Source organism: Mycobacterium sp. NGS34 (assembly GCF_059812845.1).
The window spans coordinates 55786-111509 of the sequence record NZ_JCALDM010000007.1 but is presented as its reverse complement, the minus strand read 5'-3'; the positions used below and the strand labels follow the sequence as shown (position 1 = coordinate 111509).

Annotated in this window: 56 protein-coding genes, 1 tRNA gene and 2 pseudogenes (2 of these 59 only partly in view); 26 read left to right on the top strand and 33 right to left on the bottom strand. The window is 68.0% G+C overall.

Annotation, left to right across the window (positions count from 1 at the left end; all coding sequences use genetic code 11):
• Together ppgS and AC5Y7V_RS18680 are read left to right on the top strand one after the other, a co-directional pair.
• Positions 1–428, top strand: the 3' portion of a protein-coding gene (gene ppgS, locus AC5Y7V_RS18685; RefSeq protein WP_499881522.1) for a polyprenyl-phospho-N-acetylgalactosaminyl synthase PpgS. It extends 274 nt beyond the left edge of the window; the window shows 428 of its 702 coding nt (coding positions 275–702); its start codon lies off the left edge, out of view; its stop codon occupies positions 426–428.
• Positions 425–766 (top strand): DUF2304 domain-containing protein, encoded by a 342-nt coding sequence (locus AC5Y7V_RS18680; RefSeq protein ID WP_499881521.1) that lies wholly within the window; start codon positions 425–427, stop codon positions 764–766. Before ppgS ends, AC5Y7V_RS18680 begins: the two co-directional genes overlap by 4 nt.
• Here AC5Y7V_RS18680 and AC5Y7V_RS18675 read toward each other — a convergent pair.
• A complete protein-coding gene (locus tag AC5Y7V_RS18675) occupies positions 763–1707 on the bottom strand; it encodes an NAD-dependent epimerase/dehydratase family protein (protein WP_499881520.1) in 945 nt (314 codons plus the stop codon). The two genes, AC5Y7V_RS18680 and AC5Y7V_RS18675, sit on opposite strands and share 4 nt — an antisense overlap.
• Here AC5Y7V_RS18675 and AC5Y7V_RS18670 point away from each other — a divergent pair.
• The gene (locus AC5Y7V_RS18670) at positions 1673–3490 is read left to right on the top strand and encodes a hypothetical protein (protein WP_499881519.1); all 1818 of its coding nucleotides are present in this window, start codon (positions 1673–1675) and stop codon (positions 3488–3490) included. The genes AC5Y7V_RS18675 and AC5Y7V_RS18670 overlap by 35 nt on opposite strands.
• 75 nt (positions 3491–3565) lie before the next feature.
• On the opposite strand, the gene AC5Y7V_RS18665 is transcribed toward AC5Y7V_RS18670, so the two are convergent.
• Together AC5Y7V_RS18665 and AC5Y7V_RS18660 are read right to left on the bottom strand one after the other, a co-directional pair.
• Positions 3566–3641: transfer RNA gene (locus AC5Y7V_RS18665), tRNA-Thr, on the bottom strand.
• A gap of 61 nt (positions 3642–3702) precedes the next feature.
• A complete protein-coding gene (locus AC5Y7V_RS18660; protein ID WP_499881518.1) occupies positions 3703–4911 on the bottom strand; it encodes a DNA polymerase III subunit delta' in 1209 nt (402 codons plus the stop codon).
• Between the two features lie 107 nt (positions 4912–5018).
• Here AC5Y7V_RS18660 and AC5Y7V_RS18655 point away from each other — a divergent pair, with 107 nt between their 5' ends.
• Entirely contained in the window at positions 5019–6671 is a 1653-nt protein-coding gene (locus AC5Y7V_RS18655; RefSeq protein ID WP_499881517.1) for an adenylate/guanylate cyclase domain-containing protein, read from the top strand.
• Here the strand turns inward: AC5Y7V_RS18655 and topA are convergent.
• The 3 genes from topA to cspA form a co-directional block, all read right to left on the bottom strand.
• Positions 6668–9469: a type I DNA topoisomerase gene (gene topA, locus AC5Y7V_RS18650; protein ID WP_499881516.1), complete on the bottom strand. Its 2802-nt coding sequence runs from the start codon at positions 9467–9469 to the stop codon at positions 6668–6670. The two genes, AC5Y7V_RS18655 and topA, sit on opposite strands and share 4 nt — an antisense overlap.
• A gap of 193 nt (positions 9470–9662) precedes the next feature.
• Positions 9663–10256: a hypothetical protein gene (locus AC5Y7V_RS18645; RefSeq protein WP_499881515.1), complete on the bottom strand. Its 594-nt coding sequence runs from the start codon at positions 10254–10256 to the stop codon at positions 9663–9665.
• Positions 10257–10380: 124 nt separating this feature from the next.
• Entirely contained in the window at positions 10381–10584 is a 204-nt protein-coding gene (cspA, locus tag AC5Y7V_RS18640) for a cold shock protein CspA (protein WP_007166602.1), read from the bottom strand.
• A gap of 258 nt (positions 10585–10842) precedes the next feature.
• Here cspA and AC5Y7V_RS18635 point away from each other — a divergent pair, with 258 nt between their 5' ends.
• A complete protein-coding gene (locus AC5Y7V_RS18635; protein ID WP_499881514.1) occupies positions 10843–13158 on the top strand; it encodes a DEAD/DEAH box helicase in 2316 nt (771 codons plus the stop codon).
• 226 nt (positions 13159–13384) lie between these two features.
• Entirely contained in the window at positions 13385–14407 is a 1023-nt protein-coding gene (locus AC5Y7V_RS18630; RefSeq protein ID WP_499881513.1) for a PAS domain-containing protein, read from the top strand.
• Here the strand turns inward: AC5Y7V_RS18630 and AC5Y7V_RS18625 are convergent.
• From AC5Y7V_RS18625 to AC5Y7V_RS18600, 6 genes and pseudogenes are all read right to left on the bottom strand, one after another.
• The gene (locus tag AC5Y7V_RS18625) at positions 14404–14691 is read right to left on the bottom strand and encodes an Rv3654c family TadE-like protein (protein WP_499881512.1); all 288 of its coding nucleotides are present in this window, start codon (positions 14689–14691) and stop codon (positions 14404–14406) included. The two genes, AC5Y7V_RS18630 and AC5Y7V_RS18625, sit on opposite strands and share 4 nt — an antisense overlap.
• A gap of 31 nt (positions 14692–14722) precedes the next feature.
• On the bottom strand, positions 14723–15013 hold the full coding sequence (locus tag AC5Y7V_RS18620; RefSeq protein ID WP_499881782.1) for a TadE family type IV pilus minor pilin: 291 nt from the start codon (positions 15011–15013) through the stop codon (positions 14723–14725).
• 35 nt (positions 15014–15048) lie between these two features.
• Positions 15049–15249: a DUF4244 domain-containing protein gene (locus AC5Y7V_RS18615; protein WP_499881511.1), complete on the bottom strand. Its 201-nt coding sequence runs from the start codon at positions 15247–15249 to the stop codon at positions 15049–15051.
• A gap of 18 nt (positions 15250–15267) precedes the next feature.
• On the bottom strand, positions 15268–15858 hold the full coding sequence (locus AC5Y7V_RS18610; RefSeq protein ID WP_499881510.1) for a type II secretion system F family protein: 591 nt from the start codon (positions 15856–15858) through the stop codon (positions 15268–15270).
• A complete protein-coding gene (locus AC5Y7V_RS18605) occupies positions 15855–16649 on the bottom strand; it encodes a type II secretion system F family protein (protein ID WP_499881509.1) in 795 nt (264 codons plus the stop codon). Before AC5Y7V_RS18605 ends, AC5Y7V_RS18610 begins: the two co-directional genes overlap by 4 nt.
• Positions 16646–17209 (bottom strand): annotated as a pseudogene (locus AC5Y7V_RS18600) (ATPase, T2SS/T4P/T4SS family); the annotation flags it as partial. The pseudogene AC5Y7V_RS18600 and the gene AC5Y7V_RS18605, both read right to left, overlap by 4 nt.
• 211 nt (positions 17210–17420) lie before the next feature.
• On the opposite strand from AC5Y7V_RS18600, the gene AC5Y7V_RS18595 reads away from it, so the two are divergent.
• The 7 genes from AC5Y7V_RS18595 to AC5Y7V_RS18565 all read left to right on the top strand — a co-directional run bounded on the left by AC5Y7V_RS18595 (position 17421) and on the right by AC5Y7V_RS18565 (position 22695).
• Positions 17421–17708, top strand: a complete 288-nt coding sequence (locus AC5Y7V_RS18595; RefSeq protein WP_499881508.1) for a helix-turn-helix domain-containing protein — start codon at positions 17421–17423, stop codon at positions 17706–17708.
• 949 nt (positions 17709–18657) lie between these two features.
• The gene (locus tag AC5Y7V_RS18590; RefSeq protein ID WP_499881507.1) at positions 18658–19008 is read left to right on the top strand and encodes a hypothetical protein; all 351 of its coding nucleotides are present in this window, start codon (positions 18658–18660) and stop codon (positions 19006–19008) included.
• Between the two features lie 131 nt (positions 19009–19139).
• Entirely contained in the window at positions 19140–19826 is a 687-nt protein-coding gene (locus AC5Y7V_RS18585) for a type IV toxin-antitoxin system AbiEi family antitoxin domain-containing protein (protein WP_499881506.1), read from the top strand.
• Between the two features lie 6 nt (positions 19827–19832).
• Positions 19833–20018, top strand: a complete 186-nt coding sequence (locus AC5Y7V_RS18580; RefSeq protein WP_499881505.1) for a hypothetical protein — start codon at positions 19833–19835, stop codon at positions 20016–20018.
• Positions 20005–20223, top strand: a complete 219-nt coding sequence (locus tag AC5Y7V_RS18575; protein WP_499881504.1) for a hypothetical protein — start codon at positions 20005–20007, stop codon at positions 20221–20223. The genes AC5Y7V_RS18580 and AC5Y7V_RS18575 overlap by 14 nt, the downstream gene beginning before the upstream one ends.
• A gap of 209 nt (positions 20224–20432) precedes the next feature.
• On the top strand, positions 20433–21773 hold the full coding sequence (locus tag AC5Y7V_RS18570; RefSeq protein WP_499881503.1) for a phage major capsid protein: 1341 nt from the start codon (positions 20433–20435) through the stop codon (positions 21771–21773).
• A 361-nt stretch (positions 21774–22134) separates the two neighbouring features.
• Complete coding sequence (locus tag AC5Y7V_RS18565) at positions 22135–22695, top strand: hypothetical protein (RefSeq protein ID WP_499881502.1); 561 nt, start codon at positions 22135–22137, stop codon at positions 22693–22695.
• Positions 22696–22772: 77 nt separating this feature from the next.
• Here the strand turns inward: AC5Y7V_RS18565 and AC5Y7V_RS18560 are convergent, their stop codons facing one another.
• The 3 genes from AC5Y7V_RS18560 to AC5Y7V_RS18550 form a co-directional block, all read right to left on the bottom strand.
• On the bottom strand, positions 22773–22946 hold the full coding sequence (locus AC5Y7V_RS18560; protein WP_499881501.1) for a hypothetical protein: 174 nt from the start codon (positions 22944–22946) through the stop codon (positions 22773–22775).
• The gene (locus AC5Y7V_RS18555) at positions 22943–23227 is read right to left on the bottom strand and encodes a hypothetical protein (RefSeq protein ID WP_499881500.1); all 285 of its coding nucleotides are present in this window, start codon (positions 23225–23227) and stop codon (positions 22943–22945) included. The genes AC5Y7V_RS18560 and AC5Y7V_RS18555 overlap by 4 nt, the downstream gene beginning before the upstream one ends.
• Before the next feature lie 94 nt (positions 23228–23321).
• Entirely contained in the window at positions 23322–23753 is a 432-nt protein-coding gene (locus AC5Y7V_RS18550) for a hypothetical protein (RefSeq protein ID WP_499881499.1), read from the bottom strand.
• 392 nt (positions 23754–24145) lie between these two features.
• Between AC5Y7V_RS18550 and AC5Y7V_RS18545 the strand changes: the two genes are divergently transcribed.
• Positions 24146–25561: a deaminase gene (locus tag AC5Y7V_RS18545; protein WP_499881498.1), complete on the top strand. Its 1416-nt coding sequence runs from the start codon at positions 24146–24148 to the stop codon at positions 25559–25561.
• 175 nt (positions 25562–25736) lie between these two features.
• On the opposite strand, the gene AC5Y7V_RS18540 is transcribed toward AC5Y7V_RS18545, so the two are convergent.
• The 3 genes and pseudogenes from AC5Y7V_RS18540 to ssd form a co-directional block, all read right to left on the bottom strand.
• Positions 25737–27224 carry a recombinase family protein gene (locus tag AC5Y7V_RS18540; protein ID WP_499881497.1) on the bottom strand — a complete coding sequence of 496 codons (1488 nt, stop codon included), beginning with the start codon at positions 27222–27224 and terminating at the stop codon, positions 25737–25739.
• Positions 27225–27245: 21 nt separating this feature from the next.
• Positions 27246–27854, bottom strand: a pseudogene (locus tag AC5Y7V_RS18535) (ATPase, T2SS/T4P/T4SS family); the annotation flags it as partial.
• The gene (gene ssd, locus AC5Y7V_RS18530) at positions 27851–28900 is read right to left on the bottom strand and encodes a septum site-determining protein Ssd (protein WP_499881781.1); all 1050 of its coding nucleotides are present in this window, start codon (positions 28898–28900) and stop codon (positions 27851–27853) included. The pseudogene AC5Y7V_RS18535 and the gene ssd, both read right to left, overlap by 4 nt.
• 483 nt (positions 28901–29383) lie before the next feature.
• Between ssd and AC5Y7V_RS18525 the strand changes: the two genes are divergently transcribed.
• Positions 29384–30241: an HAD-IB family hydrolase gene (locus AC5Y7V_RS18525; RefSeq protein WP_499881496.1), complete on the top strand. Its 858-nt coding sequence runs from the start codon at positions 29384–29386 to the stop codon at positions 30239–30241.
• 431 nt (positions 30242–30672) lie between these two features.
• On the opposite strand, the gene AC5Y7V_RS18520 is transcribed toward AC5Y7V_RS18525, so the two are convergent.
• From AC5Y7V_RS18520 to AC5Y7V_RS18500, 5 genes are read right to left on the bottom strand one after another with little or no spacing between them, the layout of a single operon-like run.
• Complete coding sequence (locus AC5Y7V_RS18520) at positions 30673–31431, bottom strand: oxidoreductase (protein ID WP_499881495.1); 759 nt, start codon at positions 31429–31431, stop codon at positions 30673–30675.
• An 11-nt stretch (positions 31432–31442) separates the two neighbouring features.
• The gene (locus tag AC5Y7V_RS18515; protein WP_499881494.1) at positions 31443–33068 is read right to left on the bottom strand and encodes a dipeptide ABC transporter ATP-binding protein; all 1626 of its coding nucleotides are present in this window, start codon (positions 33066–33068) and stop codon (positions 31443–31445) included.
• On the bottom strand, positions 33065–33928 hold the full coding sequence (locus AC5Y7V_RS18510) for an ABC transporter permease (protein WP_499881493.1): 864 nt from the start codon (positions 33926–33928) through the stop codon (positions 33065–33067). The genes AC5Y7V_RS18515 and AC5Y7V_RS18510 overlap by 4 nt, the downstream gene beginning before the upstream one ends.
• The gene (locus AC5Y7V_RS18505) at positions 33921–34847 is read right to left on the bottom strand and encodes an ABC transporter permease (protein ID WP_499881492.1); all 927 of its coding nucleotides are present in this window, start codon (positions 34845–34847) and stop codon (positions 33921–33923) included. Before AC5Y7V_RS18505 ends, AC5Y7V_RS18510 begins: the two co-directional genes overlap by 8 nt.
• Before the next feature lies 1 nt (position 34848).
• The gene (locus tag AC5Y7V_RS18500) at positions 34849–36465 is read right to left on the bottom strand and encodes a peptide ABC transporter substrate-binding protein (protein WP_499881491.1); all 1617 of its coding nucleotides are present in this window, start codon (positions 36463–36465) and stop codon (positions 34849–34851) included.
• A 67-nt stretch (positions 36466–36532) separates the two neighbouring features.
• Here AC5Y7V_RS18500 and AC5Y7V_RS18495 point away from each other — a divergent pair, with 67 nt between their 5' ends.
• On the top strand, positions 36533–37222 hold the full coding sequence (locus AC5Y7V_RS18495) for an LppU/SCO3897 family protein (RefSeq protein WP_499881490.1): 690 nt from the start codon (positions 36533–36535) through the stop codon (positions 37220–37222).
• A gap of 6 nt (positions 37223–37228) precedes the next feature.
• On the opposite strand, the gene AC5Y7V_RS18490 is transcribed toward AC5Y7V_RS18495, so the two are convergent.
• The gene (locus AC5Y7V_RS18490; protein ID WP_499881780.1) at positions 37229–37693 is read right to left on the bottom strand and encodes a DUF4232 domain-containing protein; all 465 of its coding nucleotides are present in this window, start codon (positions 37691–37693) and stop codon (positions 37229–37231) included.
• A gap of 186 nt (positions 37694–37879) precedes the next feature.
• Between AC5Y7V_RS18490 and acs the strand changes: the two genes are divergently transcribed.
• The gene (acs, locus tag AC5Y7V_RS18485; RefSeq protein WP_499881489.1) at positions 37880–39829 is read left to right on the top strand and encodes an acetate--CoA ligase; all 1950 of its coding nucleotides are present in this window, start codon (positions 37880–37882) and stop codon (positions 39827–39829) included.
• Between the two features lie 10 nt (positions 39830–39839).
• On the opposite strand, the gene AC5Y7V_RS18480 is transcribed toward acs, so the two are convergent.
• The gene (locus tag AC5Y7V_RS18480) at positions 39840–40535 is read right to left on the bottom strand and encodes a S1 family peptidase (RefSeq protein WP_499881488.1); all 696 of its coding nucleotides are present in this window, start codon (positions 40533–40535) and stop codon (positions 39840–39842) included.
• 269 nt (positions 40536–40804) lie between these two features.
• On the opposite strand from AC5Y7V_RS18480, the gene AC5Y7V_RS18475 reads away from it, so the two are divergent.
• Both AC5Y7V_RS18475 and AC5Y7V_RS18470 read left to right on the top strand, forming a co-directional pair.
• Positions 40805–41338 carry a phage holin family protein gene (locus AC5Y7V_RS18475; RefSeq protein ID WP_499881487.1) on the top strand — a complete coding sequence of 178 codons (534 nt, stop codon included), beginning with the start codon at positions 40805–40807 and terminating at the stop codon, positions 41336–41338.
• Positions 41339–42316 carry an alpha/beta fold hydrolase gene (locus AC5Y7V_RS18470; protein ID WP_499881486.1) on the top strand — a complete coding sequence of 326 codons (978 nt, stop codon included), beginning with the start codon at positions 41339–41341 and terminating at the stop codon, positions 42314–42316.
• Here AC5Y7V_RS18470 and marP read toward each other — a convergent pair.
• The 4 genes from marP to nth all read right to left on the bottom strand — a co-directional run bounded on the left by marP (position 42309) and on the right by nth (position 45677).
• On the bottom strand, positions 42309–43502 hold the full coding sequence (marP, locus tag AC5Y7V_RS18465; RefSeq protein WP_499881485.1) for an acid resistance serine protease MarP: 1194 nt from the start codon (positions 43500–43502) through the stop codon (positions 42309–42311). The two genes, AC5Y7V_RS18470 and marP, sit on opposite strands and share 8 nt — an antisense overlap.
• Before the next feature lie 11 nt (positions 43503–43513).
• Complete coding sequence (locus AC5Y7V_RS18460; protein ID WP_499881484.1) at positions 43514–44266, bottom strand: NUDIX hydrolase; 753 nt, start codon at positions 44264–44266, stop codon at positions 43514–43516.
• Positions 44267–44340: 74 nt separating this feature from the next.
• Positions 44341–44979, bottom strand: a complete 639-nt coding sequence (locus AC5Y7V_RS18455) for a TlpA family protein disulfide reductase (RefSeq protein WP_499881483.1) — start codon at positions 44977–44979, stop codon at positions 44341–44343.
• Positions 44980–44996: 17 nt separating this feature from the next.
• On the bottom strand, positions 44997–45677 hold the full coding sequence (nth, locus tag AC5Y7V_RS18450) for an endonuclease III (RefSeq protein ID WP_499881482.1): 681 nt from the start codon (positions 45675–45677) through the stop codon (positions 44997–44999).
• 161 nt (positions 45678–45838) lie between these two features.
• Here nth and AC5Y7V_RS18445 point away from each other — a divergent pair, with 161 nt between their 5' ends.
• Positions 45839–46234 (top strand): hypothetical protein, encoded by a 396-nt coding sequence (locus AC5Y7V_RS18445; RefSeq protein WP_499881481.1) that lies wholly within the window; start codon positions 45839–45841, stop codon positions 46232–46234.
• 96 nt (positions 46235–46330) lie between these two features.
• The gene (crp, locus tag AC5Y7V_RS18440; RefSeq protein ID WP_036465140.1) at positions 46331–47005 is read left to right on the top strand and encodes a cAMP-activated global transcriptional regulator CRP; all 675 of its coding nucleotides are present in this window, start codon (positions 46331–46333) and stop codon (positions 47003–47005) included.
• A 21-nt stretch (positions 47006–47026) separates the two neighbouring features.
• On the opposite strand, the gene AC5Y7V_RS18435 is transcribed toward crp, so the two are convergent.
• From AC5Y7V_RS18435 to sp36, 3 genes are read right to left on the bottom strand one after another with little or no spacing between them, the layout of a single operon-like run.
• Positions 47027–47821, bottom strand: coding sequence for an MBL fold metallo-hydrolase (locus AC5Y7V_RS18435; RefSeq protein ID WP_499881480.1), 795 nt, complete (start codon positions 47819–47821; stop codon positions 47027–47029).
• A 5-nt stretch (positions 47822–47826) separates the two neighbouring features.
• The gene (locus AC5Y7V_RS18430; protein WP_499881479.1) at positions 47827–48282 is read right to left on the bottom strand and encodes a RidA family protein; all 456 of its coding nucleotides are present in this window, start codon (positions 48280–48282) and stop codon (positions 47827–47829) included.
• 2 nt (positions 48283–48284) lie between these two features.
• A complete protein-coding gene (gene sp36 / locus AC5Y7V_RS18425) occupies positions 48285–48446 on the bottom strand; it encodes a Sp36 family protein (protein ID WP_007166633.1) in 162 nt (53 codons plus the stop codon).
• Between the two features lie 77 nt (positions 48447–48523).
• Here sp36 and bagA point away from each other — a divergent pair, with 77 nt between their 5' ends.
• Both bagA and bagB read left to right on the top strand, forming a co-directional pair.
• On the top strand, positions 48524–49546 hold the full coding sequence (gene bagA / locus AC5Y7V_RS18420) for an ATPase BagA (protein ID WP_499881478.1): 1023 nt from the start codon (positions 48524–48526) through the stop codon (positions 49544–49546).
• Positions 49543–50697, top strand: a complete 1155-nt coding sequence (gene bagB, locus AC5Y7V_RS18415; RefSeq protein WP_499881477.1) for an ATPase BagB — start codon at positions 49543–49545, stop codon at positions 50695–50697. The genes bagA and bagB overlap by 4 nt, the downstream gene beginning before the upstream one ends.
• Before the next feature lie 357 nt (positions 50698–51054).
• Here the strand turns inward: bagB and AC5Y7V_RS18410 are convergent, their stop codons facing one another.
• A complete protein-coding gene (locus AC5Y7V_RS18410) occupies positions 51055–51405 on the bottom strand; it encodes a WhiB family transcriptional regulator (protein ID WP_499881476.1) in 351 nt (116 codons plus the stop codon).
• Positions 51406–51766: 361 nt separating this feature from the next.
• Between AC5Y7V_RS18410 and ponA2 the strand changes: the two genes are divergently transcribed.
• From ponA2 to cds1, 3 genes are all read left to right on the top strand, one after another.
• Positions 51767–54193 (top strand): transglycosylase/D,D-transpeptidase PonA2, encoded by a 2427-nt coding sequence (gene ponA2 / locus AC5Y7V_RS18405; protein WP_499881475.1) that lies wholly within the window; start codon positions 51767–51769, stop codon positions 54191–54193.
• Positions 54194–54262: 69 nt separating this feature from the next.
• Positions 54263–55222: a metallophosphoesterase gene (locus AC5Y7V_RS18400; RefSeq protein ID WP_499881474.1), complete on the top strand. Its 960-nt coding sequence runs from the start codon at positions 54263–54265 to the stop codon at positions 55220–55222.
• Positions 55219–55724, top strand: partial view of an L-cysteine desulfhydrase Cds1 gene (gene cds1 / locus AC5Y7V_RS18395; RefSeq protein WP_499881473.1) — the 5' end (the start) only. Its footprint extends 607 nt past the window's final position; only the first 506 of its 1113 coding nucleotides appear in the window; it begins with the start codon at positions 55219–55221; its stop codon lies off the right edge, out of view. The genes AC5Y7V_RS18400 and cds1 overlap by 4 nt, the downstream gene beginning before the upstream one ends.

Below are 55724 nucleotides of genomic sequence, written 5' to 3'. Positions count from 1 at the left end.
ACGCCGACGGCCAGCACCGCGTCAAAGACGTGACCGCGATGATCGACCGGCTGGCGGTGGGCGACGTCGACGTCGTCATCGGGACCCGGTTCGGCTCGCACGAGGGCAGCCGGCCACCGCTTTTCAAGCGGATCGTGCTGCAGACCGCCGCGCGGCTGAGCCGGCGCGGTCGCCGACTTGGCTTGACCGACACCAACAATGGGCTGCGGGTGTTCAACAAGAACGTCGCCGACGGGCTGGACATCACCATGAGCGGCATGAGCCACGCCAACGAGTTCGTCATGCTGATCGCCGAAAACCATTGGCGCGTGGCCGAACAACCGGTCGAGGTGCTCTACACCGAATACTCGAAGTCGAAGGGGCAGCCCCTGCTCAACGGCGTCAACATCATCTTCGACGGGTTTCTGCGAGGGAGGATTCCGCGATGAACTGGATCCAGGTGCTTTTGATCGGGGCGATCGTCGCGCTGCTGGTGTACCTGTTGCGGTCCCGCAGGAGCTCGCGGTCCAAGGCGTGGGTCAAGGTCGGCTACGTGCTGTTCGTGTTCGGCGGCATCTACGCCGTGCTGCGGCCCGACGACACGACGGTGGTCGCGCACTGGTTCGGCGTGCGCCGCGGCACCGACCTGATGCTCTACGCGCTGATCATCGCGTTCAGCTTCACCACCCTGAGCACCTACATGCGGTTCAAGGACTTGGAGTTGCGCTACGCGCGGCTGGCCCGGGCGGTGGCGTTGGAGGGCGCGCAGGCGCCCGAACCGCGCTAGCCCTCGTGCGGCTTGCGGAAGTACTCGACCGTGCGGCGCACGCCCTCCTCGAGCTGAACCTTCGGGCGCCAGCCCAAAACCCGTTCGGCTAAACCGATGTCGAGGCACGAGCGCTTCAGGTCGCCCAGGCGGTCGGGGTGGAACTCCGGGTCGTCGGGCCCGCCGACGGCTGCGGCCACCGCCGAATGCAGTTGACGGTCCGAGGTTTCGATCCCGGTGCCGACGTTGAACCGCTGCCCGCCGCCCGCGTCCCCGGCGGCCTTCACGAACGCGTCGACCACGTCGTCGACGTAGACGTAGTCGCGGGTCTTGCTCCCGTCCCCGAAGACCTTGGTGGGCTTGCCCGCCAGCAACGCCTGGGCGAAGATCGCCACCACGCCCGCCTCGCCGTGCGGGTCCTGGCGGGGGCCGTACACGTTGGCGGGCGCGATGTGCGAGCAATCCAGGCCGTACAGGTTGCGGAAGGTGTTCAGGTAGATTTCGCCGGCCACCTTTCCGGCGGCATATGGCGACGATGGGTCGGTGGGCACCGTCTCGGGAGTCGGGTACACCGGCGGGGTCCCATAGATGGATCCGCCCGACGAGGTGTGCACGACCTTGCGCACGCCGGTCTGGCGCGCCGCCTCGGCCAGGCGGATGGTGCCGATGACGTTGACCGACGCGTCGAACTGGGGGTTGGCCACCGAGTGCCGCACGTCGATCTGTGCGGCCAGGTGAAAGACCACCTCCGGGCGGTGCTCGTCGAGGATCGCGTGCAGGTCGGCGGTCACGATGTCCGCCTCGACGAAGACGTGCGCCGGGTTGTCGACCAGGTGCTCGACGTTGGTCGCGCGCCCGGTGGCGAAATTGTCCAGGCCCACCACCGTGTGACCGTCGGCCAGTAGACGGTCGACTAGCGTCGACCCGATGAATCCGGCTCCCCCGGTGACCAGTGCGCGCACCGGCCCACCATACAAGCGGGGGGTCATGGCGGTGGCCGCCGCACTCGTCGTCGCGCAGCTGGCGGTCCGCGCGGTGCTGGCCTTCGGGGGCTACTTCTACTGGGACGACCTGATCCTCGTCGGCAAGGCCGGCACCCAGGGCCTGCTGTCGCCGTCCTACCTGTTCGACGACCACGACGGGCACCTGATGCCGGCCGCGTTCCTGCTCGCCGGCGCGATCACCCGGCTGGCGCCGCTGGACTGGACCGGCCCGGCGATCAGCCTCGTGGTGCTGCAGCTGCTGGCGTCGCTGGCGCTGTTGCGGGCGCTGTACGTCATCCTCGGCTGGCGGTGGGTGCTGCTGTTGCCGTTGACGTTCGCGCTGTTCACGCCGCTGGCCGTGCCGGGGTTCGCCTGGTGGGCGGCGGCGCTGAACTCGCTGCCGATGCTGGCGGCGCTGGCCTGGGTGTGCGCCGACGCGATCCTGCTGGTCCGCACCGGCAGCCAGCGCTACGCGCTGACCGGCGTGCTGGTCTACCTCGGCGGGCTGCTGTTCTTCGAGAAGGCCGCCGTGATTCCGTTCGTCGCCTTCGCGGTGGCCGCGCTGCTACGGCACGTGCGGGGCGACGGGTCCGCGCTGCGGACGGTGTGGCGGGCCGGGCTGCGGCTGTGGGTCGCGGCGCTGGCGCTGACCGCCGCGTGGGTGGCGCTGTATCTGGCCGTGGTCAACCAGAAACGGTGGAGCACCGACCTGGCGATGACGGGAGACCTGCTGTGGCGATCGATCACCCACGGCATCGTGCCGGGGCTGGCCGGCGGGCCGTGGCACTGGGACCGCTGGGCACCGGCCTCGCCGTGGGCGACTCCCCCGCCGGCGGCGATGGTGCTGGGCTGGCTGGTGCTGGCCGGCCTGATCGCGCTGTCGCTGTTGCGCAAGCAACGCATCGGGCCGGTGTGGCTGACCGCGGCCGGTTACACCGTCGCGTGCCAGGTGCCGATCTATTTGATGCGGTCGTCGCGATTCACCGCGCTGGAACTGGCCCAGACCATGCGGTATTTCCCGGATCTCGTCGTGGTGCTGGCGCTGCTGGCCGCCGTCGCGCTGTGCGCACCCAACCGGCCGGCCGCGGCGCGGTGGCTGGACGCCTCGCGCCGACGCACCGTGGTCACGACGGTTGTGGCGGTGGCGTTCGTGGCGAGCAGCCTGTATTCGACCTGGACGTTTCTCGCCAGCTGGCGCGACAACCCCGCGCAGCCCTACTTGCAGAACGCGCGCGCCGGTTTGGCTGCGGCGCATGCCGTTTCGGACGCACCGCTGCTGGATCAGGAGGTCGATCCGCTGGTGCTGCAACGGGTGGCCGCGCCCGAGAACCTGGCCAGCCACATGTTCGCCCTGCTGCGCGATCGTCCCGAATTCGCTTCGGCGACAACCCAATTGCGCATGCTCGACAGCTCGGGCCGGCTGATCAAGGCGCGGGTGACCTGGATTCGCACCATCGTCCCGGGACCGATGCCGCAGTGCGGATACTTCGCCCAGCCGGACAAGCCGGCGCGGCTGGCGCTCGACGGCCCGCTGCTGCCCGCCGATTGGACCGTCGAGCTCAATTACCTGGCCAACAGCGAGGGTTCGATGACGCTGTCACTGTCCGAGGGGCCCGATGTCAAAGTGCCGGTGCATCCGGGCCTGAACCGGGTCTTCGTTCGGCTGCCCGGCGCCGGGGACGCGATCACGGTGCGGGCCAACACCACCGCGCTGTCGTTGTGTCTGGCGTCGGGGCCGGTCGGGTTCGTCGCGCCGGCCTGACGCGGCCCGCCGAGCGTGCGGCCAGCCGCACGCTCGCGGTCGAACGTGCGGTCAGCCGCACGTTCGTCAGGAAAATGGAGCCACCTAGGAGAATCGAACTCCTGACCTGCTCATTACGAGTGAGCCGCTCTACCGACTGAGCTAAGGTGGCGTGCCCCGACGGGCGGCACGAGTCTACGGCAGGCGGCCCGGCCCGCCCAAGTCGCCGGAGGTCAATCCCGCAGTTCCTGGCCGAAGGTGGCGACCATCGCGTCGACCGCGAACTTGGGTTTGACGTTGACCGCCAGCGCCTCGCGGCACTCGAGCACTGCCTCGATGCAACGCAGCAGCTTCTCGGGCGAGGCGTGCGCGGCCAGGGCCGCCACCCGCTCGGCCATGTCCGGGTGGTTGGCCTGGACGCCGCCGGCGTTCGCCGACACCAGAAGCGCGTCGCGGAAGTACGTCGCGAGGTCGATCAGCGCCCGGTCCAGGGCATCGCGCGACGCCCGCGTCTGGCGCGACTTCTGGCGTCGCTCAAGGTCTTTGATCGCGCCGGTGGCACCCCGCATCGCGCCCGCGGTGCCCTTGCCCGTGCCGCCCGCACCGAGCGCCGTCCGCAGCTCCTCGGTCTCGGCCTCCGCCCGGTCCGCGGTCAGGACCACGGCCTCGGCCTCGGTGGCGGCCACCAGCTCCTCGGCTGCGGCGTAGGCGCGCGACGGGGTCGCGGCGTCGCGCACCAGACCCAGCGCCCGCTCCCGTCGCTCCCGCGCCTCGGAGTCGGTGGCCAGCCGGCGCGCCCGCCCCACGTGCCCGCCGCTGACCGACGCGGCCCAGTCGGCGGTATCCGCGTCCAGGCCGTCGCTGTCGACCAGGACCCGCGCGATCGCCTCGGTCGGCGGGGTCACCAGCGCGACGTGGCGGCACCGGGATCGCAGCGTGACCGCGATGTCCTCGGGGTCCACCGACGGCGCGCACAGCAGGAACACGGTCGACGGCGGGGGTTCCTCGACCACCTTCAGCAGCGCATTGGCGGCGCCCTCGGTCAGCCGGTCGGCGTCCTCGATGACCACGATCTGCCGGTGCCCGGTCGTCGGGCGGCGCGAAGCGATCTGCACGATGGCGCGCATCTCGTCGACGCCGATGGACAGGCCCTCGGGGATCACCCGCCGCACGTCGGCGTGGGTGCCGGCCATGGTCGTCGTGCAGGCCCGGCACTGCCCGCACCCCGGCTCCCCATCCGAAGTGCATTGCAGGGCGGCCGCGAAACACAGCGCGGCCACCGAACGGCCGGACCCCGGCGGGCCGGTGATCAGCCACGCATGTGTCATAGTCCCGTCGGCCGGATCGCTGTGAGCCGGATCACCGCGGGCCGCGCGGGCCGCGGAGAGCAGCGTGGTCACCACGGCCTCTTGGCCTACCAGCCGCGTAAACACCCCGGACATCACCGGCAACAGTAGTGACACCGGCGGACAGATACCGATCGGCCACCGTATCGCGACGCATCCGTTACATTCCGGCCCGTTTGGGCAGATATCGGCGACTTGCCGAGATGCTTATTGTTTTCCGCCAAGTCCGCCCTGCCCGATACGGTGGATTGGTGGCAACCGAGGCAGCACTGCCCGGGCGGATCAGCGCGTTCGCCCGGTGGGTGGTGCGCACCCCGTGGCCGCTGTTCGCGCTGAGCATGCTGCAGGCCGACATCATCGGCGGCCTTTTCGTGCTGGGCTTCCTGCGCTACGGCCTGCCGCCCCAGGACCGCATCCAGCTGCAGGACCTGCCGCCGGTCAGCCTGGCCGTCTTCATCAGCGTGGTGGTGTTCCTGTTCCTCGCGGGGATCGCGTTCAACCTGCGCCTGATGTTGCCGGTGTTCCGCTGGCAGCGCCGCGACAACCTGCTGGCCGAGGCCGATCCGGCCGCCACCGAAGTCGCCCGCAGCCGCGCGCTGCGCATGCCGTACTACCGAACGATCACCAGCTTGGCGAACTGGTGCATCGGCGGCGTGGTGTTCATCATCGCCAGCTGGTCGGTGGCCAAGTACACCGCGCCCGTCGTCGCGGTCGCCACGGCGCTGGGCGCCGCCGCGACGGCGATCATCGGCTACCTGCAGTCCGAGCGGGTGCTGCGGCCGGTCGCGGTCGCGGCGCTGCGCAGCGGCGTGCCGGAGAACGTCAAGGCGCCCGGCGTCATCCTGCGCCAGATGCTGAGCTGGATGCTGTCCACCGCGGTGCCGCTGCTGGCGATCGTGCTGGCGGTGGTGGCCGACAAGGCCTCGCTGCTGCACGCGACGCCCGAGAAGTTGTTCAACCCGATCCTGTTGCTGGCGTTGGCGGCTTTGGGCATCGGGCTGGTCAGCACCCTGTTGGTGGCCATGTCGATCGCCGACCCGCTGCGCCAGCTGCGCTGGGCGCTGTCGGAGGTGCAGCGCGGAAACTACAACGCGCACATGCAGATCTACGACGCCAGCGAGCTGGGCCTGCTGCAGGCCGGGTTCAACGACATGGTGCGCGACCTGTCCGAGCGGCAGCGGCTGCGCGACCTGTTCGGCCGTTACGTCGGCGAGGATGTGGCCCGTCGGGCGTTGGAGCGCGGCACCGAGTTGGGCGGCCAGGAGCGCGACGTCGCGGTGCTGTTCGTGGACCTGGTCGGCTCCACCCAGCTGGCCGCCACCCGGCCGCCCGCCGAGGTCGTCCACCTGCTCAACGAGTTCTTCCGGGTCGTGGTCGACACGGTCGGCAGGCACGGCGGGTTCGTCAACAAGTTTCAGGGCGACGCGGCGCTGGCCATCTTCGGGGCACCGATCGAACACCCCGACTCCTCCGGCGGCGCGCTCGCGGCCGCCCGCGAGCTGCACGACGAACTCCTCCCGGTGATCGGTTACGCGGAGTTCGGGATCGGGGTGTCGGCCGGCCGGGCCATCGCCGGCCACATCGGCGCGCAGGCCCGTTTCGAGTACACGGTGATCGGCGACCCGGTCAACGAGGCCGCGCGGCTCACCGAGCTGGCCAAGCTGGAGGCCGGGCACGTGCTGGCGTCGGCGATCGCGGTCAGCGGCGCGCTCGATGCCGAGGCGCTGTGCTGGGACGTCGGCGAGGTCGTCGAGTTGCGCGGGCGCGCGGCGCCGACGCAGCTGGCCCGGCCCGTCAAGCTGGCCACTCCGGAAGACGTTGTGGAAGAAGAGATCCCGAGCGACGTCCGCGGCTAGCGCTTGGTCGCCCGCCGCGCCGGCGCCTTGCGGGTGGATTTCTTCGCGGGCCGCTTGGCCGGGCCGCGGGCCCGCCGGTCGGCCAGCAGCTCGGCGGCGCGCTCGTCGGTGATCGACAGCACGTCGTCGCCCTTGCGCAGGCTGGCGTTGGTCTCGCCGTCGGTGACGTACGGCCCGAACCGGCCGTCCTTGATGACCATCGGCTTGCCCGACGCCGGGTCGGTGCCCAGCTCGCGCAGCGGCGGCGCCGAAGCGCTCTGCCGGCCACGGCGTTTGGGCTCGGCGTAGATCTTCAGCGCCTCTTCGAGCGTGATGTCGAAGATCTGGTCCTCGGTCGCCAGCGAACGAGAATCGTTGCCCCGCTTGAGGTATGGGCCGTAGCGCCCGTTCTGCGCGGTGATCGGCTCACCTGATTCGGGGTCGGTGCCGACCACCCGCGGCAGCGATAGCAGCTTCAGCGCGTCCTCGAGGGTGACCGTCTGCAGGTCCATGCTGCGCAGCAGCGAGCCCGTGCGAGGCTTGGGGCCGGTGGGCTTCTTGCCCTTCTTGGCCGGGGCCGCGTCGCCGTCCTCCGGCGGCGGCTCGGGCAGCACCTCGGTCACGTACGGCCCGTAACGGCCGTCCCTGGCGAGGATTTCGTGACCGGTCTCGGGGTCCACGCCGAGCGAACGGCCCTCCTGCGGCGTGGCGAAAAGCTCCTCGGCCACCTCCAGCGTCAGCTCGTCGGGGGTCAGCGAGTCGTTGAGGTTGGCCCGCTGCGGCGTGGGCTCGCCCTCCTCGTTGGTCACGATGCGTTCGAGGTACGGCCCGTTCTTGCCCACCCGGACATAGACGGGCCGGCCCTCAGCGTCGTCAAACACCTTGATGGAGTTGACTTCTCGCGCGTCGATGCCCTCGAGGTTGACGCCGACGAGCTTCTTCAGCCCGCCGGAGCGGGCGATCGACTCCGGCACCCCGTGGTCACCGCCGAAGTAGAAGTTGTTCAGCCAGGTGGTGCGTTGCTCGTTGCCCGACGCGATCGCGTCGAGCTCGTCTTCCATCGCCGCGGTGAACCCGTAGTCGACCAGCCGGCCGAAATGCTGTTCCAGCAGACCGGTGACCGCGAACGCGACCCACGAGGGCACCAGGGCGCTGCCCTTCTTGTACACGTAGCCGCGGTCCTGAATGGTCTTGATGATCGACGAGTAGGTCGACGGCCGGCCGATGCCCAGCTCCTCGAGCGCCTTGACCAGCGAGGCCTCGGTGTAGCGCGCCGGCGGGTTGGTGGCGTGTCCGTCGGGGGTGAGCTCGAGGGCCTCCAGCCGCTGCCCCTCGGTCAGGTGGGGCAGCCGGCGCTCGGCGTCGTCGGCCTCGCCGCCGGCCAGCTCGTCCACCGTTTCCACGTAGGCCTTGAGGAAGCCGGCGAACGTGATGGTGCGCCCGGTGGCGGAGAACGTCACTTGTCTTTCTCCGGCGGGCCCACCGGCCGTGCCGCCGATCCGCAGGCTCAGCGTGGTGCCGCGCGCGTCCGACATCTGCGAGGCCACGGTGCGCTGCCAGATCAGCTCGTAGAGCCGGAACTCGTCGCCGTCGAGCTCGCGACGCACCGCGTCGGGGGTCGCGAAGGTCTCCCCGGCTGGCCGGATCGCCTCGTGTGCCTCCTGGGCGTTCTTCACCTTGCGGGTGTACTGGCGCGGGGACGGCGAGACGTACTCCTCGCCGTAGAGCTGACGCGCCTGGTTGCGCGCCGCGTTGATCGCCGACTGCGACAGGGTCGTCGAGTCGGTGCGCATATAAGTGATGTAGCCGTTCTCGTAGAGGCGCTGCGCGATGCTCATCGTGCGCTCGGAGGAGAACCGCAGCTTGCGGCCGGCCTCCTGCTGCAGCGTCGACGTCATGAACGGCGCGTACGGGCGCCGGGTGTAGGGCTTCTCCTCCACCGACGCCACCGACAGCTGCGCGCCCCGCAATCCGGTGGCCAGCTCCGACGCGGCGGCCTCGTCCAGGATGACGACCTCGTCCGCCTTGCGCAGCTGACCCAGCGAGTCGAAATCGCGTCCGGTGGCGACGCGCAGGCCGTCCACGTTGGTGAGGCGCGCGGTGAAGGTGGGCGGCTGGGCCTGCGGATCGGAGACGCTGGCATCCAACTGGGCGACGATGTCCCAGTACGACGCGCTGCGGAACGCCATCCGGTCGCGCTCGCGCTGCACGATGATGCGGGTGGCCACCGACTGCACGCGGCCCGCCGACAGCTTGGGCGCGACCTTCTTCCACAGCACCGGGCTGACCTCGTAGCCGTACAGCCGGTCCAGGATGCGGCGCGTCTCCTGGGCGTCGACCAGATCGATGTCCAGGTCGCGGGGGTTTTCGGCGGCCTCCAGGATCGCCGGCTCGGTGATCTCGTGGAACACCATCCGCTTGACCGGGATGTTCGGCTTCAGGGTTTCCAGCAGGTGCCACGCGATGGCTTCGCCCTCGCGGTCACCATCCGTGGCCAGGTAGAGCTCGTCGACGTCCTTGAGCAGGCCCTTCAGCTCGCTGACGGTGTGCTTCTTCTCCGGGCTGATGATGTAGAGCGGCTCGAAGTCGGCGTCGACGTTGACTCCGAGCCTGGCCCACGGCTCGGACTTGAACTTGGCGGGCACGTCGGCCGCCGCGCGGGGCAGGTCGCGGATGTGGCCTCGGGAGGACTCGACGATGTAGCTGGAACCCAGGTAACCGGCCAGTTTGCGCGCCTTGGTGGGCGACTCGACGATGACGAGCCGCCTACGGATCCCATTTCCACCGCTGACGCGGTCCTCTAGCTTCGGGTCAGCCAACTGCGCTTACGCTCCATCCGTATATCCCGGCCCCTAGCGAGACCGCCCTGCAGGAAGGATGACAGGCCAGCGTCCGAAATTCCGGTGAAATCAGGTACGCGAGCGTTCCTTCGCTTCAGGGCATCTGACAATTTCGCACCCTCGGGCGGGCCTGCGCAAACCGGCTTTCCCAAAAACGGGTCCTAAAGCCCGGCTAGACCCGGGGCCACAGGGACAACGCCTCCGCGGCGTCCGGCGGTTCCCCCACGTTCTCTACCAGGCGCGACAGCCTGCGACGGCCGCTGATACGAAGCGCCGGACGGCCGCCGCGCGTCCCGATCAGGGTGGGCGCGATCCCGACGCGCATCAGCGCCGACGCCAGCGGGGAATGGGTGTCGGGCGCGTGCGGATCCAGGCCCAGCAGATAGTGGTCGCCCTCCGGGCTGCCGGCCGCCAGCGTCCACGCCCGCAGCTCTCGCGGCCCGGGCAGCCAGCGCGGGGGCACCGTCTTGACCGCGCCCCGGGTCCATTCGGCGGCGAGCGTGATCAACGCGGGGGTCACCGCCGTCCTCACCAAGGGGGTGTCCTCGTCGGTGCGGCCGATCTCGGGCGTCAGACCCGCCTCGCGAATCATGTCGGCCAGCGCCGCGGCCCGCCACGGCTGGTCCACGACCACCGAAAGGCGGGCACCCTGGCTTTCGGACGAAGCGCCGACCAGCACGATCTGGCCGGAGGACGCCAGCACCCCCGAGAGATCGGCGACCGCAGGCGGCACCGACTCCGCTGTGAAGAAGGAAAGCTGGCTCACGCCAACGACAGTAGGCCAGGTCGACCGTCCTCGCCTTCAGGCGCTCTAAACGGAAAGCGAAAACCCCCCGGCGAGTTCCGCTGAGCGGAGTTGCGCGGGGGGTTTCGTGGAGAAGCTGCTCGTCTCAGACGGAGCGGACTCCGGTGGCCTGGGGGCCCTTAGGGCTGTGGCCGATCTCGAACTCGACCTTCTGGTTTTCCTCGAGGGTGCGGAAGCCCGAACCCTGGATCTCCGTGTAGTGGACAAAAACATCTGCGGAACCGTCTTCGGGAGCGATGAACCCGAAGCCCTTCTCCGCGTTGAACCACTTCACAGTTCCCTGTGGCATCTCTCGATCTTTCCTTTTCTTATGGGTGCGGGGCACCGCCTTTCGATGCCCCGGGCCAGCTGCGACCGCCATACCTCGCGTAGTCGCCGGAACTTCACCCGACCGATAACCTCGCAGGAACCGCGGCCGCAACGTTGTTCCTGCGAAAGTTTTACACGAACACAGAAGCTGCGACCGCAATCAGTCAACCATGTTCATCGCGTCCGCGACAGACTTGCGTCTTAACGGATCCTTAGTCGGATGCTTGGAGGGTGTCACGTGGCGAGTTTCGGCGCCGACCTGCTGGCCGTCGCGCTCGCCGGAACCGCGGCGACCGAGCGCCCGCTGCGCCACGTCGCCGAGCTGCCCGCGCGCAGCGGCCAACCCCACGGCTGGCCGGAGTGGGCCGAGCCCGACGTCGTTCGCGCGTTCGCCGAGCGGGGCGTCGAAGCGCCCTGGTCACACCAGTTCCAGGCCGCGGAGTTGGCCCACGCCGGCCGCCACGTGGTGATCAGCACCGGCACCGCGTCGGGCAAGTCGTTGGCCTATCAGCTTCCCGTCCTCAACGCGTTGGCGACAGACCCGCGGGCCCGGGTGCTCTACCTGTCGCCGACGAAGGCGCTGGGCCACGACCAGTTGCGCACCGCGCACGCGCTGACGGCGGCCGTTCCCCGGCTGCGTGAGCCCGGTTTCGGGGTTGCACCCACCGCCTACGACGGCGACAGCCCGGCCGAGGTGCGGCGCTTCGCGCGCGAACGCTCGCGATGGCTGTTTTCCAACCCCGACATGATCCATCTGTCGATCCTGCGCAACCACGCCCGCTGGGCCGTCCTGTTGCGCGGCCTACGCTTCGTGATCGTCGACGAATGCCATTACTACCGTGGGGTTTTCGGCTCGAACGTGGCGATGGTCCTGCGCCGGCTAATGCGGCTGTGCGAGCGATACTCGTCGGCACCCACCGTCGTCTTCGCCAGCGCCACGACCGATTCGCCGGGCGCGACGGCCGCCGAGCTGATCGGCCGCCCGGTCGCGGAGGTCACCGAGGACGGCTCGCCGCAGGGCGCGCGGACGGTGGCGTTGTGGGAACCCGCGTTGCGGACCGATTTGACCGGCGAGAACGGTGCGCCGGTGCGCCGGTCCGCCGGCGCCGAGGCGGCGCGGGTGATGGCCGACCTGATCGCCGAGGGCGCGCAGACGCTGACGTTCGTCCGGTCGCGCCGCGCCGCCGAGCTGACCGCGCTGGGTGCGCGGGCGCGGCTCGAGGACGTCGCCCCGGACCTGTCGGCGAAGGTGGCGTCGTACCGGGCCGGTTATCTCGCCGAGGACCGCACCGCGCTGGAGCGCGCCCTGGCCGAGGGCCGGCTGCGCGGGCTGGCCACCACCAACGCGCTGGAGCTCGGCGTGGACATCGCCGGACTGGACGCGGTGGTGCTCGCCGGTTTCCCGGGGACGGTCGCGTCGTTCTGGCAGCAGGCCGGCCGGTCGGGCCGACGGGGCCAGGGTGCGCTGGTCGTGCTGATCGCCCGCGACGACCCGCTGGACACCTACCTGGTCCACCACCCGGCGGCGCTGCTGGACAAGCCGGTCGAGCGGGTCGTCATCGATCCCGCCAACCCGTACATTCTCGGACCCCAACTACTTTGTGCGGCAACCGAAATGCCGCTGGATGACATCGAGATCCGGGATTTCGGCGCCATCGAGGTGGCCCAGGGCCTGGTCGACGACGGGTTGCTGCGGCGCCGCAACGACAAGTACTTCCCGGCTGCCGGGATGCAACCGCACGGGGCGGTGGACATCCGCGGCTCGGCGGGCGGCCAGATCGTCATCGTCGAGTCGGACACCGGGCGACTCCTGGGCAGCGCAGGTGTCGATCGCGCCCCCGCCACGGTGCACCCCGGCGCGGTCTATCTGCACCAGGGCGAGACCTACGTCGTCGACTCCCTGGACACCGAGGACGGGATCGCGTTCGTGCACGCCGAGGATCCCGGGTATGCGACGTTCGCGCGCGAACTCACCGACATCGTCGTCACCGGCACCGGCGAGCGACTGACCTTCGGGCCCGTCACGCTGGGTTTGGTGCCCGTCCGCGTCACCCACCGGGTGGTGGGCTACCTGCGTCGCCGAATGTCCGGGGAGGTGATCGACTTCATCGAGCTGGACATGCCCGAGCACGTGCTGCCCACCACCGCGGCCATGTACACCATTGCGCCGGATTCATTGCTGTGCAACGGTATTGAGGCAACACGCGTTCCGGGTTCGCTGCACGCCGCCGAACACGCGGCCATCGGCCTGCTCCCCCTAGTGGCCAGCTGCGACCGAGGCGACATCGGCGGCCTGTCCACCGCGATCGGTCCCGACGGGCTGCCCACCGTCTTCGTCTACGACGGCTACCCGGGCGGGGCGGGATTCGCCGAGCGCGGATTCCGCCGCGCCCGCACCTGGTTGGGCGCGACGGCCGCGGCGATCGAGGCGTGCGAATGCCCGAATGGATGCCCGTCATGTGTGCAGTCCCCAAAATGCGGCAATGGCAACGATCCACTGGACAAGGCCGGCGCCGTACTTGTGCTGCGGCTGGTGCTCGCGGAATTGGGCTGAGTTGGGCAGCGACTTACGCCAAGCAATACCGGGACGGCGACCGACCCCTCAACGGTCGACCTCCACGAACGTGCGTCGTGATGGGCGCCATTCCTCACTGCTGAGGAAACTTCAACGTACCACCGCGCCGCGCCCCAAATGGGCGGAAATGCGATCCGTTCGCAATCCCGTCGGCGCCGGTCGAGCACCGGCATGGCCGGCCGTCGCGCCGCCGTAAAATGCGCCCATGGCCCACGACTGGCTGCTCGTGGAGACGTTGGGCGGCGAGCCCGCCGTCGTGGCGCAGGGTCGCCAACTCAAAAACCTCATCCCGATCACGACGTTCCTGCGCCGCAGCCCGCATCTCGCCGCCGTCCGGACCGCGATCGCCGAGTCGGTGCAGACCGGCCAGAGCCTGACCAGCATCACCACCAAGCGCGACCGCGTCATCCGCACCGAGCCGGTGGTGATGTCCGACGGCCAGATCCACGGCGTGCATGTCTGGACCGGGCCGGCCGACGCCGACCCGTCCGAGCGGCCCATCCCCGGCCCGCTGAAGTGGGACCTCACCCTCGGCGTGGCCACCGATACCCGGGAGTCGCTGATCAACAGCGGCAAGAATCCCGACGTCGAGGTGACTTTCGGCCGCGCCTTCGCCGAGGACCTCCCCTCGCGCGAGCTCAACCCGAACGAAACGAAGGTGCTCGCCATGGCCGTTCGGGCCAAGCCCGACCAAACCATCTGCAGCACATGGGACGTCGCCGATTGGCAGGGCAATCCCATTCGGATCGGCTTCGTCGCCCGCACCGCCGTGGAGCCCGGGCCGGACGGGCGCGACCACCTGATCGCCCGGGCGATGAACTGGCGCTCGATACTCAAGGGCCCGATGGTGTCCACGGACGATCTCGCGCAACGGATCCTCAACGGTCTGGCCCAGGCCGGAGTCCACCGGGCGCTCGTCGACCTGGATAGCTGGGCGCTGCTCAAATGGCTCGACGAGCCCTGCCCGTTCTACGACTGGCGCGGGACCAAAACGGACAGACCCAAGGTCCATCCGGACGACGAGCACCTAAGGGCCTCCATGACAAAGGAATTCGTAGAGGGCCCGACGAGCCGGGTGCTGCGCATGCGGGGCCACGACGACGACTGGGTGCCCGTGCACGTCACCGTCAACAGGGTGGAGCTCGAACCCGACACGTTCGCCGGACTGGTCGCGCTGCGATTGCCGACCGAGGCAGAAGTCGCCGCCGCGGGACTGGAATCGGACTAGGCCGGCCCCGCCCGCGCGGCAGCCCGCGCCACCCCGGCGAAGGCGACACGCACGTCGACGGTTACCACGACGTCGAGATCGTCCACCGCGCAACGCGCGTCGTCGACTCGCATCTCGCGTGCCACCACCGTGGCGCGGGCGCACGCCGCCTCGGCGCCGGAGGGAAGCCGGGCGGCCGCGGCCAGCGCGGCCAGGTCGGCCGCGGCCTGCGCGCGATGACGTGCCACCACCACCGAGCTGAGGTAGGCGCCCGCCCCGGTGACCGACAAGAGCACCGCCACCATAGCGGCGGCCAGTACCGTCGCCGAGCCGCGATCATCGGCCCGGCTCGGCCGCCGAGACCGCCCTCGCCCCAATGTCCAACGACGGCAACAGTTTCGAGTGTATGACCACGGTGGCCACGAGGAAATCGCCGTCCCGGCGCACCTGGACCCGCGACCCGAGCGGCGCGATCCGGCGCGCGGCGTCGAGCGCCGAACGTTCGTCGCCGCGGGCGGCCAGTCGGGCCGCCTCGCGCGCGGCGTCGACGCAGCGCACCTGCATCGACAACGCGGTGACCCCGGCCAGGCACAGCGCCAGCACGACCACCAGCGTGGCGATCGCCAGCGCCGCCTCAACGGTGCTCGCGCCCGCACAGCCCGCTAGACCTTGGTGTTGAGCGCGCGACCGATGATGTTGGTCAGCGCCGAGACGATCGAGTCGCCGGTGACCACGGTGTAGAGGATCGCGCCGAACGCGGCCGCGGCTATCGTGCCGATGGCGTATTCCACTGTGGACATGCCCGACTCGTCGGTCGCCAGCGCGGTCAGCCACGCCAGGAATGCGCGAAACCTGTTGATCATCAATGTCTTTCCTTCCTTTCACAGCAGGCCCGATTGCAAGACGTCACCGGCCAGCCCCGCGACCACCGGGACGATGCCCAGGCACACAAACGCCGGCAAAAAGCACAGACCGAGCGGCCCGGCGATCAGCACCCCGGCGCGCTCGGCGGCCGCGGTCGCCGCGTGCGCGGCCTCGTGGCGGGATTGGTCGGCCAGTTCGGCGACGCCGCGGGCCAGCGCCGCGCCCGACGCGGCCGACCGCCGCGCCAGCCGCAGCAGTGCATCGATTTGCGCGTCGACCGGCCCGGTCGCCGGGCCCGGCGAAACCGCCCATGCCACGGCCGGATCCGCGCCAAGCGCCAACAGATCCGCGGCGCGGCGCAACACCGCGGCCAGCCCCGGCGGTGCGGACGGGGCGGTCGCCGCCGCGGCCGTCGACACCGCCATGCCGGCTTCCAGGCACACGGCCAGGACGTCGAGGCTGGAGGCGACCGCCAGTGGGTCCGGGCCGCGACGCGGCGACCTCCGCCGCAATTGGCCACCCGCCCGGATTCCGGCACGCGCCCGGACCACCGACGGGCCGGGGCCGATCCACAAGGCCACGGCCAGCAGCACCGCCGAAGTGTTCACGCGCCGAGCCGATCGGTGATCCGGTCGCACCACAGCAGCCCGCCGCAAGCCAACACTGAGCCGACCAGGAGCAGCCAGCCCCCGGCGCGCCCGCCCAGCAGGAAGCCCAGCGGGCGCGCCCCGATCAACTGCCCCAACAGCACGCCGAGCACCGGCAGGACCGCCAAAATCGTCGCCGTAGCGCGCGCCCCGGCCATGCCGGAAGTCACTCGAGCCGAAAAGCGTTGCCGCTCGGCGATATCACGCTGCGCGGCACGCATGAGCGTGGCGATCGCCAGCCCCTGATCGCTGGCCAGCTGCCAGCACACCGCGAGCCGATCCCACTGCGCGGGCAGCGCCGACGATCCCGCCGCCGCGCGCAGGCCCGCCGTGACGTCGGCGCCCAATCGGGCCCGCGCCGAAACCGCCCGCAACGACATGCCCACCGCCCCAACGGTTTCCTCGGCGGCGATGCGGAACGCGCGCACCGGGTGCGAGCCCGTCCGCAACTCGCCGACCAGTACGTCGAGGGCGGTTTCCAGGGCTCGGCCCTCGTCCACGGCCCGCCGGAGCCGGCGGCGACGACGGTAACGCAGGCTCACCGTCGCGCCCACCATCCCCGCGGCGAGGACCGCCGTCCAGGGCAGCAGGACCGCGGACGCGGTGAGGCCGCAGGCGACGCAAGCGGCCGCGCCCCGGGCGGCCAGGGGGCGGCGAACCCGTGTCGGCGCCCGCAGCCTGCGCCGCGGCGACGACGGAAACACCAGCAGCGCAAGCGATAACAGCAGCGCGCCGACCGCCAGGCCGTTCATGCCGGCATCCGGCCGCGCAGCAGCCGATGCAGATCGCCCGCGTCGTCGGTCATGCCGCGGTCCGCGTGCCACACGGTGACCGCCCGCACCTGCCCGTCGACCTGGCGCAGCACGGCGATCTCGTGGAGCCGGCGGCGACCGGTCCTGTCTCGCGCGACGTGGAGCAGCACCTGCACCGCCGCGGCGAGCTGGCTGTGCAGGGCCGCCCGGCCCAGGCCGCCGAGGGCGCCCAGCGCCTCCAGCCGGGCGGGAACCTCGCCCGGGTTGTTGGCGTGCACGGTGCCCGCGCCGCCGTCGTGCCCGGTGTTCAGCGCCGCCAGCAAATCGACCACCTCGGCGCCCCTGACCTCGCCGACCACGATGCGGTCGGGCCGCATCCGCAACGCCTGCCGGACTAGTTCGCGCACCGGGACCTCACCGACGCCTTCGACGTTGGGGCAGCGCGCGACGAGCTTGACCAAATGGGGATGGCGGGGCGCCAACTCGGCGGCGTCCTCGACACACACGATCCGCTCGGTGGCCGGCACGGCGCCCAGCATCGCGGCGAGCAGGGTCGTCTTTACCAGACTTTACCTATAACACGTCCACGGTAAATACGCTGTGTCAGAATACAATTAGGGCGGCGCGCCGAGAGTAAATCGCAGTACTTCTTTGTTGCGCCAAGTATTGTCTAGTACAGCTTCCGGCAGGCAACTGTCGTACATTCTGGGATTCTGGCCCCTTTTGGGTCGTAAGCAGATCGCACTGCGCTGACGACCCGAGGATCCAAACATGTTGCCCGCTGCCGAAAATACCGCGTTAGATGTACCCGAAGCCGCCGCGATGCTGAACGTGTGCCAGGCCACAGTGCGCCGGATGATCGCTCGCAAAGAGCTACCAGCGGCCAAGATCGCTGCCCGCTACCGAATTCGGCGTCGAGACGTCGAAGGACTGCTGGCAGGCCGATCCCAAGCCATCGATACATACGTCGCTGAAATCATCGCCGCCCTACCACCATTGAGCGATCACGCCGTCGAGGACATCGTCGCGATCATTCGGGCGGACGGTTCAAATGCGTAGCCCGCTAGGGAAATACGAACGCCGCCCCCTGCAAGGACGGCGCTCGTGACCATTAAAGGAAGGAAGCCCTTCAAGCCTATATCGGCATGGGTTGGGCCGCAGGAAAGGACCCACCCTCAATGTCGGGAAGATTGGTTGGTGCCGTGATTGACGCCCGAGAGGCCGGAGTCCTCAATGATTTAACCGAAGGCCAAATCATTGCCTTGGTCACCATCGCCGAGAAGTGCTATGACACAACCAGGCTCGGCCAGGTGCGGCTGTCGCGCATCGCGGCGGCGATGGGAAAGTCACCCAGGACAGCCCGCCGAGCGATCAGGGCACTGCATGATCGCAATCTCATAAGCACCGCCAAGCGGGGTTCGAACTCTCAGGGAGCTAATCCACAGGCCCCTGTGTATGAGCTGCTACTTCGGCCATCCAACGTGGCCGAAGTAGTTAGAAGTACTTCGGCCACGTTGGATGGCACAACTACTCGGGAAGTACTTCGGCCATTTTCGGAAGTACTCCGGCCAAATTCAACACGTACTTCGGCCACCTTGGATGGCCGCCATGACGGTACTTATGACGGTATTAATGACGGCTACCCCCCAGATGCTTCGCATCTGGTACCCCCAGACGAAGATCCATGGACACTCCCAGCTGGTGTCCCCAAGCAAGAGCCGTTGGATGACGACCCATGGGCATGAACTACTGCCAGCGCTGCGCCGCTCTCCTCAAATCGACCAACCTGGGCAGCATTTGCGTCGAGTGCTCTGTCGCCCCACCCCGACGCCGGGTATATCCGTCTTGCCGGTGCTGCGGCGGCAGAGTCACCTGCGGTCAGCGAGATCGGCGCGGCCGGTCGGTCCATTTCGGCTGCCAACTCTCCGCTTTGCGTCCGACGCAGCGGGATCCCGGATTACCCCGAAAGGAAGGCGAATGACCAGACACCGCTGCGGCCGCTGCCAGCGTGACCACGTTGCCGATGGCCATTCACTCAGTTGCCCAATCCGGCCGCGATGCGAAGGATGCGGGTCACGACCAATCCTGGGAACCAGCTTATGCGCCGTATGCACTGGCACCAGGAAGAGAGCCGTCGCTGGGCGGCTGGCCCGGCTGGCGAACGGTCACGACCATGACTGAGCTGAACGACGAGGAGCTGACCGACGTCGAACTCGCCGTCGCCGCCGACATCATCTTGGAGCGCCGCGCGCAGGGTCGGCGCGTTGGGGAGTCGCATTATGTCGACCGTTTTAGCGACTCCGAACTCTTGAAGCTCAAAGCGATCTTGGCGGCGAAGACGAACGGCGGCTGCCCTTGACCGGCTATGCGTTTAGCGTCTGTTTCCGCGTTAGTGTCGCCTCTCGGATCTGCGGGTGGCCGTCCTACGCTAAAGCCGAAAGGGCCGCCAAAAAGATTCCGTGCGGGAGAGGTTGCGCGGGATGGCATTCCGTGGTTGTCGAGCACGATGGCCGCTTCAAAACTGTCCCGTTCGCCGCCGGCGGCGTGCCTGATGAAAAACACGCCGACGCGTGGGCCGAAGGCGAGCCAGCTATCGTCGCCAAGCCAGCCCCACGCGAGACGCAGGAAGAGATTCGCGCGCAGAAAGAGACCCGCGAAATCGCACTGCTCCGGTACTTCGCCGACCTTGGCCCCTGTGGGTCCCGCGACGCGGGGGTGGGCATTGGCTTACCGCCCGGCAGCGTCAGCACGTACATCGTCCGGCTCATGTTGGCGGGTCATATCCGGCGCGTCCAGCCGGGCATTTATGAGGCGACGGCGGCGGGCTTCGCACACCTGAAGATCGCCGGGCTCAAACTGTCGCCGTGCGCGCAGAAAATCGTTGAGTACATGGCATGGCGGGGTGGAACCGCAACACTCGCCGACATCACGGCGGCGACCAACGTTTGCCTAAAGACCGCAAGTTCTCGGACCACCGAACTCGTCAAGGCGGGCATACTGTCGCGACCGCGTCAGGGTCTCTACGAAATGGCCCCGGAGGATCCCGCGGACGCCAGGCCGCAACTGACCCATGCCGTCAAGATTCGGGAATTTATCGAATACCACCCAGGCGCAAAATTCGGCGACATCATGATTGCGCTCGGCCTTTCCAAAGGATCGCTCAATAAGACGCTGTAAAGGCTGATGGCCGAAGGCCAGATTGAGCGCGTCGGCTATGGCCGCTACCGGCTGGCGGCTACCGATAATTCTGCCGAAAGTCCGGCCCATTCCAACGCTGCCGCGATAAAAGGGCCCCTGGGTATCCACGGCCACCGCGTGCCGGAAAATGGCTTACACTGCGAATTAGGCGACAAAAATGGCGAATTCTGAAATTCCTTCCGGCCGGGGCTATCACTGGACCGATGAGCAGCGGAACGCCGCCGCCGATATGCTGCTCGACGCCCTTGAAGCCGCTCAGCTGGCCGCGCTGGAATTCGATCGTGGTCAGCCTGGCGACGTATCAAATCTTCCCCCGAACCTCGGCCGATTGATTAGCGCCCTACAGAAAGAGCTCGACGAATTAGACGGCGCTTAAACGCGGCCACGCCGAAGAAATAGAAATTGCGCGGTTTTTATCTGTGCCTGAATTAGATTATTTCTAGTCGGGTTACTACTCAGCACGGCCCTGGAAACGCGAAGACGACCGGGAGAGCCAGCCGAGGACAAAGGATGAATTTCCGGTCGCCTGCGAAATTCGAATAAGTAGCGCCCAATTCTGAGGCGCCTTTTCAGAGCAGGCCAAAAATGACTAGTTCTTCTATTTCTTCGCGCCGTGCGCTTATTGAAAAACTGGAAGCAGAAAAAGTCCAGGTTAAGCGGCACACCCAACTCCTCGTCACTCGCCAGAATGCCGTAAAGGCCAAGGTGCAGCGCACGGCTGCCGAACTGGAAAGCCGGGGCCTAGACAAAACGGGCATTGAGCGTCGGGACAACGTCCAAGCAATGCTTCGCGAGCTTGGCGAACTCCGGGGCGAAATCAGTCAGTGCAAAGCCACCATCAAGGACATTGACGAGCGGATCGCCGACGAAACCGGCGAGGTCGCCCGGCTGGGTGAAGACAACCCCCTCATGGAGCGAATCCGCCAGAACGGAAAGTTCGGCGGCATCAATCCTGGCAGCGCCGCCGCGCTGTCGCCGCTGGCATTCACCGAGTCGCAACTACGGGACGCGCACGACAAGCTCAGCCGCCGTGAGGTCGCGGTGCTGCGGCCGGAAAAGCGTGACTTCAATTCGCCGGCCGATTTACTGCCCGCGCAATTGTTCCCAATTCCGACGTTCCCGATTCATGAAATCCGGCTGCTGAATTACCTCCCCGGATTCGCAGTTAACGCTCCGAGTTTGGAATACATCCAGGTCAATTCCGTGACCGGCGCCGCGGCCATTGTTCCGGAGGGAACGGCTAAGCCGGAAATCGTTTTCAACACGACCCAGGTGACTACGCCCGTACAGAAGATCGCCGCCCATATGGGTCTGTCCTGGGAAGCGATTAACGACTGGGACGCCTTCGTTTCCTCAGCCAACACCGAATTGGTGCGCCGCGTCGTCGACACTGAGAACAGCGAGCTGCTGAACGGCCAGGGTAATACCACCAGCGCCGATCACCTAGTCGGCATCCTCCATACCCCTGGAATTCTCACCGCCACGTGGAACCCGTCGTCAACTACACCGACTGACGAGAACCCGCTGGATGCGGTTGAAAAAGCGATTGCGCAATTGCGCACCGGGGCCTCGCTGGCCCTGGCCAACCTGATCGTGATTTCACCGAATACCTGGTCAGCCCTAAGGCGCACCAAAGACGGTTTCGGCCGGTACCTGGTTTCCAAAGACCCTGCCCTTGATGAGGCCGAGACAATTTGGGGCATCCGCGTCGTTCCGACGACCACGTGCCCGGATGGAACTGCGGTATTGCTCGACACCACCAAATTCGGTCGGGTCGCGGTTCGGGAAGGGCTCGCAGTCCGAATCGGATATTCGGGCAACGACTTCACCGAAAATATTCTGCGCTACGTCGCCGAGGAGCGCCTTGCCCTTTGCGTCGAGCGCCCTAGCGCCATTCTTTCGCTCACCGGTCTCCCGTATTCCTAAACCGTCAGACAGCGCATGAGTGAATTTTCGGGCTTGATACGGACGCGCGTCTCGCAGTGCGGGAGCCAAGGCCCGAGGGCCGTCTCGTGATGATGGAGCTGCGGAGGGCCCACCACGGCGATGCGCTCGAATGCCTGGTGCCGACGTGCACTGCCAGACCGCAACGGGCCGGGACCACGCGACGGTATGAAGTGGGGGCCTGCTTCGAACACGTCGGCACATTGTTGAAGGTGTTGGCCGAGCTCAGAGAAGAGGAAGCGCGAACGGGTTAGGGCGCAAGTATTCGCACCAAAGCCATTCGCCCGAAAGGACGCGCAGAAGCTCGCTCGATCCGTCGGTTCGTCGCACTAGGCTCCTCGGCATGAGCGACGAAACAGCCCGCAAGTTAGAGGCCGCGCGCAACGCCGAGGCGCAACAACGTGCGGTGGTCGACCGCCACAAGCAGGAACTCCTGGAATCGATTGCAGGCGAACTGCCCGACCGGCTAATCGCAATTGGTAGAGAACTGGCGGGGAAGCAGTTGGAGGTGGCGCGAGGCCTTGGCAAGCAAGGCACGATCGAACTGCGGAGAGAGTTGGCCACCGTCGGCGATCAGCTGGCCACGGACCTTCGCAACGCCCTTGGTGACATCGACTGGCCGTCGCCGGGGCCTTCGTTCAGTTGGAACAGGGTCGAGGCCGCGATATCAGGATTCCTTTCTGGGTCACGCTTCAACCGGGTCGTCCAGATTCTCAAACATCGCGGATTCGATCTCGAATGGGGAACGCCCCTGTATGCCCGCGATCTCATTCGCAGCCGCACCCTCGACCCCGCACTGGTGGCAGAGGTGACCAGGCTGGCGCAGGCCGAGCAAGCTAGCAGGGATGCCAAGGAGGAGGATGACCGCGACGAGGTGGACTCGTTGTGGGACGACGACGAATAAAATTCGGCTAGCCCAGCGTCGGGCTGAACGTCGCGTCATGGCACGACCGGGCCGGCGGCCCGGTCGTGCTGGTTCGGTCAGACGAACTCCTCATCTCCGTAGTAGTCAGCGTCCTGGTTGCCGTGGCGCTCGATCTCGCCAGGATCAACCCACGGCTGCTCCACCTCCTCTCGACTCCTGTCCGCGCCCAGGTTGCCGTCCGGTCGCCGTGGCTGGTCTCGCCAGCCGCGCCGTTGCCACTTCTCCTTCATGATCGTTGCTCCTCCTTCAGCAGCTCGACGGTCGCTCCGTGTTCGAACCTGGCCTCCGCGCAATCCAACATGGTCAACAGCGCGGTGAAATCGTCGAACCGGCCTAACGAGAACACCTCGCAACGCCGGGCCACGAAGCATTCCCATGACTCGTATTCGTCGACCAGCCATCTGATGATCGACCAGATCGCTCCGTGCCGCCGACCGCTCCACAGCACCCCGGATTCCGCCAACGGCCGCTCGGCTTCCCACACCAGCGCCGAGATCGGCTTCGGCTTCATTTCTGGACCGACCTGACCCAGCGGACGATGCCCCAGCCGAGCACGGCCAGCGCGATCATCAACCCGACCAGGGCTACCGCCAGCGCGATCATCTTCACGCCTCCTTCGAGGTCGCGGGAACCACAATGGCGTCCAGGCGTTCGCCGTTTTTCTTGTCGGCGAACGCCTTGGCCGCTTCCTCGGTCGCGAAGAACCTGAAGATCAGGCCGGACTTGCCAGCCGCCGACTTGGCGTCCGGGTCGGCCACGTCGACGGCGAACCGGCTCTCGGTAGGCGTGGTACGTACGTTGTGCTTGCCGCCGCGACCGGTGGCTTCGCTGATCCACTTCTTGGCCTCGCCTGGCGCTGCCTTCTTTGCCGGAGCCGCCTTGGCAGGCGCAGCCTTGGCCGGTGCCTTCTTCGCCGCGGCCTCGGCTGGCCCGGGCTTGCCGCTAGCTGCCGGGTGCCGCCGCTTGGCCTCGGCCAGCTCCTTCCGCGCATCGCGCAGGTTGGCGGGCTGGGCTGCGGCTGTGCTGGTGTTCGACATCTCGATCTCCTTCGGTTTTGGCAAACAACCAATTTGTTCGCCTACCTAACAAGCTACGGGCATATTCCCAGCGCACAAGGAATTTAGCGGACCACTTGAACCCAAATCCGGAGTTCTCAGCGAACCAATCTGGCGGTCCACGGCGGCTATGCCGGTAGGGGTCGCAGTGCCGCTGTACGGGGCGTGGGCGCAAGTTCGCCAGCCACCTAGGGTCAGTGGCGCGGCCGGATACTGCCCAGGCACAGGCGCGGACCCGGTAGGGGTGGGCAAACTGTGCCGCCCACCCCCACACCCCCAGAGGTGGTGAGGTTTACCCCCCCGGGCAAAACTAAGCAGGCTGATTCATCGCAATTGAGCATTTTCGCGGCCTGTTTTGTTTATCCTTGCCGTCGATGTCGGCGGTTGAAGATTCGGAACTGGTGATCGGCTTGGTCACCCCGGTGGGCACGAATACTTCCTACCTGGCTAATGCTGTGCAGGGCGCGTTGACCGACTGTGGCTACACCGCGGTCGTGATAAAGCTGTCAGACCACCTGCCGTGCGAACCCGCACCGATTGGAGAGCATGAAGACAAGCGCATAAAGCGCTTGATCGAGGCCGGCAACAAGTTCTGCACGGAAAACGGCGATGCCAACGCGATAGCCCGGTTAGCCGTCAGGGAAATCCGGAAGACGCGGCTTCAGCTGCTGCGTCAGGTTGGAGACGAGCGTCCTGCCCTTGAGCTAGTGAACCGGCCGCGAACGGCATACATCTTGCACTCGCTGAAGCGGACGAACGAAGTCGAGCTACTCCGTGAGATTTACGGCGGCCAATTTCTTCTCATCGGCTCCCAGGGCACGCTTAAGCAGCGAGGTGCCAGCCTGCTGAAGCGCAACCTCTCAGCAACGAGCAAAGAAGAAAAGGATTTGATCGTCGAGGAGCTGATCGAGATTGATGCCGATGATCAGGATCCGTTCGGGCAGAACGTAAATGAGACTTTTCCTCGTGCAGACTTCTTCTTGCACAACAACAGCATCAACAAGGATATCGACCGCATAGTCGGATTGCTCTTCGGCGAACCGATACCCCCGACCATCGGCGAGTATGCGATGTACGTGGCGCGCGCCAGTGCCGCGCGGTCGTTGGCCGCCAGCCGCAAAGTCGGCGCAGCCATAGTGATTGATGATGCTGTTGTTGCGACGGGGTACAACGATGTACCTGTCGGGCAGCAGCCAGATGTGTTGCAGGGCAGGGACACCAGCGAACAGTTCAAACGTGACAACCTACGCGACACCCTACTCAAGCTGCGGGATGCAGGTATGCTCCACGACGACCACGCGGAGGTGGGCGAGGAGGCCGTCACGATGGCGGCGAAAGCGCTCAAACGCGGCGAGTTGATGTCGGTGATTGAGTATCAACGTGCAGTGCACGCTGAGGCCCGGGCGATCGACGACGCGACCGTGAGGGGTATCTCGACGAGAGGCGGCACGCTGTACGTGACGACCTACCCGTGTCATCTCTGTTACAAGCATGCGATTTCGGCGTGTCTCAAGCGTGTTGAGTACATTGAGCCATATTCGAAGAGCCGAGCCGTAGCGATGTTCCCCATCGGCAGCGATAATCGGTTGGCACCGTTCGCAGGCGTAGCACCGAGGCGTTACATGGAGACTTTCGACGACCGCCCCGCGTTTGTGTCGGACCCTTCTGGGATATTCGAAAAAAAAGAACGGAGGGTCGCTCATCCGATCCTGAGTCACATACGTGACAATGAAGACCGAGGACTCCTAGAACGGCGTGCAGTCAACGGTTTACGAGAGGAGTACCAGTGACAACAGCATTACCGCCACTCTCCGACGAGGACCGTGAGGCACTGCGAGAGACCGCTCGCAATCTCAGCGACATATCGGAAGAGACACGTAACCGGATCGATCGTGGCTTCGCCCATGCCCACCTAGTTGCAGAACAGCTCAGGCACGGAGCCCGGGACCCACTACGCTGACCGATCTACTTCCAGACCGCGCCGATGCTGTCGCGATCCAGGTAGGTGCCGTCCGGCTGGCGGATGGGCTTACCCACTTGAGGGTTGACCGTGATAATCAGCAGCCTCTTGAGAATTGCGCGCCGCGCGGCTAGCGACAACCCCCCGACACGATCACCACCGGGGCCATCTGGCCCGTACCAAATCCTGACGACGTCGTCTGCATCATTGGCGCTGGTGAACACCTCAAGCGGAGTCCGCTCACCGATGACGGCTAGCTGGGAGGCGATCTCCGCGCTACGCTTCTCGACCTCCTGGATGCCGCTCAACATCGTTCGCTCGCTGATCTGGCCGGCGCCGAACATCTCGCCGAGTTTGTCTTGGCGCTTGCCCAACGCCACCAATTCCACACGCAGGCTCCGCGTGTCTGGCTCGCCGACCTTGGGTACCTCGCGCAGCTTCTTGAGAACCCTGGGATCTGAAATCCTGCCCACCAACAGCGATTCCACGAAGCTGTCCAGAGCCGAGGCCTCTCGGGTCACGTGGCCGGTGCCGTTGCGCAGTTCCCGGCTCCGGCAGCGATAAGTACGCCGCGTGGCGGTGCTGGCGCCCACTCGCAGATCTGGTTGGTTGCAGACACCGCAGACATACAGCCCGCTACCCAGCCACCGAACCAGACCACCACGATGGTTGGTACGCCGAGACTCATCGGAAAGGATCGCGCACGCCGCGCGCCAGGTCTCGACGGGCACGAGGGAGGGCCAGACGGCGTTGCCGACGATCTCACCGTGGTAGCTGGACAACCCAGCATTGCGTGGGCGCAAGATCATGTCCTTTAACGCCACGGAGGTCCAGGGCCCTTTCGCCGTCACCGTGGAAATCCCGCGCTCGTTCAGGTCCCGTACGAGGGAGCGCAAGGACTGGCCGGTCACGATCGCCTCCGTAACCCTGGCTATCTCAGCAGCTTCATCGACGCGGACCGTGACGCCATCCTTCTCAAACCCGTATGGCCGAATGCCACCGTGGAACTGGCCTGCGTGGGCCTGTTGCAAGCGAGCGCGTTTGATGCGCGCCGACTTGTGCTCCGACTCATAGCGCGCGACCGCACCCAATTGCCGCGCAACCATCCGACCAGACGGCGTGCTCAAATCCCATACGCCCGCTTGCACTGTTTGGGTGACGACGCCGTACTTCTCCGATATGTCGATGTAGCGCTCCAACTCTTTGGGGGAGCGATGCAAGCGGTCGGGGTGCCAGGCGATCACCATGTTGACCACCCCGGCCTCGACGTCTTTCAGTAACTCCTCGTATCTGGGTCGAGGCTTGCCTGAATATGCCGAGGTGTCGTTGTCCTCGTACACCCGGACCACTACCGTCGCGCCAAGTTGCTTAGCCAACTGGTCAGCAAGCCTGCGGCAGTCCTCCAGTTGGCGAGCAACACCCAGCCCACCACCTCCCCGGTCCTGGCTGATCCGAACGTATATACCGATGACGATCACCACACTGTTACCCACATACCTATGTTATAGGTAAAAAGTGGTTTTTCCCGCGCCGGTGCCCCCGCTCACCAGGAACGCCAACCGGGCGGCAATGATGTCGCCGATCAGCGCGGCGGCCCGCGGATCGATCGCGCCGGCCGCGGTCAGGGAAGCCAAATCCTGGGTGGCCGGCCGCAACACGCGCAGCGACAGGCAGGTGCCGCCGACCGCGACGGGAGGCAGCACCGCGTGCAGCCGCACCGCGAACCCTCCGGCGCCGATGCCGCTCAGCTGACCGTCCACCCAGGGCTGCGCGTCGTCGAGGCGCCGACCCGCGGCGAGCGCCAGGCGTTGCGCCAGGCGCCGCACCGCCGCTTCGTCGGCGAAACGAATGCCGCTGCGCCGCAGGCCGTTTCCGTCGTCGACCCAGACCGCGTCGGGCGCGGTGACCAAGACGTCGGTGGTGCCGTCCGCGCACAACAGCGGTTCGAGGATGCCGGCGCCGGTCAGCTCGGTTTCCAGCACCCGCAGGTTGGCCAGGACCTCGGTGTCGCCGAGCATCCCGCCGGACTCGGCCCGGATCGCGGCGGCCACCACGGCGGGTCGCAGCGGGACGGACTCGGCCGCCAGCCGCTCGCGCACCCGCTCGATCAGCGACCCGGTCATGCCGCCCGGCCCTTCCGCCCCGCGGGCAGGACGGCGAGCACCCGGCGCGCCGCCGCGGTGAGCGGACCGCGCCGGCCCACCCGCAGGCCGCCGCGCTCCAGCTGCCGGGCCAGGTGCGGCTCGGCCTTTATCGACGCGAGCAGCGGCAGGCCGGCGACGTCGGCGACCTCGGCCGCCCGCAATCCGCCTGGCGACGGGCCCCGCACGACCAACCCGAGATTGGGATTGGTCGCGGCGAGCGCCGGGCCCATAGCCGCCGTCGCCGCGCACGCCCGCACGTCGCAGCGGGTGACCACGACGACGAGGTCGGCGGCGTCCAGCGCGGCGTGCGTCGCATCGGTGAGGCGGCGGGGAAGATCGCAGACCACGGTGACGCCACCGCGGCGCCCGGCATCGACAACCGCGTCCACCGCCGCGCCGCCCAACTCGTATCCGCGTCGAGTGCCGGACAGCACGTTGACTCCGGCGTGTCTGGGCAGCGCCTCGCGCACGGCCGGCCAGTTGAGCCGCCCGCCCTGCAGCGCCAGGTCGGGCCAGCGCACACCGGGTGCACTCTCGCCGCCCACGAGCAAATCGATGCCGCCGCCCCACGGGTCGAGGTCCACCAGCAGGGCGTCGCCGGCGGCCTGGGCCACGGCGACCGCGAGCACCGACGCGCCGGCCCCGCCGCAACCCCCGATGACGGCGACGACGTCACCGCGCGGGCCGTCGTCGCGGGCGGCCTCGCCGGCCTCGGCGAGCTCGCGGATCAGTTCGCGCTCGCCGTCGGGCAGCCTCAGCACGCGTTCGGCGCCGATCGCGACGGCCGCCGCCCAAGTCGACGTCGCGGGTTCGGCCATCGTCAGGACGCTCACGCGGGCGCGCCTCGGCAGCGCCGCCCGCCCGCACCGGTCCGCCGCGGCCTCGTCCAGCACCACCGCCGCGGCCGCCGACCATGCCTTGCGACCCACCGCGGACCCACCGGCGTGCACCACCCGGACCCCGACCGCGGCGGCCACCCGGTCCAGTTCGTCGCGCAGCCTCCCGTCCGCCAGCGCCGCCAGCACGCCCGAAGAATCCGCCGCTTTCGGGCGGATGGTGCTCGTCACCAACCCACCTTGCGGGGCCGTGACCTTGGCACACCAGTCCCAAAGCCGGATTTGTGGATAGAGACGCCAGTGTGTACAAACGCGTCGCCCGGGAGCTCAGGCGCGGCGCTCGGGACTCCTTCCCGCAACGCCCGGCGGCCGGTGGATCGACGCCCGATGGTGGCGGGAAAACTTACCCCAGATAAGGGACGACCCCCGCCAGGGGGGGAGGAGGCGAGGGTCGTCGTGTATCAGCCCCGGGGGGTCGGGCTGATGCACCCTCGGCTCAGGCCGAGTAATGCTTACTATACACATGACAGTCCGGACTAACGCAAGTAGTTGTTCTCAGGAAAGGTGCGTTGAGCCGCAAAAATACCGACGGTATGTTCTTGGGCCCGTCATGAGCGGCCGTTTTGGGCCCAACGGCGGGGCGCCGCCGGATCGCCGACCTATGCTGGATCGGTGACCGTCTCCGACTCGGCCGCGCGGCAGCAAACCTCACCGGAAACACCTGCAACCACCGCTCCTCGCGCGCGCACTGCCGCCTTCTTCGACCTGGACAAAACCATCATCGCCAAGTCCAGCACGCTCGCTTTCAGCAAACCCTTCTTCAACCAGGGACTGCTCAACCGCCGCGCCGTGCTCAAGTCCAGCTACGCGCAGTTCATCTATCTGCTCTCCGGCGCTGATCATGACCAGATGGACCGGATGCGCATCCACATGACGAACATGGTCGCCGGCTGGGACGTCGAACAGGTGAAGTCGATCGTCAACGAGACGCTGCACGACATCGTGACCCCGCTGGTGTTCGCGGAAGCCGCGGACCTCATCGCGGCCCACAAACTCTGCGGCCGCGACGTCGTCGTGGTCTCGGCGTCCGGGGAAGAGATCGTGGCGCCCATCGCCCGGGCGCTCGGCGCCACGCACGCGATGGCGACCCGGATGGTCGTCGACGACGGCAGGTACACCGGCGAGATCGCGTTCTACTGCTACGGCGAAGGCAAGGTGCAAGCGATCCGCGAGCTGGCGGCCCGCGAGGGCTACCCGCTGGAACACTGCTACGCCTACTCGGACTCGATCACCGACCTGCCGATGCTCGAGACCGTCGGCCACCCCAGCGTGGTCAATCCCGACCGCGCCTTGCGCAAAGAAGCCACCGAGCGCGGCTGGCCCGTGCTGATGTTTTCCCGCCCGGTGTCGCTGCGCGACCGGATCCCGGCGCCGTCGGGCGCCGCCATCGCGACCACCGCCGCGGTGGGTGTCACGGCGCTCGCCGCCGGCGCGGTCACGTACTCTTTGCTGCGCCGGTTCGCCTTTTAGCCGCGCAGCAAACATGCAATTCGCGCAATAGATTTTTGCATCGCATTTAGGCCTTGATGTGCTAGGGGTACTAGTAGTACAAAGGAATCACGGAAGCCCGATGAGGCCAAGGTCGATCCGGAAGAGAAGGATCGTTCTCCCGAACCGGGCGCCCAGCACGGAACCCGGCACCCACGCGGAGTCATAGCCGCGATAATGGCAGAAGTGTTGCGGGCCTGCGTAATTGCGAAAAGTGGAAAGCATCGACGGCCCTTTGGGTGGGGTTGCAGCAGGAAACATCGCAAGATCGCCGAGGCCAACCCACGCAGCCCAGAAATGCACGCTTGGTAACCGAGCTCCGTGCTAGCGGGCGGCGGACCGAATAATTCGGGACGTCGCCCGCTTTACATTTGTGAAACAAATTCCCGCACGCCGATTTTGGCGCCCGCCGGCTACCGATTCTGCAGCGATTCGGCGATCGACAGCGCCTCCTGCGCGCCGGCCTGCAGCGCCCGGCAACACAGCACCAGCCAGGCGCCGACACCGTCCGGGGTGCCGTCGGCGAAGCCGCGCGCGGCGTCGCGGTAGTCCGCCGGCTGCCGCATCCAACTCACCTCGGGCACGCCCAGCCCGTGCGGGTCCAGCCCGCTGGCGATTGTCACCAGTCGCGAGACCGCCCGGGCCACCACCCCGTCGGCGCTGCCGAACGGCTTGAGCGTCAGCAGCTCTCCGTGCGCGACGGCGGCCACCACCGGCGCCGGCGCGGACGTGCGGCCGGTCACCAACCCCGCCAGCAACTCCAGCCGCGGCCCGACGTCGGCGTCTGCCCGCGGGCGCCCGAGCCGCTCGTCGTCGACCTGGTCGGCCGCCGCGAGCACGTGCAGACGGGCCAGCGCCTGCAGCGGCGCTCGCTGCCATATCCCGATCAGCGGCCCTCCCCCGCCCTCCAGCGCCTGGGCCACCCGCAGCGCTCCGCCGAACACCGGCTCGCTCACCTGCGCGGCGTCCTCCAAATCGTCCAGCCGCACCGGACCGCCGTCGAGGACCGAGGAGGCGCGCGCCGCCCGCAACGCGGCTTCGGCGGCGGTCACCGTCCAGCGCCGCAGATTGGCCGGGTGGCGATGGGCGCGGCCCAGCGCCTCGCGGGCCCGGTCGCTGGCCTCGGCGACGCCGGGGAGCTCCAGCAGCGGGGCCAGGGGGTCAGCCGTCACAGCTTGCCAACCTATCGGGAAGGCCCGGACGGGCGCGGGATGGCCTCCAGCAACCGGCGGGTGTACTCGTGGCCGGGCCGCGTGAACAGCTCTTCGGTGGGTGCCCGCTCCACCACCCGGCCGGCCCGCATGACCAGGACGTCGTCGGCGATCTGACGAAGCACCGCCAGGTCGTGGCTGATGAACAAGTAGGTCAGGCCCAGTTCGACCTGCAGCCGGGCCAGCAGGTCCAGTACCTGCGCCTGCACGAGGACGTCGAGCGCCGAGACGGCCTCGTCGCACACCAGCACCTCGGGCCGCAGCGCGAGCGCCCGGGCGATCGCCACCCGCTGCCGCTGGCCGCCCGAAAGTTCGCGGGGCAGGCGGCGCAACACCGACGACGGCAGCGCGACGTGGTCGACGAGCTCGCGCACCGCCCGCTCGCGCTGCTTGCGATCGCCCACGCGGTGGATGCGCAGCGGCTCCTCGATGGCGCGGAATACCGAATACATGGGATCGAGGCTGCTGTAAGGGTTTTGGAACACCGGCTGCACCCGCCGGCGAAACGCCAGCGCCTCGTCCCGGCGCAACCCGTCGTCGATCCGGGTGCCGTCGAAGACCACCGTGCCCGACGTGGGTCGCAGCAGACCCAACACCATCCGCGCCAGCGTCGACTTGCCCGAACCCGACTCGCCCGCGATCGCCAGGGTGCTCGCGCGGCGCACCCGAAACGACACGGCGTCGACGGCGCGGAACTCGGCGCGCCGCCAGGGCGCCCCGCGCGACTCCCGGTAGGCCTTGGTCAGCTCCGACACGACGAGGATGTCCTCGGCGGGCTCCGCCGGGGCGAGCGTGGGGGCCCGGGACGGGCCGGGTCCCAGTGACGGGGCGGCGGCCACCAGCCGCCGGGTGTACTCGTGGCGCGGTTCGGACAGGATGGCTTGCGCGGCACCGGATTCCACCACCGCACCGCGATGGACGACGATCACCGACTCGGCCCGCTCGGCGGCGAGCGCCAGGTCGTGGGTGATCAGCAGCAGCGCGGTGCCGAGTCGCTCGGTGAGCCCCTGCAGATGGTCGAGCACCTGCCGCTGCACGGTGACGTCGAGCGCCGACGTCGGTTCGTCGGCGATGAGCAGCTTTGGCCGTCCCGCCAACCCGATCGCGATCAGCGCGCGCTGGCACATGCCGCCGGACAGCTGGTGGGGATAGCGGCCGGCCTGTTTGGCCGGCTCCGGCATGCCCGCCTCGGCCAGCAGCTCGACGGCGCGCCGTCGCGACTCGCGGGTATCGGTGTTCGCGCGCAACGCTTCTCGGATCTGGAATCCCACGTTCCAGACCGGGTTGAGGTTGGTCATCGGGTCCTGGGGCACATAGCCGATTTCGCGGCCCCTGATCGACCGCAGCTGCCTGCTGTCGGCGCCGGTGATGTCGCGCCCGTCGAACACGATGCGGCCGGCCGAGATTCGGCCGCCGGGCGGCAATAGCCCGAGGATCGCGGCGGCCGTGGTGGATTTCCCGGATCCCGACTCGCCGACCACCGCGACGGTCTGTCCGCGCAGCACGGTCAGGTCCACGCCGCACACCGCGGGGGGGTTCGCGCCGAATCTGACCTCCAGGCTCTCCACCGACAGCAGCGGCGCGCCTTGGGTGCTCATGCGCGGTACGCCCGCGACGACGGGTCCAGGGCGTCGCGCAGCGCGTCGCCCATCATCATGAACGCGAGCACCGTGATCGCCAGCGCGCCGGCCGGATAGAACAGGATGGGCGAGCCCGCGCGCAGCCGGCTCTGTGCCAGGTTGATGTCGCCGCCCCACGACACGACGGTCGTCGGCAGCCCCACCCCGAGGTAGGACAGCGTCGCCTCGGTGACGATGAAGATGCCCAGGGCGATGGTCCCCACGGCGATCACCGGGCCCAGCGCGTTGGGCACCGCGTGGCGCAGCAAGATCTGAAACCTGCTCGCCCCCAACGCTTTCGCGGCCAGCACGTAGTCACTAGCGCGAACCTCGAGCACCGCACCGCGGGCGATCCTGGCCACCTGCGGCCAGCCGAACAGGGCCAGGATGGCGATCACCGTCCACACCGTGCGGTGGTGCAGGACCTGCATCAGCACGATGGCGGCCAGCAGCAGCGGCAAACCGAAGAACACGTCGGTGACCCGGGAGACCACTGCGTCGACCCAGCCGCCGTAGAAGCCGGCCAGCGCGCCCACCGCCCCCCCGACGACGAATACCACCAGCGTGGCGCCCAGCCCGACGGACACCGAGGCCCGCGCCCCGTAGACGGTGCGCGCGTAGATGTCGTGGCCCTGCAGATCCGTGCCGAACCAGTGCGCCGACGACGGCCCGAGCAAGCTCTGGGCGGGATCGGCATAGCTGGGATCGACGCCGGTGAACAACGTCGGAAACGCCGCCACGACAACGACGAACAGGATCAGCGCACCGGCGGCGAAGAACTTTGGCCGCCGGCGCAGCTTGCGCCAGGTCTCGCCCCAGAAACCCGAGTGCTCAGCCATAGCGGATCCGGGGGTCCAGGGCCGCGTACAGCAGGTCCACCAGCAGATTGGTGACCAGATAGATTCCCACCAGCACCGTCACGATCGACACCACCGTCGGCGCCTCCTGCCGGGTGACCGCCTGGTACAGCACACCGCCGACGCCGTGGATGTTGAAGATGCCCTCGGTCACAATGGCCCCGCCCATCAGCGCGCCGAGGTCCGCGCCGAGGAAAGTCACCACCGGGATCAGCGAGTTTCGCAAGATGTGCACCGTCACCACCCGCGGCCGCGACAACCCCTTGGCGGTGGCGGTACGGACGTAGTCCGCGTGCGCGTTTGCGGCCACCGAGGAACGGGTCAACCGCACCACATAGGCGAATGACACGGCGCCCAACACGATCCCGGGCAATAGCAGTCGGCTGAGTGTGGCCCGTTCGCCGACGGTGACCGGCGCGATCCCCAACCGCACGCCGAACACGAACTGCGCCAGAAAGCCCAGCACGAAAATTGGGATCGCGATGATGATCAGCCCGGTGATGAGGACCGTGGCGTCGAAGATGCCCCCCTGGCGCAGGCCCGCGATCACACCGAACCCGATCCCCAGCACCGCCTCCACCACCAGGGCGATCAGCGCCAGCCGGATGGTCACCGGAAAGGCGTGTGCCAGAACCGAACTGACCGGCAGGCCGGAATAGGCGCGCCCCAGGTCGCCGCGAAAGATGCCGCCCAGGTAGCGCACGTACTGGACCAGGAAGGGATCGTCGAGGTGATAACGGGCGCGCAGCGCGGCGGCCACCGCGGGCGTCAGCGGCCGATCCCCGGCGATCGCGGCCACCGGGTCACCCGGCAAGAGGAAGACCATGCCGTAGATCAGCAGCGTGGCGCCGAGGAAAACCGGCACCATGACGGCGATTCGGCGCGCGATGTACCAACCCATTTCAGGCCTTGACGATGTTCTCGTAGTCGGGCAGCCCGTTCCACGTCACCGTGACGCCGCGCACTGACGACGACCATCCCACCACGGCGATGTAATACCAGAGCGGCACGGCAGGCATGTCGTGCAGCAGGATTCGCTGTGCGGCGTTAGCCAGCACGTCCGCATCCGGCAGGCTGGGCGCGGCCTCGGCGGCGGCCAGCGCGGCGTCGAACTCCGGGCTGGAGTATCCGACGTCGTTGGATCCGGCACCGGTCGCGTACAGCGGGGCGAGGAACTCGATCATCGACGGATAGTCCCCGATCCAGCCCGCACGGAACGCGGTGTCGATCTTGCGGTTGGTGATCAGGGTGCGGTATCCCGCGAAGGTGGGGTGCGGTGCGCCGGCGGCGTCGATGCCCAGCACGTTCTTGATGCTGTTGGCGACCGCGTCCACCCACTCCTGGTGGCCGCTGTCGGCGTTGTAGGCGATCAGGTAGCGGCCGCTCCACGGTGCGATCGCGTTGGCCTGCGCCCAGAGCTGCCGGGCCCGGTCGGGGTTGAAGTCCAACGCGTCGTTGCCCGGGATGTTCGGGTCAAACCCCGGCAGGGACCGGGCGGTGAAATCGCGCGCCGGGCTGCGGGTTCCGTTGAAGATCTGCTGACAGATCTGCGGACGGTTGATTGCCGCGGACAACGCCAGCCGGCGCAGCCGGCCCTCCTCACCACCGAAATGCGGCAACCGCAGCGGCGTGTCGAGCGACTGGCTCACCGCGACCGGACCGCTGGCGAAGTTGCCGCCCAGGTCACGCTTGTAGATCGTCAGCGCGCTCGACGGAATCGTGTCCAGGACATCGAGATTGCCGGACAGCAGGTCCGCGTAGGCGGTGTCCAGGTTGCCGTAGAACTCGAACCTCAGGCCCTTGTTGTGCGGCTTGCGGTTGCCGTGGTAGCCCGGGTTTGGCCTCAGGTCGATCTTCACGTTGTGTTCCCAGGCCGGCCCGTCGGGTCCATCGGAAAGCTGGTACGGGCCGTCGCCGACCGGGTTACGGCCGAACGCTGCCATGTCCCGAAATGCCTTGTCCGGCAGCGGATAGAACGCGCTATGGCCCAGCCGCAGCGTGAAGTCGACGGTGGGCGCCTTGAGCCGCACGGTGAACTCGAGATCGTTGACCACCCGCAGCCCGGACATGCTGGTGCGCTTTGGCTCAGCACCGGAGACCTCGTCGAACCCGTCGATCGGGCTGAAAAAGTCCTGTTGCAGTTGGGCATTGGTGCTCAGTGCCCCGTAGTTCCACGCGTCGACGAACGAGTGGGCCGTCACCGGTGAGCCGTCGGTGAACTTCCAGTCCGGTTTGAGCAGGATCCGGTAGTTGACGTTGTCGGCGGTCTCGATCGACTGCGCCACCTCCGGCGCAGGCTGGCCGTCCGCGTCGTAGGAGACCAGGCCGGCGAACAGTCGATCGAGGATCCGCCCGCCCAGGCTGTCGTTGGTGCCGGTCGGAATCAACGGGTTCGGTGGCTCCCCGCTGTTGACCACCACCAGATCGGGGCTGAGCATGCCGCCTCCGCAGCCGGCCAGCGTCCCGGCCGCCAGCATCCCGGCGGTCAGGACGGCCAGCGCGGCAAGCATCCGACGCATGCCAGCGACCCTAAGGCCTACGGCGCCGCCGACCGAACGGGACGCGCGTCGCCGCTAGGATGGCGCTGTGACCTCGCACGAAGTCGGCGTTCAGGTCGGGTATCTGGCGGCGATCTTCGGCGTTCCGATCATCGGGGTGGCCTGTCTGATCATCGGGTTGCGCCTGCGCAACGCGCGGGCGGTCACCACCGGCCCACCGGGTTCGCCGCAGCCCCGACCCACAAGGTGGGCCACGACGCTGGTCGTCGTCGGCGCCGTACTGCTCACCCTGGGCGCGCTGGGCATCGCGGGAAATCTCGTGCGACTGAACAAGCGGAGCCTGTTCGACACCGACAAGTCCATGCCAGTGGGCCAGTGCATCGACCAAAACGCGTTTCTCGCACGGTCTTTCAGTTCGAGTCCGGCCAACGATTGCGCCAACCCGGCTAATACCTACCAACTGGCGTTCAAGGGTGCCCCCTCGGCGGCATGCCCGGACGGCAAACGCGACAACTCCGTCTACAGCCGCTACACCGACGACTCCGCCATCCTGTGCTTCGCGCTCAACCTCCGGCAGGGCCACTGCTACCAACTGACCAACGGATCGGAAAACCTGACGCTGCGGCCCGATGACTGCGGCGAACCCCAGCCGTCACTGGACAGGGTCGTCCAGCGCATCGACGGCAGCACGGACACCACCCGATGCGCGCCCGGCGACAAGGCCATCGCCTACCCGGCCCCACCGCGCGTCTACTGCCTGGCCCGCGCCGGCGCCTAAGCGCGATCAGCCCGCGGTGACGGGATGGACCTCCAGCCGGCAGGCCTCGATGGTCGCCGGCACCGTGAACACCTCCATGATGGCCGGCGGGCTGACGGCCAGGTCGGTGTAGCCGGGGCACGGGTTGCCGTCGGCGTCGACGGCCATACCCTCCACGACCGCCTGCCCCTGAGTCGACAGCGACAGCGTGACGGTCGGCGGGACGTCGACGCCGGACGGCAGCCCGCCCAGGTACCCCCGCGGCGTCTGCTGGGCGTGAATGAGCGGCCCGCCGCTGCCCGAGTCGACACCGGGGTAACCGGTCAGCGTGCACGGGTCCGCACCGCCGGCCAGGGCGAACAGCAGCGTCACGCCGCGATGGCCCACCGCGGCCTGCGTCGGGGCTGCGCTGACGGCGACCTGTTCCGACCAGCAGGGCGTCGGCTGGCCGACGGCGTCGGACGGCTCGGCCCACGCGCGCGGTCCCTGCATCCCCGTCGCCGCGTAAGCCGTTGCGGCCGCGGCGAAGCTGAGCGCCACCCGGCGCGCCCGTGGTCCCGGCACATCGGTGATTATGCGGCATGCGGGCGTGATTGACCCCGGATCGGGCAACGGCTTTTCACCTGAGAGGTCTAGGCTCACTGACGGTTGACGCGCCTCGACGCTAGGAGGAAACCAGTGACCGCCACCCACACCGAGGGCCCGACGTCGTATCCGCCGTCGGCGCAGTTCGCCGAGCAGGCCAACGCGGGTGAGGATCTGTACCGCGAGGCCGACCGGGACCGGCTGGAGTTTTGGGCCGAGCAGGCCAAGCGGCTGTCCTGGTCGACGCCGTTCACCCAGGTCTTGGACTGGTCGGAGGCGCCCTTCGCCAAATGGTTCGCCGACGGGAAGCTCAACGTCGCCTACAACTGCGTGGACCGCCATGTGGAGGCCGGCCTCGGGGATCGCGTCGCGATTCACTGGGAGGGCGAACCCGGCGACAGCCGCAGCCTGACCTACGCCGACCTGCAGGCCGAGGTGTGCAAGGCGGCCAACGCGCTGACCGACCTCGGTCTGGTCGCCGGCGACCGCGTCGCCATCTACATGCCCTTGATTCCCGAGGCCGTCATCGCGATGCTCGCCTGCGCCCGGCTGGGCGTCATGCACAGCGTGGTGTTCGCCGGTTTCACCGCCAAGGCGCTGCGGGCCCGGATCGCCGACGCGCAGGCCAAGCTGGTGATCACCACCGACGGGCAGTTCCGCCGCGGCAAGCCGGCCCCGCTCAAGGAGGCGGCCGACGAGGCCGTCTCGGATCCCGACAGCCCCGTCGAGCGCGTTCTCGTGGTGCGGCGCACCGGAATTGACGTGTCCTGGAACGACGACCGCGACCTGTGGTGGCACGACGTGGTCGACTCGGCATCGCCCGAACACACCCCGCAGCCCTTCGACGCCGAGCAGCCGCTGTTCCTGCTGTACACCTCGGGAACCACCGGCAAGCCCAAGGGCATCGTCCACACCAGCGGCGGCTATCTGACCCAGTGCTCATACACGCACTACTACGTCTTCGACATCAAGCCCGAAACCGATGTCTATTGGTGCACCGCCGACATCGGCTGGGTGACCGGACACAGCTACGGCGTCTACGGTCCGCTGTCCAACGGGGTCACCGAGGTGCTCTACGAGGGCACGCCCGACTCGCCGACCCAGCACCGGCATTTCGAGATCATCGAAAAGCACGGCGTGACAATCTATTACACCGCGCCCACGCTCATCCGCACCTTCATGAAGTGGGGCCGCGAGATCCCCGACGCGCACGACCTGTCCAGCCTGCGAGTGCTGGGAACGGTGGGCGAGCCGATCAACCCCGAGGCGTGGCGCTGGTACCGCACCGTGATCGGCGCCGACAGCCTCCCGATCGTGGACACCTGGTGGCAGACCGAAACGGGCGCCGCGATGATCTCCCCGCTGCCCGGAGTCACTGCGGCCAAACCGGGTTCGGCGATGAGGGCGTTGCCCGGCATCTCCGCGAGCATCGTCGATGACCACGGCGAACAACTGACGCCGACCATCCATCACGGCGAGCATGTCAGCGGCTACCTGGTCCTGGACCAGCCGTGGCCCTCGATGCTGCGCGGCATCTGGGGCGATCCGGAGCGCTATGTCGAGACCTATTGGTCCCGGTTCGCCGAGCAGGGCTGGTACTTCGCCGGCGACAGCGCCTATTACGACCGCGACGGCGCCATCTGGGTGGTGGGCCGCATCGACGACGTGATGAACGTGTCGGGGCACCGGCTCTCGAGCGCCGAATTGGAGTCGGCGCTCGTCGGCCACCACGGAGTGGCCGAGGCCGCGGTGGTCGCGAAGGCCGACGAGACCACCGGCCAGGCCGTCTGCGCGTTCGTCGTCTTGTGCGCCGAGTACCAGGTGCATGACGGCATCGTCGAAGAGCTGCGCGCCGAGGTGGCCAAGGAGATCTCGCCCATCGCGAAGCCGCGGGAGATACACGTGGTGCCCGAACTGCCCAAGACGCGCAGCGGCAAGATCATGCGCCGGCTGCTGCGCGACGTCGCCGAAAACCGCGAGTTGGGTGACACCTCGACGCTGCTCGATCCCGGTGTGTTCGACGCGATCCGGAGCGCGAAGTAGGAAGGCCCACTCAGCCCGGCAGCGGCACGAACCCCGCGCCGGCGCGGTGCTTGGCGTTGATGTCGGCGAGGTCGGCGTTGATCGACATCACCACCGCCGGGGTGTGCAGCGGGATGTATTTGATGATGCACGACGGCAGGTTGTCGCTGAACGCCCCGTGAATCATGCCGACCAGCAGGTTGTTGACGGTCACCGGCGCCCCGGAGTCCCCGGGTTGCCCGCACACCTGCATCACGATGGTGCCCGGGTCCTGGCCCGGCCCCCAGGTGACCCCGCAGGAATTGCCGGTCGTGCGGCCCTGCTTGCAGGCGACCTGCCCGAACGTCGGGTCCGGGCCGATGCCGCTGATCACGAAGCCGTTGTAGTTGGACACCGGCGCCACCTTGGCCGGATCGAACTTGATCACCGCGTAGTCCAAATTGTCGTTGCCCGCGACCATCACGCCCAGCGGGCCCCGATCCTGGGCGGCCTCGGCCGCGACCTGCGCGCCCGGGCCGCCGCAGTGCGCCGAGGTGAAGCCGATCAGCTCCCCGGCGGCATCGGTGCCGATCGTCGTCAGGGTGCACATCGTGTCCCCGTTGATGACAATTCCGGCCCCGCCGCCCATCGGCACCCGGTCGTCGGCGCCCGCCCTGGCGGAGACGCTCATCAGGGCCACCAGCACGGCCACCATCGCCGCCTTGTAGCAACGGTAGGCCGTCTGCAATGCAATACCCCCATCGAGCGGTCGGACATCCTGAGCGGCCTGGTCAGTCTAGTCGGCCAGGATGGCGGATTCGCCAGCGACGATGGCGCAATCGTGCGCCCCTCCATATTCCTTTCCCGCTCAAGGGGATCGACGGGGCCGTCATCGCGGCGGTGGCTTCGCTGTCCGCGCGCCGCGCTCCGCGGTCCCTGGGCCCTCTCAGCTGGCCTCGTCCGGCACCGCGCCGCATGGCAACATGAACCGCGACGAGAGAACCGAGAGGACGGTCCGTGAGCAAAGACGATCGCAATAACGGCGTGCCCAGCACGCTGACCACGATTCCGTTGGCCGACCCGCACGCCAGGCCGGCCGAGCCGTCGATCGGCGACCTGATCAAAGACGCCACAGCTCAGATGTCCACCCTGGTCCGCGCCGAGGTCGAACTCGCCCGGTCGGAGATCACCCGGGACGTCAAGAAGGGCCTGACCGGCAGCGTTTACTTCATCGCCGCGCTGGTGGTGCTGTTCTACTCCACGTTCTTCTTCTTTTTCTTCCTGGCCGAGCTGCTCGACGAATGGCTGTGGCGCTGGGTGGCGTTCCTGATCGTGTTCGGGATCATGGTGGTCGTCGGCGCCATCCTGGGATTGCTGGGCTTCCTGAAGGTCCGGCGCATCCGCGGCCCGCGGCAGACCATCGAATCGGTCAAGGAGACGCGCACCGCGCTGACCCCCGGCCAACACGACAAGCCCGCCACCGGCGCGAAGGAACTCGCCGGGTCCGGCGGCGGCAGGCACGAAAAACCCGCGGATCCCTCGGGTTGGTAGATGCCCGCACCAGATCCGTCGGTCACCCGCATCGACGGGCCGTGGCGCCACCTGGACGTGCACGCCAACGGCATCCGGTTCCACGTCGTCGAAGCCCTGCCCGACGGGCAGGGTGACGGCGTTCCGCCCGCGCAGCCGGCCACCGCGCGGCCGCTGGTGATGCTGCTGCACGGGTTCGGGTCGTTCTGGTGGTCCTGGCGGCATCAGCTGCGCGGGCTGACCGGCGCGCGCGTGGTGGCGGTCGACCTGCGCGGCTACGGCGGCAGCGACAAGCCGCCCCGCGGCTACGACGGCTGGACGCTCGCCGGTGACACCGCCGGGCTGATTCGCGCGCTGGGGCACTCGTCGGCGACGCTGGTCGGCCACGCCGACGGCGGGCTGGCCTGCTGGGCCACCGCCCTGCTGCATTCACGGCTGGTGCGCGCCATCGCGCTGATCAGCTCACCGCACCCGGCGGCCCTGCGCCGATCCACGTTGACGCGGCGCGACCAGGGCTACGCGCTGCTGCCGACGTTGCTGGCCTACCAGCTGCCCATCTGGCCGGAGCGGCTGCTGACCCGGCACAACGCCGCGGAGATCGAGCGGCTGGTCCGGAGCCGAAGCTGCCCCAAATGGGTTGCCTCCGAGGATTTTTCACAGAGCGTCCGGCACCTGCGGACGGCCATTCGGATCCCGGCGGCCGCGCACTCCGCGCTGGAATACCAGCGCTGGGCCGTGCGCAGCCAGCTGCGCGGAGAAGGCCGGCGGTTCATGAAATCGATGTCGCAGCAGCTCGGCATGCCGCTGCTGCACCTGCGCGGCGACGCCGATCCCTACGTGCTTGCCGACCCGGTGGACCGCACCCGACGCTACGCGGCCCACGGCCGCTACGTATCCATCACCGGCGCAGGGCATTTCAGCCACGAAGAGGCGCCGGAGGAAATCAACCGGCACCTGATGAAGTTCTTCGAGCAGGTGTACGGGGACCCCGTCAGCTGACGCAGGACCCGGTGGCGACCTGCTGGGTGTCGCCGATCTTGGAGAGCTGACTGGACACCTCGTCGGCGGTCAACACGAACCCGGTGTCGGGGTCGTCGACCGCGGCGCCGAACACCACACCGAGCACGTGACCGTTGAGGTCGATCAGCGGGCCACCCGAATTACCTTGCTCCACACTGGCTCTGATGGTGTAGACGTCGCGGGTGACCGGCGCCGGATCCCGGTAGATGTCCGGACCGCTGAGCCTGATCGCCTCGCGGATCCTGGCCGGCGTCGCGGTGAAGTTGCCGCCGCCCGGATAGCCCAGCACCACAACGCTTTCGCCGCTCTTGGCCTCGCCCTGCGCGAAGGCCAACGGCGCCGCCGGCAGGTTCGGGACGGCGAGGATCGCGATGTCGACCGACGGGTCGTAGGACACCACGGTGGCGTCGAGGGGGTTGCCGCTGGCGTAGATCTGGACGCTGTTGGACCCGGCCACCACGTGCGCGTTGGTCATCACCCGGTCGGGCGCGATCACGAATCCGCTGCCCTCCAACACCTTTTGGCAGCTCGGCGCGAGGCTGCGCACCTTCACCACGCTCGGCGCGGCGGTCGTCACCACCGGGTTGGTGGCCAGGGCGGGGTCGGGCGACGCGACCGGAATCACCGGGGTGCGGCTGAACGGCTCGAGCACCGCGGGCAGCCCCGAGGTGTTCAACAGCGCCGAGAGGCGCTTGGGCACCGTCTTGAGCCAGGGCGGCGCGACCTCGTTGACCTGCGCCAGCACCCGCGAACCCCGGACCGCGGCGGCCAGTTCGGGCTGGTCCTTGGACTGGGTCAGCGGTGTGGCCAGCAGCCACGCCGCGGTCAGCACCACCACCAGCTGGACGCCCACGCCGATGACCGAGTCGACGGTTCGGATTGCGCGGCTGTGGATCGCGCCGCGGACGGCCCGTCCCAGCACCACGCCGGCGACCTCGCCGACGACGACCAGCGCGAGGATCAGGAACAGCGCGGTGAACAGCTTGGCGCGGGGCGCGGCGATGTGGCTGACGATGTGGGGCGCCAGCAGCACGCCCGCGATGGCCCCGAGCAACACGCCGACAAACGACAGCAGGGACCCCAGCGCCCCCGAGCGCCAGCCGGAAATCGCCGCGATGAAAGCGACCGCCAGCACGGCGATGTCCAGCCACTGCGACGGGGTCATCGAGTTCATGTTCATCGGGCGCCGCCCCCGTCGCCGACCAGCACCATCGCCTCGTCCAGCTCCAAGATGTTGGTGGTGTCCCAGGGCCGGGCCCAGCCCGCGACATCCAGCACCGCGGAAATCACCTGGCCGGTAAAGCCCCACACCAGCATCTGGTTCAACAGGAACGCCGGGCCGGCCCAGCGGCGGCCCAGGTTGCCGCGGTACACCATCAGCCGGTTGTCCGGATTGATGAAGGCGCGCACCGGAACCCGCGACACGATCGCCGTTTCGGTCTCGTCGACGACGGCGACGGGCCCCGGGTCCGGCGAGTACGCCAACACGGGCACGACGTGGAACCGGGACGGCGCGATGAACGTCCGTTCCATCGTGGCCAGTGGATGCAGCCGGCCGACGTCGATCCCGGTTTCCTCCTTCGCCTCGCGCAGCGCGGTGGCCACCGGGCCGTCGTCGCCGGGATCGGAGGCGCCGCCGGGAAAGGCCGCCTGGCCCGCGTGGTGGCGCAACGTCGAGGCCCGCACCGTCAGCAGCAGATCGGCGTCGTCGGGCACACCGCCGTCGGCCGTGCCGGACTCGGAACCCGAGAACAACACCAGCACGGCCGCCTCGCGGTCATCGCCCAGTAACGACGCCATCGATGCCGCGGCCTTGGACGCGGTCACCATCGCCAGCACGCCGGCCGGCAACCGGTGCCGGTATGCCTCGGGGATCTGGCCGACGTTGTCCACCAGCGGACGCAACCAGGGCGGCGACAAGTCGGGCATCAGCGGAGTGGTCCCCCGCGAGCGGGGAAGGCCCCCAGAACCCACGGGCGCCTCCCTCGGTCCAGTCAATCTGCCTATCCCGCGTCGTTTCCGACGGCGGCTGCGATCTCGTCGGCACTGGCGAAAGACCGCGGCAGCATCTGCGCAACGCTACCGTCCGGCCGGAGGACGACCGTCGCAGGCATCACATTTACCACACGCAGCGCGGCCGCGACCCGACGACGGCCGTCCTGCAGGGTCGGCAGCCGAACACCCAACTCCGCCAACCGCAGTAACGCGGCCATCTCGTTCTCGTCCTGGTGGACGGTCACCACCATCACGTCCGACCCGACCCGGCGCTGATACTCGGCCATCGCGGGAAGTTCGGCCGCGCACGGCGCACACCAATACGCCCAGAGATTGAGGACCACCCGGTGCCCGGCCAGCGCGCGGGCGACGTCGACGGCCGACCCGTCGGCGGCGCATTCCACCGTCACGCCGCGCAGCGCCGCCGGGCCGGGACCCCCGCCGGCAGCTGGGCACGGCGACAGGTTGGCGCGCTCGCGCGGACCCGCGAGCGCGGCGGGTGTGTCGGCGTCGCGGTGCTCGCGGGGGGCGGGCGCCTGGGTCGTCGCGGTCGGTGCCGAGTTGTCGTGCAGCTGGGCCACCAGCGCCGCGACCAGCGCCGCCACCACCGCCAGGATCGCGATGGTCCACCGGGTTGTCCGGGTCAACGTCGCGCGCCCCGGTACTACAGCCCCACCAGGGCCAGCAGGTGCTCGGTTTCCGGGCCCTGGACGAGGGGCGCGGCGAGCAGCGGTTCGGTGGGGCCCAGCCCGAAGGACGGGCAGTCCTTGGCGAGGATGCAGGCACCGCACGCCGGCTTGCGGGCGTGGCACACCCGGCGGCCGTGGAAGATGACGCGGTGGCTGAGCATGGTCCACTCGCGGCGTTCGATCAGCTCGCCCACCGCGTGCTCGATCTTGACCGGATCCTTCTCGACGGTCCAGCGCCACCGGTGCACCAACCGCGAGAAATGGGTGTCGACGGTGATGCCCGGGACGTCGAAGGCGTTGCCCAGGATGACGTTGGCGGTCTTGCGGCCCACGCCGGGCAGGGTGACCAGCTCGGCCATGGTCGACGGGACCTCGCCGTCGAACCGCTCGACCAGGGACTGCCCCAGCCCGATCAGCGACGACGCCTTGTTCCGGAAGAAACCGGTGGGATGGATGAGGTTTTCCAGCTCGGCGCGGTCGGCTTGCGCATAGTCCAGCGCGGAGCGGTAACGCTTGAACAAAGCGGGAGTGGTCAAGTTGACCCGCTTGTCGGTGCTCTGCGCCGAGAGGATGGTGGCCACCGTCAGCTCCAGCGGCGTCGTAAAGTCCAGCTCGCAGTGGGCGTCTGGAAACGCTTGCGCCAGTGCGCGATTCATCCGCCGCGCCCGTCGCACCAGCCCGGCTCGCGTTTCTTTCGACCAGCGATCGTTGACGACATCGTCTGAAGCGGCTGGCGTTGACTTCGAGCGCCCGGATGCCTTTGCCGCTGTCACCTACGACAGAGTACTGATTTCGTGATCTGGCTGAGACCTAAGCCATGTTTACTCTCCTTGTGTCATGGTTGCTGGTGGCGTGCGTTCCCGGGCTGTTGATGCTCGTGACGTTCGGTCTGGGGCGGCTGGAATCGGAGCTGGCCCACGACCACGTCTCGGTCACCGATGTCGACGAATTCCTCGAGTATGCGGAGGCCGTCGACGTGCACACGCTGGCCCGCGAAGGCATGCCCGAAGCGCTGGAATACCTACATCGGCGCCAGGCCCTGCAGGCGGTGGATGCACCGCCGGCGCGCCCGGCGATCGGACCGCGTCACGCCAAGCCGGTGTTTGCCACCGCCCTCGGCGACCACGACGAGGCGGGTCTACCGACGCGGATACGGGCCCATTCGCATGTCAATCCGCAATTTGGGGGGACTAGACACGTCAATCGTGTGTAGCGTGGCACGTTGGACACAATTGGCCTACCTCTAGACTTACGTCACACGAGCAGGGTTGGCCTGCCCGTATCACAATTGGAAGCTGAAGAGGCAACGGTGGACGAGATCCTGGCAAGAGCAGGAATCTTCCAAGGGGTTGAGCCCGGCGCGGTCACCGCGCTGACCAAGCAATTGCAACCCGTCGACTTTCCGCGCGGGCACACGGTTTTCGCCGAGGGGGAACCGGGCGACCGGCTGTACATCATCGTTTCAGGGAAGGTCAAAATCGGCCGGCGTTCGCCGGACGGGCGTGAGAATCTGCTGACGATCATGGGCCCGTCGGACATGTTCGGCGAATTGTCGATCTTCGACCCGGGGCCGCGGACTTCCAGCGCGACCACCATCACCGAGGTTCGAGCGGTGTCGATGGACCGCGACGCGCTGCGGGCGTGGATCGCGGACCGCCCGGAAATCGCCGAGCAACTGCTGCGGGTACTCGCCCGGCGGCTGCGGCGGACCAACAACAACCTCGCCGACCTGATCTTCACCGATGTGCCCGGCCGGGTGGCCAAGCAGCTGCTGCAGCTGGCCCAGCGTTTCGGCACCCAGGAGGGCGGCGCGATGCGGGTCACCCACGACCTCACGCAAGAGGAGATCGCCCAGCTGGTGGGCGCCTCGCGGGAAACCGTCAACAAGGCCCTGGCCGATTTCGCCCACCGCGGCTGGATCCGCCTCGAGGGCAAGAGCGTGCTGATCTCGGATTCCGAGCGGCTCGCCCGCCGCGCCCGGTAGGCGCGCGGGCATCTCAGCGGGTCAGTCCCGACGCAGGTAGTCCAGTTGCGCCTGCACCGACCATTCGGCCGCGTCCCAGAGCTTCTCGTCGACGTCGGCATAGACGTATTCGACGATCTCGCGGGTGGTGGCCTCGTTACCGAGATCCCACAGCGCGGCGCGCACCTGCTCCAGACGTTCGTGCCGGTGCGTCAGGTAGCCGGACGCGACGGATTCCAGGTCGGCCAGCTGCGGTCCGTGTCCCGGCAGCACCGTGCGCTGGCCTAAACCGCGTAGCCGGCGCAGCGATTCCAGGTAGTCGGCGAGGCTGCCGTCCTCCTTGTCGATGACGGTGGTGCCGCGGCCCAGCACGGTGTCCGCGGTCAGCACGGCGTCATCGAGCAGGAACGACAGCGAGTCGGCGGTGTGGCCGGGTGTCGCCATGACCTTGATCTTGAGGCCGGCGGCGTCGATGACCTCGCCGTCGGTGAGGTGACCGCCGAGGCCGCGCAGGAACCCGCTGCCCGCGGACCGGACCGTCGCCCCGGTCAGCTCGACCAGCTTGTCGATGCCGTCGGTGTGGTCAGGGTGTCGGTGGCTGATCAGGACCAGCGCGACGCGGCCCAGCGCGGCGATCCGGGCGATGTGCCCGTCGTCGTCGGGGCCCGGATCCACGATGACCAGCTCGTCACTGCGGGGACCGCGCAGCACCCAGGTGTTGGTGCCCTCCAGCGTCAGCAGGCCGGGGTTGTCGGCCAACAGGACCGAGGCAGTGTCGGTGACCGCCCGCAACATGCCGTATGCGGGATGGGTCAGCGGCTCCGCGGTCTCGGTCACGGCCGTCAGCCGACCTCCACGATCAGCTCGACCTCCACCGGCGCATCCAGCGGCAGCTCGGAGACGCCGACCGCCGACCGGGCGTGGGCTCCTTGGTCGCCGAACACCTCGCCGAGCAGGTCGGAGGCCCCGTTGATGACGCTCGGCTGGCCGTTGAAACCCGGAGCGGAGGCGACGAACCCGACCACCTTGACCACCCGCGCGACGGTGTCGATCCCGACCAGCGAATGCACCGCGGCCAGCGCGTTGAGCGCGCACATCCGCGCGAGCGACTTGGCGTCCTCGGGGCTGACCGCGGCGCCGACCTTTCCGGTCCGCGGGAGCTTGCCGCCCTCCATCGGCAGCTGGCCCGACGTGTAGACCAGGTTGCCGGTCCGCACGGCGGGAACGTACGACGCCAGCGGCGCAACCACCTCCGGCAGCGTGAGGCCGAGCTGCCCAAGCCGGGCGGACGCGCTCATCTCTACTTGGGGCGCTTCAGGTACGCGACGTGCTGCTCGCCGGTGGGCCCAGGCAGTACCGACACCAACTCCCAGCCGTCGGCGCCCCACTGGTCGAGGATCTGTTTGGTGGCGTGCGTCAGCAGCGGGACCGTGACGTATTCCCATGCGGTGGGTTGGCTCATGACGCGAGCTTATCGGTCGGCCGTCAACGGCTCTGGCCAGCCCAAGGCCGGTGCGGGGGTCGGGCTAGCATGCGAAGGTGGCATCCACTCCTAACGGCGGTAGTTCCGTCGGTTGGCCCGCGCGCCTGTCGAAGGCGCGCCTGCATTTCGTGACCGGCAAAGGCGGGACGGGTAAGTCGACGGTCGCGGCCGCGCTCGCCCTGACGCTTGCGTCGGGCGGCCGTAAGGTCCTGCTCGTCGAAGTCGAAGGCCGACAAGGGATTGCGCAACTTTTCGACGTCCCGCCGCTGCCCTATGAGGAGCTCAAGATCGCCACCGCCGAGCGCGGCGGGCAGGTCAACGCGCTGGCGATCGACATCGAGGCCGCGTTCCTGGAATACCTGGACATGTTCTACAACCTGGGCATCGCGGGCCGCGCGATGCGCCGCATCGGCGCCATCGAGTTCGCGACGACGATCGCGCCGGGCCTGCGCGACGTGCTGCTCACCGGCAAGATCAAGGAGTCGGTGGTGCGCCTCGACAAGGGGGCCAAGAACCCGGTCTATGACGCGGTGGTCGTCGATGCGCCGCCGACGGGCCGCATCGCGCGTTTTCTCGACGTCACCAAGGCGGTGGCCGACCTGGCCAAGGGCGGGCCGGTGTACTCGCAATCCGAGGGTGTGGTGAAGCTGCTGCACTCCGATCAGACCGCCATCCATTTGGTCACGCTGCTGGAGGCGCTGCCGGTGCAGGAAACGCTCGAAGCCATCGAGGAGCTAGCCGAGATGGAACTGCCGATCGGCAGCGTGATCGTGAACCGCAACATCCCCTCGTTCCTCGAGCCGCGAGATCTGGCGAAGGCCGCCGAGGGGGACGTGGACGCGGACTCCGTGCGGGCCGGGCTGGAGATGGCCGGAATCAAGCTCAGCGACGCCGATTTCGCGGGCCTGCTGACCGAAACGATTCAGCACGCAACCCGGATCGCCGCACGCGCGGAGACGGCGCAGCAACTCGACGCGTTGAAGGTTCCACGGCTGGAACTACCGGCGATTTCCGACGGGGTCGACCTCGGCAGCCTGTATGAGCTGTCGGAAACCCTTGCGCAGCAGGGGGTCCGATGAGCGCCACGCCGAAAACCCTTGACATGGCGGCTATTCTGGCCGACCGATCCAACCGAGTGGTGGTGTGCTGCGGCGCCGGCGGAGTGGGCAAGACGACTACCGCGGCCGCAATGGCGATGCGCGCGGCCGAATATGGCCGCAACGTCTGCGTTTTGACGATCGACCCGGCCAAGCGGCTGGCACAGGCGCTCGGGGTCAACGACCTTGGCAACACCCCGCAGCGGGTGCCCTTGGCGCCCGAAATCCCGGGCGAGCTACACGCCATGATGCTCGACATGCGCCGCACCTTCGACGAGATGGTGATGCAGTACTCCGGCCCCGAGCGGGCAGAGGCGTTGCTGAACAACCAGTTCTACCAGACGGTCGCCACGTCGCTTGCCGGTACGCAGGAGTACATGGCGATGGAGAAGCTCGGCCAATTGCTGAGCCAGGACCGCTGGGACCTCATCGTGGTGGACACCCCGCCGTCGCGCAACGCGCTGGACTTCCTGGATGCGCCGAAACGGTTGGGCAGCTTCATGGACAGCCGGCTGTGGCGGCTGCTGCTCGCACCCGGCCGCGGCATCGGCCGATTGGTCACCGGCGCAATGGGTTTGGCGATGAAGGGCATGTCCACGATCATGGGCTCGCAATTGCTCAGCGACATCGGTTCATTCGTGCAGTCACTGGAATCGACCTTCGGCGGTTGGCGGGAAAAGGCCGACCGCACCTACTCGCTCTTGAAGCGGCGCGGCACCCAGTTCGTCGTGGTGTCGGCCGCCGAACCCGACGCGCTGCGCGAGGCGGCCTTCTTCGTCGACCGGCTGTCACAGGAGGGCATGCCGCTCGCGGGGCTGGTGCTGAACCGCACCCACCCGACGCTGTGCGCCCTGCCGGTCGAGCGGGCGATCGACGGCAGCGAGACGCTGGACGCGTCCGATTCCGAGGCCGCCGAGCTGGCTTCCGCCGTGCTGAAGATCCATGCCGACCGGGCGCAGACCGCCAAGCGGGAAATCAGGCTGCTCTCGCGCTTCACCGGGGCCCACCCGCACGTGCCGGTCGTCGGGGTTCCGTCGCTGCCGTTCGACGTCTCGGACCTGGACGCGCTGCGGGCACTGGCCGATCAGATCACCGCCGTCGGCGACGAGGCGGCCCGCGCAGCGGGGCGCTGAGAAGCCGACGCATCCGAACCCCGTCGGCGACGAGGCGGCCCGCGCCGCGGGGCGCTGACAATGCGCCGCGAACGCCCGCTCAGCGAATCAATTTATTGGGCACACGCCAGTTAGGCGCCCGCAGCAGCTATTTGACACGTGCCAGCCCCGGTCGAAACCGGCCGATTCGTTGCTGTCGAATTCCTATTGGGCACAAGCCAGCTCGCATTCAACACGAGTCAGTGCTATATTGAACAGACGTCGATTAAGAGGGCCGCTTAGGGCTGTAACAGTTTCGTAATCATGAAAACAGTTACTTTCAGGACCGTTAGTTCGCTTGCGACCGGGATTGCCTGACGCGTTCGTAAAATACCCCGGTCAGCCGACGCTGCGGCCGCGGCGCTTCTCGAAGAAGTCCTGCCAGGAGATGACCTCGGGATGCTGCTTGAGCAGGGCCCGGCGCTGGCGCTCGGTCATCCCGCCCCACACCCCGAACTCGACTTTGTTGTCCAACGCGTCCGCCCCGCACTCCTGCATCACCGGGCAGTGGCGGCAGATCACCGCCGCCTTGCGCTGGGCGGCCCCCCGAACAAACAGTTCGTCGGGGTCAGTGGTCCGACACAGCGCCTTTGAAACCCATGCGATCCGTTCCTCGGCGTCAACGCTGTGCAATACGCCCTGAGCAGCCGCGATGTTCGTTCGACGCGCGGCCGGCCGTGAACCTGACACGAGCTGTTCCCTTCCTTCCGACCGCTTGTCGCGGCCGCCCTCCTCGGGTGCAGACCCCTGCTGCGATCTACGCCACACCATGCAAATCGGTGTTATCTGAATCTCACCGTGTGTCTAAGTTAGGTGGTCAGGTGGCAATTGCGCAACAGTCTCATAACGCTTTTTTTGGGACGGGCGTGCAGTCTTGCCGAAAAGCTTAAACCGGGGAGGCGCCCCGCGCACTTCACCTTGGCGGCTGACCCGTGACGGCGGCGATAATTTTTTCCCACCCCCGATCGTAAGTTCGCTGGTCACGATGCGGGGGGGCCTTTGGTCAACTCGTGGCATGGCCAGGTGACCGGGGGCGGCTACCCTAGTACGCATGTCAGACCGCCCCCCGGCCGTTCTCACGGTTCTCAAGCTCGCGGGGTGCTGTTTGTTGGCCAGCGTCGTCGCCACGGCCCTGATGTTTCCGCTCGCCGGTGGAATCGGGCTGATGTCCAATCGGGCCTCTGAAGTCGTCGCCAACGGGTCCGCCCAGCTGACGCAGGGCGAGGTCCCCGCGGTGTCGACGATGGTCGACAAGAAGGGCAACGTCATCGCGTGGCTGTACTCTCAGCGCCGCTTCGAGGTGCCCACCGACAAGATCGCCAACACCATGAAACTGGCGATCGTCTCGATCGAGGACAAGCGCTTCGCCGACCACAACGGGGTGGACTGGAAGGGCACGCTGACGGGGCTGGCCGGCTACGCGTCCGGCGACGTGGACACCCGCGGCGGCTCGACCATCGAGCAGCAGTACATCAAGAACTACCAACTGCTGGTGACCGCCCAGACCGATGCCGAGAAACGGGCGGCGGTGGAAACCACCCCCGCGCGCAAGCTGCGCGAGATCCGGATGGCGCTCACGCTGGACAAGACCTTCACCAAACCCGAGATCCTGACGCGCTACCTGAACCTGGTGTCGTTCGGCAACGGCTCGTTCGGCGTGCAGGACGCGGCTCAGACCTACTTCGGCATCAACGCGTCCGACCTGAACTGGCAGCAGGCGGCCCTGCTCGCGGGCATGGTCCAGTCGACCAGCGCGCTCAACCCGTACACCAACCCCGACGGCGCCCTGGCCCGACGGAACCTGGTCCTCGACACCATGATCGAGAACCTGCCCCAGGAGGCCGACGCCCTGCGCGCCGCCAAGGCCACTCCGCTGGGCGTGCTGCCCCAACCCAACGAGCTGCCCCGCGGCTGCATCGCGGCCGGCGACCGCGCCTTCTTCTGCGACTACGTCCAGGAGTACCTGTCCCGCGCCGGGATCAGTAAGGAACAGGTGGCCAAGGGCGGCTACCTGATCCGCACCACGTTGGACCCGGACGTGCAGATCCCGGTCAAGGCGGCCATCGACAAGTACGCCAGCCCGACCCTGCCGGGCATCTCGAGCGTGATGAGCGTGATCGAACCGGGCAAGACCTCCCACCACGTGATGGCGATGGCCAGCAACCGCACCTACGGCCTGAACCTCGACGCGGGCGAGACGATGCGACCGCAACCGTTCTCCCTCGTCGGCGACGGCGCCGGGTCGGTCTTCAAGATCTTCACCACCGCCGCCGCGCTGGACATGGGTATGGGCATCAACGCCACGCTCGAGGTTCCCGGCCGGTTCCAGGCCAAGGGCATGGGAAGCGGTGGCGCGAAAGGCTGCCCGAAGGACACCTGGTGCGTCGTCAACGCGGGTAACTACCGGGGCTCCATGAACGTGACCGACGCGCTGGCCACCTCGCCCAACACCGCGTTCGCCAAGCTGATCCAGCAGGTGGGCGTCACCCGGACGGTGGACATGGCGATCAAGCTGGGGCTGCGGTCCTACGCCGATCCGGGCACCGCGCGCGACTACAACCGCGACAGCAACGAGAGCCTGGCCGACTTCGTCAAACGGCAGAACATCGGCTCGTTCACCCTCGGCCCGATCGAGGTGAACGCGCTGGAGTTGTCCAACGTCGCGGCCACCCTGGCCTCCGGCGGTGTGTGGTGCCCGCCGAACCCGATCGACAAGTTGATCGACCGCAACGGCAACGAGGTCTCCGTGACGACCGAGACCTGTGATCAGGTGGTGCCCGAGGGGCTGGCCAACACCATGGCCAACGCGATGAGCAAGGACGCCGTGGGCAGCGGCACGGCGGCCGGCTCGGCCGGCGCGGCGGGCTGGGACCTGCCGGTGTCGGGTAAGACCGGCACCACCGAGGCCCACCGCTCGTCCGGCTTTGTGGGATTCACCAGCCACTACGCGGCCGCCAACTACATCTACGACGATTCGCCCAATCCGACGGATTTGTGCTCCGCCCCGCTGCGTCACTGCGGCGAGGGGGACCTCTACGGCGGTAACGAGCCGGCGCGCACGTGGTTCACCGCGATGAAACCGATCGCGACCAGCTTCGGTGAGGTGAAGCTGCCGCCGACCGATCCCCGCTACGTCGAGGGCTCCCCCGCTTCGCGGGTGCCGGCCGTCACCGGCCTGGACGTCGACGCGGCCCGCCAGCGCATCAAGGAAGCCGGGTTCCCGGTCGCCGACCAGACCAACTCCGTGAACAGCACCGCGAAGCTGGGCGAGGTGGTCGGGACGTCGCCCTCCGGCCAGACGATTCCGGGGTCGATCATCACAATCCAGGTCAGCAACGGCATCCCGCCGGCGCCGCCCCCGCCGCCCGAGGGTGCGCCACCGGTGGTGGGGTCGCAGGTGGTCGAGATTCCGGGCCTGCCACCGATCACGATTCCGCTGCTGGCCCCACCGCCGCCGCCCGGGGCGCCCCCTCCATAAGGGGCGGCAAAACCGTGTTGTGGCGCAAGCTATGCGCGCCGAGACCGCAACCGGCAGTAGGCTTCCTGCATGGCTGACGTTCTACCCGTCCTCATGCGCAGCGGCGCCGTCGCGGTCGGCTCGACCCTGGCCGGCGTCGGTTATGCCGCGCTGGTCGAGCGCAACGCGTTTGTCCTGCGCGAGATAACCATGCCCGTCCTGTCACCGGGATCCACGCCGCTGCGGGTACTGCACATCAGCGATCTCCACATGACGCCCAACCAGCGCCGCAAGCAGGCCTGGCTGCGCGAGCTGGCGGCCTGGGAACCCGACTTGGTCGTCAACACCGGCGACAACCTGGCGCACCCCAAGGCGGTGCCCGCGGTGGTGCAGACCCTGGGCGACCTGCTGTCGCGGCCGGGCGTCTTCGTCTTCGGCAGCAACGACTACTTCGGGCCCCGCGTGAAGAACCCGATGAACTATCTCACCAACCCGTCGCACCGGGTCCGCGGCGAGCCGCTGCCCTGGCAGGACCTGCGGGCCGCGTTCACCGAGCGCGGCTGGCTGGACCTGACGCACACCCGCCGCGAGTTCGAGGTGGCCGGGCTGCACATCGCCGCCGCGGGCGTGGACGACCCGCACATCGACAGGGACCGCTACGACGCGATCGCGGGGCCGGCCAGCCCGGCCGCGAACCTTCGGCTCGGTTTGACGCACTCCCCCGAGCCCCGGGTGCTGGATCGCTTTGCCGCCGACGGCTACCAGCTGGTGATGGCTGGGCACACGCACGGCGGGCAGCTGTGTCTGCCGTTCTACGGCGCCCTGGTGACCAACTGCGGCCTGGACCGCTCGCGGGCCAAGGGGCCGTCGCGCTGGGGCGCGAACATGGCGTTGCACGTTTCCGCCGGGATAGGCACCTCGCCCTTCGCGCCCGTGCGGTTCTGCTGCAGGCCCGAGGCGACCCTGCTGACGCTGATCGCCAGCCCGATGGGCGACCGCGATTCCACCAGCGACCTGAGCCGTTCGCAGCCGACCGCTTCGGTGCGTTGAGCCACCGGACCCGGATCGCGGTCCGCACCCTGCCACGAAGCTGGACGGACGACGCGATCCGGCTGATCCAGGCCGACGCGCGGCGCAGCGCCGACACTCACCTGCTGCGCTATCCGCTGCCGTCGGCCTGGGGTGATGACGCAGGCGTCGCGCTGTATCTCAAGGACGAGAGCACGCACATCACCGGCAGCCTCAAACACCGGCTGGCGCGCTCGCTGTTCCTGTACGCGCTGTGCAACGGGTGGATCGGCGAGGGCACCACGGTCGTCGAGGCCTCCTCGGGTTCGACGGCGGTGTCGGAGGCCTACTTCGCGGCCCTGCTGGGGCTGCCGTTCGTCGCAGTGATGCCCGCGTCGACCAGCGCCTCCAAGGTGGCGCTGATCGAATCACAAGGCGGCCGTTGCCATTTCGTGACGGACTCCAGCCAGGTGTACGCCGAGGCGGAGCGGGTCGCGAAGGACACCGGCGGGCACTACCTGGACCAGTTCACCAACGCCGAGCG

Bases quoted from the DNA above. Each gene is read 5' to 3' on its own strand.
- AC5Y7V_RS18595 (WP_499881508.1), top strand. From the start codon at position 17,421: ATGTTGCCCGCTGCCGAAAATACCGCGTTAGATGTACCCGAAGCCGCC.
- AC5Y7V_RS18515 (WP_499881494.1), bottom strand. From the start codon at position 33,068: ATGAGCACCCAAGGCGCGCCGCTGCTGTCGGTGGAGAGCCTGGAGGTC.
- bagB (WP_499881477.1), top strand. From the start codon at position 49,543: ATGAGCGCCACGCCGAAAACCCTTGACATGGCGGCTATTCTGGCCGAC.
- AC5Y7V_RS18470 (WP_499881486.1), top strand. From the start codon at position 41,339: ATGCCCGCACCAGATCCGTCGGTCACCCGCATCGACGGGCCGTGGCGC.
- AC5Y7V_RS18545 (WP_499881498.1), top strand. From the start codon at position 24,146: ATGTCGGCGGTTGAAGATTCGGAACTGGTGATCGGCTTGGTCACCCCG.
- AC5Y7V_RS18490 (WP_499881780.1), bottom strand. From the start codon at position 37,693: ATGCAGGGACCGCGCGCGTGGGCCGAGCCGTCCGACGCCGTCGGCCAG.
- AC5Y7V_RS18500 (WP_499881491.1), bottom strand. From the start codon at position 36,465: ATGCGTCGGATGCTTGCCGCGCTGGCCGTCCTGACCGCCGGGATGCTG.
- sp36 (WP_007166633.1), bottom strand. From the start codon at position 48,446: ATGAGCCAACCCACCGCATGGGAATACGTCACGGTCCCGCTGCTGACG.
- AC5Y7V_RS18565 (WP_499881502.1), top strand. From the start codon at position 22,135: ATGAGCGACGAAACAGCCCGCAAGTTAGAGGCCGCGCGCAACGCCGAG.
- AC5Y7V_RS18570 (WP_499881503.1), top strand. From the start codon at position 20,433: ATGACTAGTTCTTCTATTTCTTCGCGCCGTGCGCTTATTGAAAAACTG.
- AC5Y7V_RS18630 (WP_499881513.1), top strand. From the start codon at position 13,385: ATGGCCCACGACTGGCTGCTCGTGGAGACGTTGGGCGGCGAGCCCGCC.
- AC5Y7V_RS18575 (WP_499881504.1), top strand. From the start codon at position 20,005: ATGGCGAATTCTGAAATTCCTTCCGGCCGGGGCTATCACTGGACCGAT.
- AC5Y7V_RS18460 (WP_499881484.1), bottom strand. From the start codon at position 44,266: ATGCCCGACTTGTCGCCGCCCTGGTTGCGTCCGCTGGTGGACAACGTC.
- cspA (WP_007166602.1), bottom strand. From the start codon at position 10,584: ATGCCACAGGGAACTGTGAAGTGGTTCAACGCGGAGAAGGGCTTCGGG.
- AC5Y7V_RS18555 (WP_499881500.1), bottom strand. From the start codon at position 23,227: ATGAAGCCGAAGCCGATCTCGGCGCTGGTGTGGGAAGCCGAGCGGCCG.
- AC5Y7V_RS18430 (WP_499881479.1), bottom strand. From the start codon at position 48,282: ATGAGCGCGTCCGCCCGGCTTGGGCAGCTCGGCCTCACGCTGCCGGAG.
- AC5Y7V_RS18615 (WP_499881511.1), bottom strand. From the start codon at position 15,249: ATGATCAACAGGTTTCGCGCATTCCTGGCGTGGCTGACCGCGCTGGCG.
- AC5Y7V_RS18655 (WP_499881517.1), top strand. From the start codon at position 5,019: ATGCTTATTGTTTTCCGCCAAGTCCGCCCTGCCCGATACGGTGGATTG.
- AC5Y7V_RS18660 (WP_499881518.1), bottom strand. From the start codon at position 4,911: ATGTCCGGGGTGTTTACGCGGCTGGTAGGCCAAGAGGCCGTGGTGACC.
- AC5Y7V_RS18550 (WP_499881499.1), bottom strand. From the start codon at position 23,753: ATGTCGAACACCAGCACAGCCGCAGCCCAGCCCGCCAACCTGCGCGAT.
- AC5Y7V_RS18680 (WP_499881521.1), top strand. From the start codon at position 425: ATGAACTGGATCCAGGTGCTTTTGATCGGGGCGATCGTCGCGCTGCTG.
- AC5Y7V_RS18560 (WP_499881501.1), bottom strand. From the start codon at position 22,946: ATGAAGGAGAAGTGGCAACGGCGCGGCTGGCGAGACCAGCCACGGCGA.
- ponA2 (WP_499881475.1), top strand. From the start codon at position 51,767: ATGTCAGACCGCCCCCCGGCCGTTCTCACGGTTCTCAAGCTCGCGGGG.
- AC5Y7V_RS18625 (WP_499881512.1), bottom strand. From the start codon at position 14,691: ATGGTGGCGGTGCTCTTGTCGGTCACCGGGGCGGGCGCCTACCTCAGC.
- nth (WP_499881482.1), bottom strand. From the start codon at position 45,677: ATGAATCGCGCACTGGCGCAAGCGTTTCCAGACGCCCACTGCGAGCTG.
- AC5Y7V_RS18445 (WP_499881481.1), top strand. From the start codon at position 45,839: ATGTTTACTCTCCTTGTGTCATGGTTGCTGGTGGCGTGCGTTCCCGGG.
- AC5Y7V_RS18400 (WP_499881474.1), top strand. From the start codon at position 54,263: ATGGCTGACGTTCTACCCGTCCTCATGCGCAGCGGCGCCGTCGCGGTC.
- AC5Y7V_RS18505 (WP_499881492.1), bottom strand. From the start codon at position 34,847: ATGGGTTGGTACATCGCGCGCCGAATCGCCGTCATGGTGCCGGTTTTC.
- marP (WP_499881485.1), bottom strand. From the start codon at position 43,502: ATGACCCCGTCGCAGTGGCTGGACATCGCCGTGCTGGCGGTCGCTTTC.
- AC5Y7V_RS18580 (WP_499881505.1), top strand. From the start codon at position 19,833: ATGGCCGAAGGCCAGATTGAGCGCGTCGGCTATGGCCGCTACCGGCTG.
- AC5Y7V_RS18605 (WP_499881509.1), bottom strand. From the start codon at position 16,649: ATGAACGGCCTGGCGGTCGGCGCGCTGCTGTTATCGCTTGCGCTGCTG.
- AC5Y7V_RS18510 (WP_499881493.1), bottom strand. From the start codon at position 33,928: ATGGCTGAGCACTCGGGTTTCTGGGGCGAGACCTGGCGCAAGCTGCGC.
- AC5Y7V_RS18670 (WP_499881519.1), top strand. From the start codon at position 1,673: ATGAATCCGGCTCCCCCGGTGACCAGTGCGCGCACCGGCCCACCATAC.